We start from the raw sequence: 57,671 nt of genomic DNA, 5'->3' as shown, positions 1-57,671 counted from the left end.
AGAAGCAAGCATAATAAGGACGAAGAGGGGATGGACGGACCACATGATCCCCTTCCATCTAATCAATCGGTATCACACCAGCCGGATCCACATATCGATTATTCTGCTTCACTGCAAAATATAACAAGCTTGGCTCTTCGCCAATCATCGGCTGCAGCTTGCCAATGATGTCTCCTGCTTCAACCCAGTCATTGACCTTAACCTCGGCGGAGCCAAGCTGACCATATACCGTTGATCGCCCATTGGCATGCTGGATGACGACGGTCGTTCCCTTATCCTCATCCTCGCTTAGAACCAGCACTCTTCCTGTCTCCGCCGCTGCTACCTTCTCCTCCGACAGTCCTGCCAGCTCTACGCCGCTTAACAGCTCAGCGAAGGTGCGAACGATAGAGCCGCCAGGGAGTGGAGAGACGGTCTCGGCCTTAACGGTGCCATCTGCATCCAGCACGTTACTCTGTCCAGACTGATCTCCGAAGATGGGAATGAAGGATGGAGCCCCTGCGAAGGTGCTGCGGTACCAGTCTGCAGCGGAATTGAAGTTCATCTCCTCGGATAGAGCGCTCTCCACCAGACTTCTTCCGTCCGTCGTCCATGGCGCGTCATAGCTGTACATCCCCCATATGGCAACGAACAGCAGGGCAGCCGCAGCCAGCTTCCACTGAAGCTCCTTGCGGAACTTGTCCCATCCACCCTCTCCAGGCTTATCCTCCCAGCCCTCTTGATAGGTTGAGCGGTGCTCCCTGTCCATCGTGCTCCAAGGGTTGCCGCCTCCCTTCCAGATTCGCTCTGGATCAGGCTCTTCGTCTGTCGATCGATGCCCTATGAATGGAACCGGCGGCTCCATATTGGCTTGCGGCTTGGCAGGTGCTGCTGCTGCACGCCAGTCACGTTGACTAGTTAACTGCTTAATCTTCTCCTGCCGACGCTGGCGAATGTTGTCCTTGGTAGACATGACATACCCTCCCCTCTCTCTTGGATGACCCCAACTGGGGGTCTCGAAGAGAGCTCCTTCCCCTACACTCATAGATATGAGGATGAGGGGACAAGTATGCAGGGAGGGTATGTGATCTAGCCTTGCCTAGTTCACTCGGTTCACAATCCGGCCGGAGAGGTACGACTTCAGATTGGTTACAGCCACTTGCAGGAGACGAGCTCTCGCTTCCTTAGTCGCCCAGCCGATGTGAGGAGTAATGAAGGTATTGCTCGCTCGAATGAGCGGATGCCCCGGAGCCGGCGGTTCAGCGTTCAGCACATCGAGTCCTGCTCCGGCAATAATGCCATGATTCAGCGCATCCGCCAGATCCGCTTCTACAACATGGCCGCCGCGTGCGGTGTTAATGAGGAATGCACTAGGCTTCATTCGAGCTAGATTCGTCTTATTAATGATACCCAGCGTCTCCGGTGTTAATGGGCAGTGCAGGGAGAGGACGTCGGAGCAGGAGAGCAGCTCATCCAAGGAGACGAACTGAACCGCCTCAAGGCCAGGAATGGTCTTGACTGTCCGGGTATGAACGGCAACCTTCATCCCGAACACCAGCGCTGCCCGCGCAACCGCTTGGCCGATCTGCCCATAGCCGACGATGCCGAACGTCTTGCCGGCGAGCTCCATGAGAGGGAAGCTCGTGAAGGAGAAGTCGGCGCAGCTCTCCCAAGCGCCATCCGCTACCTCATCGGCATGGCGCTGGACGTGATGGCAATGCTCCAGCAGGAAGGCGAATACGAGCTGGACGACAGACATCGTGCTGTAATCCGGAACGTTCGTTACGACGATACCTCGTTCAGCAGCTCCCTTCGTATCTACCACGTTATAGCCGGTCGCAAGTACGCCTATATACTTCAGCTCGGGAAGCTGTGCAATAATCTCTGCAGGCAGAGGTGTCTTGTTCGTCAGTATCATAGTCGCCCCTCTCGCCCGCTCAGCTACTTCGGATGGAGAGGTTCGTTCGTACACCTGCAGCTCTCCCATCTCCTCGAATGCCTTCCATGTTAGATCTCCGGGATTAGCGGTTAGTCCGTCTAGTACAACAATTCTCACAGGGAATCCACTCCTTCGTCTAGTAGATCATACAGCGTGAGCGCCACGATTCGAGCAGCAGCCTGCAGGTCATCCACGTTAACGTGCTCATCCGCTCGATGACCATTCGCCTCCTCAAGCGTCCGCGGTCCCGCTCCGAACATGACAGTCGGAATTCCAGCCTCGGCAAAATGCCGGGCGTCCGCATACAGCGGAACCCCTTCCACGGGAAGGACACCACCCATCTGCTCGGACCAGTTGCGGCTCAGCTTGAGGAGCAGAGGATGATCTTCAGGAACCGGCCCGAATGGCCTTGCCAGCATAATTCGCTTCACTTCCACTCTGATGCCTGCCATGCCTGCGGTTAACTGAGCGATGCGCTCTAGGAGGGCTTGCTCTGCTTGCTCCGGGTTCTCCTCGGGTATAATGCGGCGATCTATTCGTATGGTACAGAGGTCCGGCACAACATTGGTATTAATCCCTCCATGAATGAGGCCAATGGTCAAGGTAGGATGCTCAATGCCCTTAACACGGGACACGTTAGCAGACAGTTCATCCCGATACCGATACAACCCCATTAACAGCTCCGTCATCGCTTGCACCGCATCCTGGCCGGTGTGCGGAATTGCGGCATGAGCTGACTTGCCGATTAAGGTCACTTCGACGTGCAAGCACCCATTATGCGCATTCACGGCTGCATGCGTGAAGCCCGCGCAGATGGCATAATCGCCTCGCAATTGTCCGCTCTGCAGCAGGCGCTGCGGGCCAATCTCACCGCCGGTCTCCTCATCGTAGGTGAAGGCAAGCACAATCTTGCCGTTAAGCCCAGGCGCCGCTTCCCGCAAGGCAACAGCGGCATACGTATAGACCGCAATATCGGACTTGGACACGGCTGCCCCTCGTCCGTACAGCTTGCCCTCCCGCAGGACACCGCCGTACGGATCCATCGTCCAGCCCTCACCTGGAGGCACGACGTCACCATGTGCATTCAGAATGATGACGGGACCTTCACCGCTGCCGAGCAGCAGCTCAGCAACTACGTTGTCAGCGGCAATCATCCCGGCCTGCCTTGCAATCTCCTCCGGAACAGGCAGCAAGCGGGGAGACAGCTCCAGCTTCGCGAGCTGCGAGACGGTCTCTGCAGCGATAGCTCTGCAATCGCCGGCTGGATTATCCGATGGGACAGCTACGAGAGCTTGAACCATCTGGGTAATGGGCTGCTCCTGCTCTCGCAGCCATTCAAGTACAGCCTGCTTGGCAAGTTGATTAGATGTTACTCTGGTCATCGGGATGTCCCTCCGTTACGCTAATATACGGTCCATCAGCATGATTGCCCTGAAGCGGCTTCACTTCCCTTGCCGCTGCATCATGGAACGTGAATGAAGCCTCATGCCCATCCCTTCCGCTGCCCTCTGCTTCATATACCGTCTGTCCCCCGCTAATCGTTCGGATGACCTTACAGCTAATCTCCCTGCCGATATAGGGGCTCTGTTGATGTCGATCATATAATTGCTCCTTGTTAACCTTGTATGCATGATTAAGATCAATGAGGACGAGATCAGCATCCATTCCAATCTGAATAGATCCCTTGCAGTGACTAAGATTGAACCGCCCGGCCGGCGCTGAGCTTAACACCTCAGCCAATCGCGGAAGCGGAATTCCCCTCCTCCGACAGCCTTCATCCAGCATGAGCTCCAGCGTATGCTGCGCGCCCGATATCCCTCCCCAGATGGCGAAATAATCGGGGTGCTCCTTAAGCTCTGGCGGACAAGGTGAATGATCGGAGCTAACCATATCTATAGCCCCCTCTGCAAGCAGAGACCATAGCTCTTCCTTGTTACCCGCATCTCTAAGCGGTGGAGCACACTTGGCTGTCGCTCCAATCGTCCTCATATCCTCCGTCGTTAGCGACAGGTAATGCGTACAGGTCTCCAGTGTCACATTCCTTCCACTTCTCTTCGCGGCCATTATATCTCGTACGGCAGCAGCACTGCTAATGTGGACGAAGTGCAAGGGACAATTCGTCTCCTCCGCGAAGTACAGCGCTCTTCGTACCGCTTCCCGCTCGGCTTCTATGGGCCGAGACATGGCATACGAGGCGTAGTCCGTCCTCCCTTGCCCTCTAAGCTCCGCGGTGAGAGCAGCTGTCAGCGGCTCGCTCTCTGCATGAAGGGCTAGAACCAATCCGGTCTGTGCGATATATTCCATCCCCCGCATGAGGGACAAGTCATCGACCTCGCGGAAGTCTCCTTCCTCATGCGTCCCTGGCGAGGACATGAACGCCTTGAATCCGATGACACCAGCCTCTGCAAGAGGTGCAAGCTGCTCCAGCCTGCCCGGGACCAGTCCTCCCCAGAAGCCATAATTCACATAGGACTTCCCCTTGGCAATGGATCGCTTAAGGAGCAGGGCATCAACCGTCACCGTCGGCGGCCGCCCATTCAGCGGCATGTCGAAGTACGTCGTACAGCCTCCCGCTGCCAGGGCGGCCGATCCGGTCTCGAACCCTTCCCAAGCACCCATGCCGGGTTCGTTGAAGTGGACATGAACATCCACAGCACCCGGCATGATCGTTAGTCCCTCCGCCTCTATAACCTCCGTATGAGGGTCGGATATACAGTCCGCCAATTGAGCTATTTTCCCATTAGACAGCCCTATGTCCAGCTTCTTCACTTGCCCTGGGAGGACTACAGTGCCCCCTCTAATCACTAGATCTAACGGAATCGCCATCCTACTCACCCCTTAACGTCAGGTTTGTTAACAGCATAGCTGTTGGAGGGCTGAATGTCATGAGGTATGAAGACCAAATTTGTACCGCTACCGTTGTTCATTGCGAACAAAAAGAAAAGACTGCCCTCCAGCTCAACGAGTTGAACTTAGGTGGACAGTCTAGATGGCCGAATGTGAGTCAGTCTGCGAGCTCATATACCTCTTGGTGCGACTTGATGCTGAACACAATGCCTATGCTAAGCATATTGAGCAATAGCGAAGTTCCGCCATAGGAGATGAATGGGAGTGTAATTCCAGTAATTGGCATCAATCCAATCATCATTCCAATGTTCTGGAAAATCTGAAATACATACATAGACGCTATACCAATGACGATATAAGAAGCTCTTCGGTCATAACATTGGAAGGCGATAATGATCATTCTGTAGATTAGCAAGAAGTAGAGCAGCAGCAGGATGGCCGCACCTTGGAATCCGAATTCCTCCCCTATGACGACGAAGATGGAGTCGGAATACACATACGGAATGAAGTTCCCGTTCTTCATATCCCCCTTCAGATAGCCGTCGCCGCTGAGACCTCCCGAACCAATCGCGATCTTAGCCTTCTCGGATTGATGCTTATCATCATCGGATGCTTCTTCCGGATTGATATAAGTATTGATCCGCTTGTACCAGTGGCCCTTATCATTATCCTCAAGATAATCCTTAATGTCAGTATTGAAGGTGTTGAACAGCATCGTGAACAACACTAGTCCTCCAATAACAGCCGCCAGACCAATGAGAACATGGGTATACTTGACGTTGCCGATCCAGAGCATACCAAGCACGATCACCAGGTAGATTATAGCGTTACCCAAGTCAGGCTGGATGACGATGAGCATGAATGGCAGGAAGGCAAAGGCCGCAATGGGAAGCAAATCCCGACTTAGAGTGAGCCGATCGCCCTGCCTTCGGCCCATAATATAGGCTATGCCAATGATTAGAATAATCTTCATAATCTCTGCCGGTTGAAAGGAGAAGCCTCCTGGAAGCAGGAACCACCCCTTAGCCCCATTAATCTCCGCACCGAAGAAGTACACCGTAATGAGGAGTGTAATTCCTATCGCGTACAGGACATACCATCCCTTAAGGAAGACACGGTAATTGATCATGGAAGCAGCAAAGGCAATAAAGAAACCTAAGCCAAAGTAAATGAGCGTCTTAATGTCAAAGCCATGAAACTTAGGGGTGTTATACGTTGCGCTTCGAATGACAATGGTGCTGATGATCATCAGCACCAACAGGATGATCACGATACCCCAGTCTATCTTCTTGAATTTATTCAGCACGATTCCGTCATCCTATTCCGAGAAACTTGCGGAACCGCTTGAAGGCGCCCGTCTTCTCTTCCAGTGGCATGAGCGGAACCATGTCGCCAAGAATTCGTCGCGCGATATTCCGGTAGGCAATTGCTGCGCGGGATGTTGGATCCATCACCGTGGGCTCCCCGGCATTCGCTGCCTTAATGACTCTCTCATCATCTGGTACGATGCCGAGCAAGTCGATCGCAAGCACTTGACAGATCTCATCAATGTCGAGCATCTCCCCGCTCTTCACCATGTTGGCACGAATGCGGTTAATAATAAGCTTAGAGGGAATCTGGGACTGCTCCAGCAGGCCGATGACGCGGTCCGCATCCCGTACAGCAGCATTCTCAGGGGTAGTGACGACAATCGCCCGATCCGCACCGGCTACGGCATTACGGAATCCTTGCTCGATTCCTGCAGGGCAGTCAATAATGACATAGTCGAACTCACCCTTGAGCTCGGTAATCATATCTCGAACCTGCTCGGGGGACACATCGCTCTTATCCTTCGTCTGCGCGGCTGGCAGCATGAACAGCTCTTCGAATCGCTTATCCTTAATTAGCGCTTGCTGGAGACGGCAGCGCCCTTCCGCTACATCAATCAAGTCGTAGATGATGCGGTTCTCCAATCCCATGACCACATCTAGATTACGCAGGCCGATATCGGTATCGACCATGCATACTTTTTTGCCTAACAGCGCTAATGCCGTTCCTAGATTGGCTGATGTCGTCGTCTTGCCGACACCGCCCTTACCCGAAGTGATGACAACCGCTTCTCCCATGTTCTACACTCCTTTAAACACTATCGGATCCTTGCGCAGTCGGTGCAACTGTGTCAACTTGTCAAGCTTCATCTGACCTTCGCTTAGATAAGCGAATTCCATTGCAGCATCGCCAGTCATCCATTCCTCTGGAGGTCTGCTAATCATATCAGCTATGCGCAGTTGAGTAGGACGCATTAAGGAAGCTGCTATGATAACATCGGCCTTGCCTTCGGTTCCAGCATGCGCTACCCCGCGAAGGGCGCCTAATATATAGATATCTCCCGTACATAGAAGAGTACCGCCCGGATTCAGATCGCCAAGCAGCAGAATGTCACCATCATGCTCGACGGTCTGACCGGATCGAATCATCCCTGTTATTACCTTGAGACTAGGGGGAATGGGCAATCGGCTGGCTGCGGCATCTTCTTCAGAATCGATAGATTGAACGAGGAGATTCCCCTGTGATCTAATGACGGTTCTGATCTGCTCCTTGTCCTCTTCTGACAACCTTCGTCCGCCAAGCTTCACTTGAACATGAACGAGAGGCCCTGCGAGCAGCTGCTGATGAGTCTTCTCCAGCTTGTATTGAAGTTCATCCAGCAAGGCTTCGAATTCGCATTGATCGTCGAGAAGGAACACGAGACCTTCCTTGACGCCCTTGATCATAATATGTTGTTTCTCGGTCACGTCTGTCCCTCCCCAACCTATTCCATTCTGTTCGAAGCTTCGAATTCCTGCCTGACTGCCCCGATTATTCCGACTCTTGCTCCGGCTTCTTCTTCACATGACCCTCGTTCCATCTTCTCGCAGGGATATAGCAGATCAGAGCAAATGCTAGCTGAAGGAATACGCTCGGAATCATATGGTTCAGCAGCGCCCACACATACGATTCGCTCGTAATTCGGAACACATAGTTGATGAAGTAGATTAGGCTGTCAAGCATGAGGCTTGTTAGCCCGACAATAGTCATAGCCATGAGCATCGTACTGCGCTTCCGGCTCATGACCAGACCGGTTAAGTAGCCGATTAGTCCCATCGCGAAGGCATACGGGCCAAGCAAGTGACCATAGAAGACGACATCCTGGAGGAAGCCGAATGCAATGCCAAGAACTAGCGCCGCATGGCGGCCATTATACAGAGCGGCGAGGATGATGAATACGAAGGTGAAGTGAGGGATGATTCGGCTGCCCATGCCCACTGGAATAAGCCAGGGCATCACTGCGCTCTCGAAGAGGAAGATCACAACCATGAGGGCGACCAGTCGATTCATCGTCATTGTGCCGGTACCTCCACGACGAACACTTCCGTCAGATGGTCGAAGTCAGCCGCAAGCTTAACGGATGCGGTATGGGTGAGGCCGAAGTCACCAACCGCTCGAGATTCTACCGTTCCGATAATAATTCCTCTAGGATAGACATTGCCAAGCCCGGAAGTCAGCACCGTATCACCGACGGCCATCTTGTCCTTCTCATCGATCCGGGTCATCATCAGTCGATTGGTCTCTTGATTGTAGGAGCTTATAATCCCGAATGATTCATTCTCTCTGCCCATGACCGTCGCTGCGATTGGATTCGTGTCAGGAGACTCATCATTAAGCTCCGTAATGGGCATGACCGTAGCGGACACTTCTCCTACCTTGCTCACAATTCCTACCAATCCATCAACCGTCGTTACTGCCATATTCTCCTTGATGCCGTCTCTAAGACCAAGGTTAATTCTCATCGTTCGATTATATGGATCATTGCTGATTGCCACTACTTGGGCAATTAAGTAATTGTAGTCATACAGCTTCTTTTGGGCCTCGGTGAACTCTAGTTCTTTTTTGTACCGCTCGTTCTCCTTCTGCGTGAAGTTATAGTTGATCTTATCACGCGAATAGGCGGCTACCGTCAAGCGAAGCTGTTCGTTCTCCTTATATATCGTGCGCAGATTGCCGATATCGTGGAAGAAGCCCGCTATATAACCAGCGGGCGTGTAGAACCATTGCTGTACGGTAGCGGCCGTATCGCCTATGAACTTCTCCGGCCAAGTGAGACCCTTGCGGTCGCTGAGTGAGAAACCGATGACTGCTATGAACAGAATAAAACCGATCATAAGCATAAATAGCCGCTTATTGCGCATCAGTCTATACAGTTCGATCACCTGCCTATTCTTCTATCTTCTCTCTCTGCCTGGCTGTTCGCCTTAACATGTTAACGCTTAGAGCGACCGGAACCGCCCTTGTTCTTGAAGAGATGAATATGATCAAGCGAACGGCCCGTGCCAATCGCTACGCAATCAAGCGGATTATCCGCAACGATAACAGGCATGCCAGTCTCGCGCTGAAGCAGCTTGTCCAGGTTACGCAATAGCGCACCGCCGCCTGTAAGCACAATGCCACGGTCCATAATGTCGGCAGACAGCTCTGGCGGGCACTTCTCTAGCGTAATCTTGACCGCATCGACGATGGAGTTAACGGTGTCGGTCAACGCCTCGCAGATCTCATCTGAAGTAATCGCAAGCGTCTTCGGCAAGCCGGATACGAGGTCACGACCGCGTATCTCGATCGATTCAGGCTGATCGAGCGGCATTGCTGAGCCGATCTCCATCTTGAGCTGCTCGGAAGTTCTCTCCCCAATCATCAGGTTGTACAATCTCTTAATGTACTGAATAACCGCTTCATCCATCTCATCCCCAGCTACACGGATAGAGCGGCTCGTTACGATACCACCAAGCGAGATAACCGCTACCTCTGTTGTTCCTCCGCCAATATCAACGACCATGCTGCCTGTCGGCTCCCACACGGGAAGATCGGCGCCGATCGCAGCCGCGAACGGCTCCTCGATCGTATACGCCTCACGTGCACCCGCTTGCTTAGCGGCATCCTCGACCGCACGCTTCTCAACAGCAGTAATGCCCGAAGGGACACAGATCATGACATTCGGGTGCTTAGGGAACAGAGAGCGCTGCTTCTGAGCTTGACGAATGAAGTACTTAATCATCGTTGCCGTCGTCTCGAAGTCTGCAATTACTCCGTCCTTCATCGGTCTTACCGCACGAATATGACCTGGCGTCCGGCCAATCATTTTTTTCGCGTCTTCCCCTACCGCCTCAATTGTTTTTGTATCGGTACGCAGAGCAACCACCGAGGGCTCTCTCACGACAATTCCTTTTCCCTTAACGAATACCAGTGTATTAGCTGTTCCTAAGTCAATTCCCAGATCCTTCGAGAAACCACCAAACATAATAAAACTCCCTTCTGAATTGCGACAATCTCACTTATTATATTACATAATTCCTTGTTCCTTCAAACTTATGAAACGGCCGTCGCCGATAATGAGATGATCAAGCACCTCGATACCGACCAGTTCCCCCGCTTCCACGAGACGCCTGGTAAGCGCAATATCCTCTGGGCTAGGCGTAGGATCACCGCTCGGATGATTGTGCGCACATATAATCGATGCACTGCTGTTCTTAATGGCTGCGCGGAACACTTCGCGCGGATGGACAAGAGAGGCGTTAAGCGTCCCTACGGACAAGGTCTCACGCGCGACGATATGGTTCTTCGTATTCAGAAACAAGCAGACGAAATGTTCCTTCTTCAGGTACCGAAGCTCTTCCATAATAAAATCTGCGGCGTCTCCGGGCTTACGGACTGTGACAACATCGCCGAGCTGGCTTCTGACCATTCTGCGTCCCAGCTCGATGCCGGCACGAAGCTGAAGAGCTTTGGCTGTGCCAATCCCCTTGATCGCGGTCAGTTCATCCATGCTCATGTCCATAAGGTTACGCAAACTTCCACATTGTTTTAAAATATTACCAGCTACATGCACAGCCGATTGCTGCTGCGTACCTGTACGCAGCAGGATGGCCAGCAATTCAGCATGGCTCAGCGCTTCAGCCCCATATTCCATCATGCGTTCTCTAGGTCGGTCTTCATGGGGGACATCACGCAATAAGTAAGACTGCGTCTCCATGTCCAATCCCTGCCCTCATTCATACTCTGATTAGTGAATATCCGTTAGATGACACGCACACCTTGCTCAGCAAGCATGTCCGACAGCAAGGATAGAGGAAGGCCCACCACGTTGAAGTAGCAGCCTTCTATCCGTTCGATCAATACCCCGCCAAGGCCTTGAATACCGTAGGCTCCCGCCTTGTCCATCGGCTCGCCCGTGTCAACGTAGCGACGAATCTGCTCCAGAGTGAGCGGCTTCATCATCACTTGTGTCATACGATAAGCTGATGTCTCTTCGCCGGTATTGCTGGCTGCCAAGGCAACACCCGTATACACATGATGAATTCTGCCTTGCAGCCGCTGCAGCATGGATACCGCCTCTTCGACATCGCTAGGCTTACCTAGAATATCATCATCTAGCACGACGATTGTATCGGCCCCTAAGATAAGAGAACGTCCTGCCTCGGTCTCCTTGTCCAGCATTGCGGATGCGGCACGGGCCTTGAGCAATCCAAGCTCCTGAACCGCTTGCTGTGGTGTCCACTCAGGAGCAATGGTCTCATCAGCGTTCGTGGACATAATACGAACCGGCAGGGAGAGGCCCAGAGATGCGACCAGTTCCTGCCGGCGCGGAGAAGAGGAAGCCAGCACGAGCTGGCTGAATGATTCGGTTGAAGAAGTCATAATACGTGCCTGCTTCCTATAGTTTGCGATAGATCCATATCGCCACAATGGCGCCTAGTATACTTAACAAGCTTAAGTTGACATGAACCTTAAGGTCGAAGCTGAGCACATACAGATCAACAGCAGGTGACCAGGATGACACGATGGTCTGAGTTAGAAAGGATAGTCCGGGAACCGTCTCAAGCCATCTCGCGCATAATGCCCCGGCCAATAGACCGAGCACTAGGAACAGCATGAGAATCCAGCCGTTTTTCTTCATCTTTCAACGCCTCTCGCCATGAAATGACACCTGAATCTATTATACGCAGGTTATGGCGGCATTACAATGCGCTAATGGACTCATACCATCCTTTTTGCGTAATAACAGCTTCCATCAGAGCGGATTGTGCCGACCAGAGGAATGATTTGGATGGTTTTTTGTCATATTCTACTAACGCGATCGCACTTGTATTCACGGCTTGTGTAAGCTTAGTTGCCGCATCTCTCTGAGCTTCATCCTTGAGCCCCTTAATCGCCGCCTCGACATCCTGCGTCCACTTCTGATGCTTCGACTTCCAGCTCTCGGCAGCTGCCTGTCCGATTGGAGTCAAGGATGGCTGCTCGAGCTGAGTTAAGGCAAGCTCGCTTAGCATCGCAATGAGCTCATTCGTCTCATTCAGGAAGGCTGACAACAACTTAGCATCTCCCTCGTAGGGAAGTGCACGCAGCGCAGGCAAGTCTACCTGCTTCACATAGACCTCCATGCCCTCGAGCTGATGACTGAGTGCCATCGCTCGGCTGCGGTCTTCAGCCATCCCTGCGTAGACATGATAGTCGTTGCCGGCTTCCAGCCAAGCCGCAGCATAGCCTTGTTCACGAAGCCCGGCCAGGGCGGAGTCACGTCCTTCTTGATTGCTGAAGACACCATACTGCAGCAGCTGATAGCTGACACCAGGTACAGCAACTTGTGCCCAGTCAGCAGCTGTCCCTCCTTCAGCAGTTCCTTCTCCTTGCACCACTTCGTCTGGCTGCTGAACGACTGGACCTAAGTTACCAGCTGGCTTATCTTCATTACCTATTACTGGAGCAGCATCCGGATTCGATTGGTCTGGAGACCAGATAGAAGGGCCGGTGAATAAGGAGAGAAGCAGATAACCGAACACTGCTCCAGTCGCAAGAGCACCAGACACCGATAAGAACACATTCATCCATGAGGGGCCTCTGGATGGCTTCCTAGCTGTATAACGAGAGGAATCCGATACATCGAACAATCCTCCACCCTTCCCCTCACCCAGATCCTCTTCCAACCTATACTCATCGAATGGATGATGGGGAGAATTCTCTTCGACGAGGTAGATGAGAGGCTCATGTTCATGCTTATGCTCATGCTTATGCTCATGCTCACGTCCTAGAGGTCCCGCGAACCGTTCTGGCGCAGAGACAGCGGGACCTGCTGAGGCAGCATAGGCAGAATCGGCAGCAGGTGACAGCTCCTCTACTGCCCGAAGTGACTTGGGCGTTGTCCGTTCAGCGGACAGAACTGGCATTGGCATTGGCATCGGCGGCAGCGATGGCGCAGCAGGAGCTCGTTCATCCGTCTTGCGAATATACTGTTCCAACGCATGAACATCATCCTGGAAGGGAGAGTTCCACGGACTAATCTCAGATGTATAGGAAGGCTCTTCTCCATAGAGCGGGGCGCCCTTAACAGGGGCTTCGGATGGCTTCAGCTGAGATTCCTTGTTCAGCGGAGTCTGCTGCTGCTTGGCCTCGCCCTCTTGGTCGAATCGGAAGGTAATACGTGACTTGGCATTCATGACCATCTCTCCTTGTCCCATTATCTACTACTACTCTATGAACTTATTGAGAGAGTTATGAATGCCCTGCCGCACCTGTGTACAAAAAAAAGAAGCTCCTGACCGGCAAGTCATATGACTTGGCCCGGGCGGGAGCTTCTATAAAATAAATCTAGATCTGAGACTTCAAATGCTTAGCAAGCGCATCCGCAGTCTTCCATATATCCCCTGCTCCCATCGTTACGACGAGATCGCCGGGTGCGACGCGTCCGGTTAGATACGTCAGCACTTCTTCCTTGGTCGGGAAGTACTCTGTATTGGCATTACTATTCTGACGAATCATCTCGACCAGCTTCTTCGAGTGAACACCCTCGATCTGCTGCTCACCAGCTGGGGAGTAGATGTCGGTAATAATGACTTCATCCGCCTCGGCGAACGCGCGGCTGAACTGCTCCAGCAAGAAGAAGGTTCGTGTATATCGCTGCGGCTGGAACACCGCCACGATCCGCTTGCCTGTCGACTTGGCTGCCGAGATCGTCGCTTCAATCTCGGTCGGATGATGAGCATAATCGTCAATGACAAGAATGTCATTCACTTCCCCCAGCACCTGGAATCTCCGCTTAGCCCCGCGGAATTGCTGAATCGCCTGTGCGACAGCATCGAAGGACAAGCCTGCTTCAAGGCAAGTAATGATGGTAGCCATCGCATTGTACACATTGTGCTTGCCAGGGACAGACAGCTCGACTCTTCCAAGCAGATTGCCCTTATACGTCATCTGGAAGGATGCCTTACGGTCACCGAGGAGCATCCCCTCTGCCCGATAGTCTGCACCCGCCTCGAAGCCGTACGTAATGATCTGCGATGGGTCATGAAGCTGCGGCAGCAGCTCTGCTACCGTCTCATCATCCGAGCAGACGATCGCTTTGCCGCCTGGCTTCACTTGCTGCAGGAACTGCACGTAGGCCGCCTTCAGCTTGCCGAAGTCCCCTTCATAGTTCTCCAGATGATCCGGTTCAATGTTCGTAACGACCGCCAGGGTCGGATGGTATTGGAGGAAGGAGCCGTCACTCTCATCCGCCTCAGCTACGACATAATCCCCTTTGCCTGCTTTTGCATTCGTTCCTACGTTGACGATCTCACCGCCAATAATATAGGTCGGGTCCGCCTTACAGGTCTCCATGACCAGGGCGATCATGGACGACGTAGTCGTCTTGCCATGTGCGCCGGCAACAGCTACCCCTTTGCGGGCATTCATGAGCCTTGCAAGCATTTGGGCACGGTGAAGCACCGGAATGTTCAAGTCTTCCGCTGCTTTGCGCTCTACGTTGTCTCTAGCCAAGGCCGTCGAATAGACAACAAGATCTGCCCCTTTAATATTTCCCGGCTCATGGCCGATATAGATGCTTGCGCCCTTAGCCGCAAGCTTCTCTGTTAATTCTTGACGGGCGACATCTGAGCCCGTCACCTTATATCCCATTTCCAGCATGACGCGGGCGATAGCGCTCATCCCGTAACCGCCGATTCCGATGAAATGAACGTGTTCTGCCGTATTCAAAGACGGTTCACCAACCTTTTTCAGAATCCGTGTTGTCCAATAAGCGGGAGCGAACATCGGCTATCAAATATAGTGTTCCAGTAACGACCGCGAGATCGCGGGACTCGGTAAGCTGCTGCAGCTGGAGGAGAGCACTCTGCCAATCCGGCTGAACGATAAGCTCGAATGAAGCGTTAGGCGCAAGCTCGCGAACAAGTTCGGCTAGAGACTCTGCATCCATCTTCTTGCGGAAGTCAGGCTCGGTCACAATTAACGTATCCACTATTGGCAGTATATGCTTGAGAGCATCACGATGATTCTTATTCTCCAGCATACCCATCATAAGATGTAATCGATCATAGGTATACGTATTCGTGAGCGATCTTGCCAGCGACTCTGCCCCTTCAGGATTATGCGCACCGTCCAGCAAGACTCGTGGCTCCCGGCTGACCATCTCAAGCCTTCCAGGCCATGCAGCCTTGCGCAAGCCTCCAGCGAGATCGTCATCCTCCATAATTAGCGCATAATATTGTCTTAATACTTCCAGCGTCATGACGGCAACGGCAGCGTTGAGCAGCTGATGCTCTCCATTCAGCGTGATGGCTAAGTCCCCAATACTCCGGAACAGTCCCTGGAACTCGAACTGCTGCTCGTCTTCCTTAACCGCAACAGGGGTCATGTGAAACTTCTCTCCGTACAAATATAGAGTAGACCGATTGGATTCGGCCGTCTCGCGGATGACCTGAATAGCCTCCGGCTGGGTGACGGCGCTGATGACCGGGACGCCCGGCTTAATGATACCAGCCTTCTCCCTGGCAATCTCTGTAATCGAGCTGCCCAGTATATCCATATGATCATGTCCGATATTCGTAATGATGGATACGATCGGCGTGACGATGTTGGTCACATCCAGCCTGCCGCCAAGCCCTGTCTCCCATACGACATAATCGGGATAAGTCACATTCGCATAGTACAGAATGGCAAGTGCAGTGGCAACCTCGAACATCGTAGGAGAACCTGTCTCCGTCGCCGCAAGAGCTTCCACATGCGGCTTCAGCTCGCCAGCAAGCTTCAGCAGCGTCTCTTCCTCAATATCCTTGCCATTATATTGGAAGCGGTTCGTGAACTTCGTTATGTAGGGAGAAGTGAATGTTCCCACATCATAGCCGCACTCCAGCAGGACGCTTGTCAGATAAGCGCATGTGGAGCCCTTGCCATTCGTTCCTGCTACATGAATGAACTTCAGTCTGCGCTGCGGATTGCCCAGCCGATCCATCAATTCCTTCACACGGTCGAGGCCTGGTCGGATTCCGAACGGGATTAACCCGTTAATCCAGTCCACAGCCTCTTGATAGGTATGAAGAGGGGCCGCGGCCCCTCCTGGTATAGGTTGTGTCATCCTGTTATCCTCTTCCTCTTCCAATTGCTTCTTCCCGTTCATACGTCCAATTACTTCATCAATGACGCTAGCCTCGAAGCTCAGCAATTCTCGCAAGCACTTTGGTGCGCTTATCCGCATAATCCAGCATCTTCGCACGCTCTTCTTCAATGACCTTCGCAGGCGCCTTAGCTACGAAGCCCTCATTCGACAGCTTCTTCTCTACGCGCTGAACCTCGGACATGAGATACTGCTCTTCCTTCTCCAGCCTAGCAATCTCCTGAGAGATATCAATTAAGCCCGCAAGCGGCAAGTACAGCTCGGCTCCGGTAACGATAGCCGTCATCGCCTTGTCCGGAGCAGATAGCGCCGTACCGATCTCCAGCTTCGATGTACCACAGAATCTCGCGATGTACTCCTCGTTGCGAGTGAGAATCGCTTGCTCCGCTTCACTGGAAGGGCGAATCATGAGCTCGATCTTCTTGCTCATCGGCACGTTCACCTCGGAGCGGATGTTGCGCACAGAGCGAATCATCTCCATGAGCAGCTCCATCTCCTTAACGGCCTCAGGAGCCTCTAAGCCCGGTTCATAGACCGGCCATGGAGCAAGCGTGATCGTCTCGCCTTCATGAGGAAGATGCTGCCAGATCTCCTCTGAGATGAACGGCATGAATGGGTGGATGAGGCGCTGCGTGCGGTCCAGCACATACGCTAATACAGACTGCGTCGCTCGCTTCGCCTGCTCGTCGCTGCCGTACAGGCTGAGCTTAGCGAACTCGATGTACCAATCGCATAAGTCATCCCAGATGAAGTTATAGAGGAGACGACCGGTCTCGCCGAATTCATAGCCGTCCATCAATCTCGTAATGTCTCTAGCTGTCGCATTCAGGCGATGAAGAATCCACCGGTCTGCAGTGCTCAGCTTCACGTTAATATCAATATCCGAAGCGGTAATGCCTTCAAGGTTCATCAAGGCGAAGCGCGAAGCATTCCATATCTTGTTCGCGAAGTTGCGTGCCTGCTCCACCTTCTCCCAGCGGAAGCGCAGATCCTGCCCCGGCGTGCTGCTGGTAGAGATCATATACCGCATCGCATCCGCACCATACTTCTCGATAACCTCAAGCGGATCTACCCCGTTGCCGAGCGACTTGGACATCTTGCGTCCTTCCGAGTCACGAACGAGGCCATGCATGAGTACATCCTGGAACGGAATCTGGTCCGTGAACTCGAGCGCGGTGAAGATCATCCGAGCAACCCAGAAGTATATAATGTCATATCCGGTCACAAGAACAGCAGTCGGGTAGAATCGCTTCAGATCCTCGGTCTCCTCTGGCCAGCCAAGCGTTGAGAACGGCCACAGAGCTGAGCTGAACCAAGTGTCCAGCACATCCTCATCCCGGCGCAGCGAGGTGCTGCCGCAAGCCGAGCAGGACGTTACATCTTCTCGGGCAACATGCATCTCACCACAGCCCTCGCAGTACCATGCAGGAATACGATGGCCCCACCATAGTTGACGGGAGATACACCAGTCACGGACATTCTCAATCCATCCGAGATACGTCTTCTCGAACCGGTCCGGTACGAAGTTCACACCCTTGCCTGACTTCTGCGCATCAATAGCGGCATCCGCCAGCGGCTTCATGCTGACGAACCATTGTGTAGACAGATACGGCTCGACGACGGCTCCGCTTCGCTCGCTATGGCCAACCTGATGCACATGCTCTTCGATGCGCACACATACTCCGGAGGCCTGCAGATCCTTCACGATCTGCTTGCGGCAGTCGGCCCGGTCGAGACCCTGGTAAGGGCCTGCCTGCTCGTTCATTGTCCCTGTCTCATCCATCACGATAATCTGCGGCAGATTGTGACGCAGACCAACCTCGAAGTCGTTCGGATCATGCGCTGGTGTAATCTTAACAGCACCGGACCCGAAGTCCTGCTCCACGTACTCATCAGCAATGATTGGAATCTCACGGCCGATAATCGGCAGCACCAGCAGCTGACCAATCAGATGCTTGTATCTTGCATCCTCGGGATGAACGGCTACAGCGGTATCGCCCAGCATCGTCTCTGGACGTGTAGTCGCGACCGTAATGTAGCCGCCGCCGTCCTTGAGAGGATATTGGAGGTGGTAGAGGCCGCCCGTTACTTCCTTATATTCCACTTCAATATCGGACAGAGCTGTGCGGGCAGCAGGATCCCAGTTAATGATCTTCTTGCCGCGGTAGATCAGACCCTTCTCATAGAAGCGAACGAATACTTCACGCACCGCCGCAGACAATCCCTCATCCAGCGTGAACCGCTCACGGGAATAGTCGAGGGAGAAGCCCATCTTGCCCCATTGCTCGTGAATCGTAGCCGCATATTGCTCCTTCCATTGCCATACTTGCTCCAGGAAGGCCTCCCGGCCTAGGTCATATCTCGATATGCCTTGCTCACGAAGCTTCTGCTCCACCTTCGTCTGCGTTGCGATTCCCGCATGGTCTGTTCCTGGCAGCCACAGCGCATCATAGCCCTGCATCCGCTTGGACCGAACCATAATGTCTTGCAGCGTGAAGTCGAGCGCATGACCGATGTGGAGCATGCCCGTTACGTTAGGAGGTGGAATCACGATCGTGAATGGCTTCGCTTCAGGGCGTCTGCCTGCCTCGAAGTAATTCCCTGCCTTCCAGAATTCATACCATTTGTGTTCCGCCGCCTTCGGGTCGTAGGTTGTTGGCATAGCGGTTGTCGTTGTCGTCTCGTTCTCTGACATCACGTTCATCCTCCACAAGTTCATCTGAGAAAAATAAAAAAACCTCCGCCCTATAGCAAAGGACGAAAGGTCTGGCTTCCGTGGTACCACCTTTGATTCCGCATCCTGAACGCAGGCGCGGCACTCGAGTACAGATAACGGCTGCAGCCGGCCTGACTTCGCTGTCCTCTATACGGACAGCATCAGGCAACTCCAGGGCGACCCGTCGCAGTGACATCCTGCGGAACCTCACAGCCGAATCGGCTCCGCTCTCTGAAGGCATACTGCGTACTCTTCCCCTTCAACGTTGTTGCGTGAAGAAAATAGTTGACATATATAACTATCATACAATTGTTAGCGATGACAGTCAACCTGACACAAGGTCAGTCATGCAAATAGGCTGCAAGCGCGGCGTCATGCCCGCGCTTGCAGCCTAAACGGTGTAATCTCATGCTGTAAAATTAGTGGCCCATCATCATCGACACTTCCGGCTTCTCCGCCGAATCAGCCTTCACCTTCGGCTTGCGAAGCAGCAGCCCGATAAGCACACCTAGAACAGCTATGGCGGTAAGCACCAGGAAGGTATCGCCATAGGAGGAAGAGATCATATCGGCAGGACTCTGGCCTTCCCCCTCGTAGTATTCGCTTCGGCTGGCCAGTATGGTGGAGAGACCAGCGATGGCGAATGAGGTCATCACTTGCTGGGCAGCGCCGGTCAATGAAGTGACCCGGGACACCAGTTCAGGAGGAGCAGCTTGAATGATGTGCGTATTCAGCGGCATCATCGATAGACCCATACCTGCACCAAGCAATGCCAACGGTATCATGTAAGCAATCAGCTCCGAATTGACGGTAGTCTGGGAGAATAGGAACGCCGCTATGATAACCAGCCCCATGCCGCCGACCACGATTGGTCTGGCGCCGATTCGGTCGTACAGCTTGCCGCCGATTGGCATACAGACAGCTGCAGCAAGAGCCTGAGGCAGCAATATGAGCCCCGTCTCCAGAGCAGAATAGCCCTTCACCTGCTGAAGGAACACAGGGATAAGGAACAGCGTGCCGAACAGAGCAATCTGCGAGATCCATTGCACGATGATTCCCCGTGTGAAGTCAGAGGAGCGGAACACTCTGAGCTCTAGCAGCGGCTCTCTGCGCCGAAGCTCTACAATGATGAACACAATAAGGGCAATGCCGCCTACGATAAGGCCTGTGAGCGTCTTAGCCGATCCCCAGTCATTGCCTCCTTCACTTACTCCGTAAGCGAGCGCCGCGAACGCGACAGGCGCGAACAGCATCCCAAGGATATCTAGCGAAGGAACCGACTGCCTTGCAATATTAGGCAAGGTGCGCTGGCCGATGATGAAGCCGATCACGCCGATAGGCAGATTAATAATGAAGATCCAGTGCCAGCTTACCGAATCCACTAACCACCCTGCAACGACCGGACCTAGAGCCGGAGCAAGCAGCATCGGGATGCCGATCATCCCCATCACCGCTCCTACCTTGCCTGGGGGGCTGAGGCGGTAAGTGAAGGCCATCGCAATCGGCGCAACCATCCCGCCGCCGAGACCTTGGATAATACGATAGATAATGAGCTGATCAACCGTCGTTGCGAATGCGCATAGTGCGGAACCAAGCGTGAACAGCACGATGGAGAGCTGGAAGATCTGCTTCGCTCCGAACCGATCCGACAGCCATCCTGCTAGAGGGATGACCGCAGCCTGCGCCAGCGCATAGCCGGTAATTGTCCACTGCACGATAGAGAAGCTGCTCTCGAAGTCCTCCATCAATCTTGGAATCGCTACATTCATCGCGGTTCCATCTAGAATAACCATGAACATGCCGACAATAATAGCAATGAGCGGAGCAATGATATCCTTCATTGAAGCAGTCTGGCCTTCCTTCATTGTTGAAGATGACATGAAGTAATTCTCCTCCTATCCTAATGCGGCAGCTTACCGTTCATTCGCCCTGCCATTCCATATGAATTGACCGCGCCTGAAGGCAGCGATACAATAAGGGGAACACAGTCGTATCAATCGGCGTGCCGCTTATATTGCGGACAATTGTCCGCACAACGATATTACCGGACAATTGTCCGCATGTCAATACGCATGTCAATACGCATGTTAATGATGTATTTATGTAGAAATGGAGTTGTTCGCTATGTCATCTACCGGCAACGGCAAGCGCAAGGATGCCGAAGAGCTCAGCTCTGTCATTCTTCAGACAGCGAAGTCACTGTTCACCGAGCATGGAGTCGATTCCGTCAGCATGCACCAAGTAGCGAAGTCGGCCGGCATCGGCCAAGGCACCTTATATCGCAGATATGCGAATAAGGGCGACCTGTGCATGGACCTGATGAAGGATACCTTTCAATCCTTCATGGATCAAGTGGATGCGCTCATGACCGAGTATGAGCATCAACAGAGCAACGTGCTTGAGCGGGTTCAGCTATTCCTGCGACAGATTATTCAGTTCATTGAGGAGCAATCCGGATGGGTGTCGGTCGTGCAGCATTATCAATTTTGCGAGCCTGACCGGTTTAATTTTCACGAGGCCCCTCCGTATGAATATATTAGCTCGAAGCTTAAGGGCTTGTTCCATGAGGCTCAGGATAACGGTGTGCTAATCCCCCATATCGATATCGCGCTAACGACGCACATCCTCATCTACTCGTTATCGCCGGACTCGTTCAACTACTTGCGCAGCCATTACGGCTATACGACAGAGGAGCTATGTGAGCATTATCTGCAATCCTTCGTTAATCCTCTGTTCACGCAATCGTAGCTTCACTCTCTATCCATGCCTAACAACAACAACCTCAGACAGCCGGTCCAGTGGACGCGGTTGCTGAGGTTGTTGTCAGTTATGAAGCTGATCAAGGAATATAGATGAGCTGGCCCTCGGTAACAGACGGTTCATTCAAGCCGTTGCGCAGCATAATCTCCTTCGGATTCAAGCTGTATCGAACAGCGATTCCTTCCAGTGTCTCGTCTCGCTGCACGATGCAGAATCGAATCTTCCTGAACTCGTTCTTATCCTCGGACTGCCGTCCAAGGAACAGCTGGGTCCATTCGATGTCATCACTGGCGGCGGGAGCATCAGCAATCGCTTGCTGTGCAGCTTCATACTCCGCTGCCTGTCTAGCCGCTCGTTCTCTGCGGCTCGTCTGGAGGAGGGTGACCAGGCCGACATTGCTCCCTTCCGCAGCGGGAACAGCAGGAGACTTGCTGCCGAACGCGATTCTAGGTGCCTGCTCCGTGTCGTCACCAGCCTGCTGGATGAATTCGCCGGCATTCCATTCCTCATAGCCTGCCACTCGTTCCAATTCCGACTGCTCCGGAATGTACTGCGGCTGTTCACCATAGGCAGGTGAGTCTGACGAGGCCCAAGCATGAACGGGTTCATTCGTCAGCGGCGAATAGAAGATCTCGCTCTCTCTGGCCTGCTCGGCTTCCTCTTGCGCCGCTTGCTCCTCTAAGTACTGCTCACGAATGAGCTCATCGAGCCGAGCTTGCTCGGCCAGTCTTGCTTGCTCGGCTGCCCGGACTTGCTCCAGCTGTATGGCTTGCTGTTCAAGCAGCCTCGCCTGCTCAGCTGCCCTCGCTTCCGCTTCCTGCTGAGCACGCTGAGCCTCCCAGTTAGCCCAGGCGGATGGAGCTGCCTGTTCTTCCCCCGCAGAGCTTATCCGCTCATTAGACGGCTCAGGCGCAGGCTTGTTCTTCGCCTCAGAGAAGGCAGACCAAGGGGATGCGGCGAAGCCGGACCCGCCGTCGTGAGAGCCGAATTCCGGAATGTAGGGAGTTGCCGGCTGGCTGTCAGCCGTGAAGCTCTGCTCTGTACTGTCCGTTATGAAGTCACTATCTCTTGCTTCAGCCTCTTCCTCGTACTCCTTCGCATACTCCGCTGCTTCTCCAGACGGCTGCTGCTCAGCCGGTTCTCGTCGATGGACGACGGTGAACGGCTCCTCCTGCCACTCCTCCAGCACCTCTGGCGGCTGATCGGCAATAATGCCTCGAAGAGACAGCACGCCAGTAATGTTCAGCGTGCGCGAGGACAATAAGTCTACGTCGAAGTTATCAATCTCGACTGAGATGTCATCCAGCCTCTCAATGCGATTCATAGGCAGTGTAATCTCGACCGGAATCCAGTGCTGGAGCGTCTGCGTAGATTCCTCTTCCCCTTGTCCGCGGTAGACGCCGCTTAAGAGCAGCTGCCCGCGAAGCACTGCTTGCTCCCCTTGTTCGATGACCTGGATGCGGGGAACGAGTTCAATCTCTTCTAATTCACCTATAGCTGCTACATCATCAGGCAAGTGCACACGTTCATAGACGTCGAATCGGAGCCCGTTCGATGGATTGGACACGCTTCAGTCCTCCCTTCCCGTACTGAATGCTTGGCATAACGTTACATTCACTACTTATCTATATGGGAGGAAGGACCATAGCATGACTATCAATTTATCTAGAAGCGCCGAAGTTGATTCATAGCCGCTTGCAGCCACTCGGGCACAGGGGAGAGCACTTCAATCTGTTCCCCTGTCCACGGATGGGCGAAGAGCAGACGCTCCCCATGGAGAGCTTGATGCTTCAGCAGTCTAGTATCTCCTCCGTACAATCCATCTCCTATCAGCGGATGCCCCAAGTGGCTGAGATGAACCCGTATCTGATGGGTTCGGCCCGTCTCCAGCTGCACGCGAAGCAGACTCGCCCCGTAGAGCTGCTCCATCGTCTCATAATGGGTAACGGCGTGATCGCCTCCAGGTGTGACGATGCGTCTTGCCCGGTGATGGCGATCCTTGCCGATTGGCAAGTTAATCGTCCCGCTGCGCTTAGCCAGATGACCCTTCACTAGAGCCAGGTATCTCCGGTCTATCGCCTTCTCTCTCATCGCTTCATCGAGCCGAAGCTGCGCGAGATCATTCTTGGCATAGAGCACTGGCCCCGACGTATCTTCGTCGAGCCTGTGAATATGCCTGACAGGAAGGGGATCTCCTCGCTCCATGCAATGCCTCGCTGCCGCTTCATCCAGCGTACCCCGCTGCCCGGCGAACGCTTCATGCACCGGCATGCCAGCCGGCTTGTCAAGTACGAGACAATAATCATCCTCGTAGAGGACGGGTACTGTCGGTGAGCCTGCCGCAGGAGGCTGCTTAGCTAGCACATACAGCTTGTCCTTATCCACGTTGGCGCGGGGGAACATGAGGAGCAGCAGGGAGCTGCCTTCCCACCTAATGCCTCCGACAGAGAAGAGCCGTCCTACCCACTTGTCCGGGAACAGCGAAGAGGCCAGCAGCCATTGCCGCATCAGATGCGGATGACTGCCAGCCTTAGGTGTATCCCCTGCAGAGCCTGCTCCTGCTGAGCCGGCCTCCGTCCAAGGAATCGCGAGCCACTCGCCTTGACGCTTAGCTTGTTCCAGCTTCAGCATCCTATAGCCTCTTCAGAGCAAGCTCATGCGCAGCAATCGTGGCGTCGATGTCATCATAGGTATGAACCCCGGAGACGAACATTCCTTCATACTGTGAAGGCGCTACAGAGATACCCAGATCCAGCATCGCTGCAAAATAAGCCTTGAACACGTTCAGATCCGCCGTCTTCGCGGTCTCATAATTAATGACATGCGTCTCCGTGAAGAATGGACATACCATCGAGCCGACTCGGTTAATGGTACAAGCTATGCCATGCTTGTCTGCATTCGCTTCGAATCCGAGCTGAAGCCGAACCGCCAGCTTCTCCAGCTCCTGATACCGCTCCTCGGTCATCAGCTTCAGCGTCGTATAACCCGCAGCCATCGCCAGCGGATTGCCGGACAAGGTGCCTGCTTGATAGATGGGGCCGCTTGGCGCCATCATCTCCATAATCTCTCGTCTGCCGGCATAGGCCCCGACAGGCAGTCCTCCGCCTATTACCTTGCCCAGGCAAGTAAGATCAGGTGTTATGCCGTACAAGCCTTGAGCAGAGTGATAGTGTACGCGGAAGCCCGTCATGACTTCGTCGAAGATGAGCAAGCTGCCGTATTGCTGCGTAACGTCACGCAGTCCTTGGAGGAAGCCTGGCAATGGAGGAACCACGCCCATATTGCCCGCGATTGGCTCTACTATGATGCAAGCAATCTCCTCACCGAACTTCTCGAACACGAGCTTCACGGAATCCAGATCATTGTATGGCACGGTAATTGTATGGGAGGCTACGCTCTCGGGTACGCCGGGGCTGTCCGGCAGTCCAAGCGTAGCAACGCCTGAGCCGGCCTTAATCAATAGGCTGTCCGCGTGACCATGATAGGAGCCTTCGAACTTCAGGATCTTGCTCCTTCTCGTATACCCTCTGGCAAGGCGGAGGGCACTCATCGTCGCTTCCGTTCCAGAGTTGACCATCCGGACGATGTCCGCAGACGGGACACGTTCGCAGACGAGCTCCGCCATGAGCGTCTCCAGCTCGGTTGGCGCGCCGAAGGAGGTGCCCTTCTCCGCTGTCTTCTTAATCGCTTCCACCACTTCCGGGTGAGCATGGCCCATAATGAGCGGTCCCCATGAAGCGATATAGTCAATGTAGCTGTTGCCGTCAATATCGTAGATGCGGGAGCCTTCGCCTCTGTCCATATAGACAGGGGTTAACCCGACCGACTTGAAGGCACGGACCGGACTATTGACCCCTCCAGGTATAACCTTCTTCGCGCGTGCGAACGCTTCAGCCGATCTCGCGTCACTGCGCCTTGCTGGATGAGATTGTTCGGACATAAGCTTAAGCCTCTCCCTTCAGGAAGCGCGCGGCATCCTTCGCATGATAAGTGATGATGAGATCTGCCCCTGCACGCTTCATGCCCAGCAGCGTCTCAAGAACGACAGAGCGCTCATCGATCCAGCCGTTCGCAGCCGCCGCCTTCACCATGGAATATTCAGCGCTGACGTTATACGCCGCGACCGGCAGATTGCAGGTGTCCTTCAGCAGCTTAACGACATCCAGATAAGCCAGAGCAGGCTTAACCATGAGCATATCCGCTCCTTCGGCAATGTCAGATTCCGCTTCTCTAAGAGCCTCACGAACATTGGCGGGGTCCATCTGATAGGTCTTCCGATCACCATACTTGGGAGCGGAATGAGCCGCATCGCGGAACGGGCCGTAGAAGGCTGACGCATACTTGACGGAGTAGGACAGGATGGCGATGTCTTCGAATCCTGCTGCATCCAGGCCTTCTCTGATGGCGCCGACGAAGCCGTCCATCATATTCGATGGAGCGATGATGTCAGCTCCCGCCTCCGCCTGGGATACAGCAGTCTGTACGAGCAGCCTCAGCGATTCGTCATTATGAACCTCCGCATGGCCGGTACTCTCGTTGTGATGGATGACACCGCAATGCCCATGGTCGGTGAATTGGCATAAGCAGGTGTCCGCAATGACGAGCAGCTCCGGCGCCCAGCGCTTCACCGCGCGTGTCGCTTCCTGTACGATCCCGTTCGGGTCATACGCGGAAGAGCCTATCGCATCCTTCGTCTCCGGTATGCCGAATAGCAGTACCGAGCGGATCCCCGCCTCTACCACGTCTGCAATCTCTTCCTGCAGCCGGTCCATGGAGAAGTGATACACCCCGGGCATCGATGGAATCTCTTCCTTGATATTCGTTCCATAAGTGACGAAGAGAGGATAGATGAAGTCATCCGCGCTGAGCGCCGTCTCGCGTACGAGCGAGCGAAGCGCTGCTGTTCTCCGCAGCCTGCGATTTCGATTCAATGGGTAACTCATAGTCGTCAACTCCTTGTGCAATCGTCCATTAGATTAACGTCTGTCTCTTCTTCCATTCTATAAGGGCATCCAGCAGGGAGGGGATCGTCGCTTCCTCTGCTTCAATCGTTAATTCCAATCCGGCCTCACGTATTGTCTTCGAGGTTAACGGGCCGATGCTTGCGATCATCACACCGGACAGCAGCTCCTGCGGATGTTCAACTCCGCTCCTGCGCAGCCGCTCCAGCAGGTTCGTCACCGTGGAAGAGCTCGTGAAGGTAATCGCATGAATCGCCTTCTCTCGGAGCCACTCCAGTACGAGCTCGTCCTCATCCTGCAGCTCCGCCATCACCGTCTCATACACATCAACCTCAACAGGCAGCAGCCCGAGCGCTCTCAGCTCACGAGGCAGCAATTCCCTGGCCAGATCTCCGCGCGGCAGCAGCACCTGCTCGCCAGGCTGCAGCCTATCACGGAACTGCTCCAGCAGCCCCTCCGCCTGGTACTTGCCTGGAATATTCTCTACCACCAGGCCGCGCTGCTCCAGCACTTCGGCCGTCTTCGGCCCAACCGCAGCGATACGCGCGCGATGGAACTTCCGAATATCGATGCCGAGCCGCTTCAGGTGGCGGAAGAAGTAATCGACCCCGTTCACACTGGTGAAAAAAATCCAACCATAACGCTCAGGCTCCGCCAGCGCTTCCTGCAAAGCCGCAAGCGCCGTCTCACTCTCCGGCTCTCGCGTCTCAATGACCGGGTACTCGCAAGGCTCTCCGCCCAGCTCCTCAATCCGGTCAGCGAGCTCGCTAGCTTGCGCTCGCGCTCTGGTTACGAGCACGCGCGTGCCGAACAGCGGCTTGTGCTCGAACCATTGCAGGAGCTCGCGCTGCTTCACGACCTCGCCGACGACGATGACCGCAGGCGGCTGGAAGCCCGCCTGCTTCACCTGCTCCTCAATCGACGCTAACGTTCCTACTAGCGTCTCTTGCTCGACCCGGGTCCCCCAGCGAATAAGGGCGACCGGAGTGTGGGCAGGCTTGCCGTGAAGCATGAGCTGGTCTGCGATATATCCAATTTTGGCAACGCCCATCAGGAAGATCAGGGTTCCGGTTGCATTCGTCACCTTGTCCCAGTGGATGGTACGATCGAGCTTCTCCGGGCTCTCATGTCCTGTGATGATGGACAAGGAGGAAGCCAGGTCCCGATGGGTCACTGGAATGCCGGCATAGGCCGGTACTGCAATGGCGGAAGTAATGCCCGGCACAATCTCGAACTCGATACCATTCTTCCTTAGCAGCTCCGCCTCTTCGCCAACTCTGCCGAAGATGGTCGGATCGCCCCCCTTAAGGCGAGTAACAATCTTGCCCTGGAGAGCGAGATCCACGAGCAGCTGATTAATCTCTTCCTGCTTCATCGTATGACGGTCCGGCAGCTTGCCCACATAGATTCGCTCCGCAGTCGGCTTCACATGTCTGAGCAGCCTAGGGCTTGCCAGCCTGTCATAGACGACGACCTCACACTTGCCCAGCGCTTCCAATCCACGAACTGTAATAAGCTTAGGATCCCCAGGACCCGCTCCAACCAGATATACCTTCCCCTTGTCCATCGTTATCCCCCAATTGCCGCAAGTATGCGGTCTGCACCTCGGTCTATTAGTGCCGCAGCTACTTCTCTCCCAAGCAGCTCCGGATCGACTCCACGCTTAATCTCCTTCAATAGAAGGTCTCCATCAGGCGATCCTACTATACCCGTCAGTTCGAGCATGGCCATGCCGCTAGCATCGTTCTCTCCTGTAAGGGTAGCATAAGCGCCAATCGGAATCTGGCAGCCTCCGTTCAGAGCTCCGAGGAAGCTGCGCTCTGCTCTCACCGTAAGCTCCGTATCCTTGTCATTGAACAAGGACAGTAATGCTCTCACCTGAGCGTCGTCCTCACGGCATTCGATGCCAAGCGCCCCTTGCCCGACCGCAGGCACACATACATCTGGAGCGATATAAGAGGAGATCCGATCCTGCCAATCCATACGAGTAAGTCCGGCAGCAGCCAGCACGATAGCGTCGTAGCCCTCTGTCTCCAGCTTGCGTATACGGGAATCAATATTGCCGCGGATGGACTCCATCCTTAAGTCTGGCCTGATGTTCTTGAGCTGTGAGGAACGGCGGAGCGAGCTTGTCCCCACCTTAGCGCCTTGCGGCAATTCCGCCAGCTGCTCACCATTCTTCGTAATGAGACAGTCCCTTGGATCCACTCGCTTAGGAATAGCTCCGTTCATCAGCCCCTGAGGAAGCTCGTAGGGCATATCCTTCATACTATGGACAGCGAGGTCAATGACTCCGTCCTGCAGCGCTTGCTCAATCTCCTTCACGAACAAGCCCTTGCCGCCAACCTTCGACAAGGTGACATCCAGTATCTGGTCACCCTTCGTCACAATCTTCTTAATCTCGAACGAATAATCGTAGCCGTGCTTCTCGGCAATCTGCTTCAATTGCTCGATGACCTGGCCCGTCTGCGTCAAGGCTAGCGCACTCTGCCTCGTCCCTACGACAATCTTCCGACTGGCTTCCAACTGTTCTGCCATTATTCCTTCCCCCTATCGGCCTTCTCCCGAAGGCGAGCTATCCACTGCGTCATCGTCTCGCCCGCAGGCTGACTGCCTATCCGCTCATGTGCAGCTAGACGGAGCAAGAGCTGTCTCTGCTTGTGGTCGCTGACGCTCGCTTGTACCCATTCTCTTAACGTGCCTAACCGATCCGTCCATTCCTCATATTCCGGCCCGTATACCTCTAGCAGTTGCTTGCTAATGCTCGCTGCGAGGGCAGGACTGCTGCCCGAAGTGGTTACGGTCAGCATCAGCTTCCCTCTCCGAACGACAGCAGGAGTCACATAGCTCCCCTTCGCATATTCACCCGCTGAATTCACCAATGCTCCCGCCCTCTTAGCCTCCTGAGCAGCCCTCAGGTTCACTTCCTCATCACTTGCAGCAGCAATGACCAGATCCGCACCCTGTACATCCTCTTCTTGGTATTCCCTCAGTCGCAGTTCCATACTCTTAGCTGCGACCTGCTCCGAGATCCACGGCGTGACAGCAGGGCTTACCACTGTGATGCGCCCCGCACCGGATTCCAGCAACCCCCTAAGCTTGCGTTCCGCGACGGCTCCTCCGCCAATGACGACACAGCTCATCTCGCTAACGTCGACTAGAATTGGATACCACCCCATACTGCCTCTCATCCTCTCGCCTCTCCGGCTCCTTCCTTAGTGGAAGGAAGAGATGGAATTCGTGAATAGATTAATTATCAGCACCATACACGCGAGGAGATTCACTCGGGCCGCCTCCGGACCTGGCCGCCTCCATACCGTTCTCTGCAGCATATAGACGATGTAGAGGAGGAGTGCCGCGAAGGAAGAGAGCACCTTCCAGTCGAGGAGCAGAGCTTCATGCCCTTCTACCAGCAGTGACGTAACGGCTACCGAGAGCGACATGGCGAGCAGCGGCAGCCCAATCAGCACCATGCGATACGTATAATTTTCCATAGAGGACAAGCTTGGCAATCTTCGAACGAATCTGGACCATTGCTTATCCTTCAGCTGCCTGTGCATGAACAGATACATTCCTGAGAATATAGCCCCGATGATCAGCGCTGCATAGGCGCACAGCACTAAGCTAATATGTACATAGAGCAGGTCTCGGGTCACATGCCATAGCTCCAGGGAGGTCGTCTCGCCGGGATTGCTATACAGATTAAGTGCCAGCACGGCGAACCCAATGACGTTAACTAAGAACACGAAGAACTCGATGTTGATGAACCGGCTGACCACAATCGATATGGTGACGATCAGCCAAGAGAACACGAGCCAATACTCGAACCTTGATATACTCTCCAATTCAAAGTGGGAAATCATCCGAAGCAGGAGGAATAGAGTCTGTAATACCCATACAAAAATAAGCAGCCCTGTTCCTATCCGCTTAGCTCTCCGATTCGCATCCATGAAATCGGAGAAATAAAACAGAAGGCTCAGGGCGTAAACATAAAGTATCGCATCATATAGCCAGTTTTGCGTTACCATAAGCGCCTCCACGCTGCGGCCCTTAAGCAAAGTTCGTAAGCGGCCCCCGCCTAAGGCGTAACGGCTGCTAGTCCAGCTGCAGCTGCATGGGTTGGTGTAAGCTTCTTAGGCGCAGCCGTTGCCGGCTCCGTTGCCGCTTGGGGCTTGGCCTGCTGATTTGTAACCAATTGCTCCTCTAACGCGAACAGCTTAACGAACAGATCCATCGCCTCATCTGCCCGCTTCTCACCTGCCATCTCCTTAATACGCAAGATGGGATCCTGCATCATCTGATTCATCATACTCTTGGTCAGCTTGCGGATAACCTTAAGCTCATGCTCTCCAAGACCCGGCAGCTTCTTCGTCAGGCTGTCCAGCGTCTCCTCATGGATATCGGCTGCCTTCGTCTGCAGACCGCGAATAAGAGGCACTACTCCCAGCGTCTTGTACCACTGGTCGAAGCTGTCCAGCTCTTGCTCAATCATGATCTCAATCTTAGCCGCTTCCTTGCGGCGAAGCTCCAGATTGCTCTCCACAATTCCCTCCAGGTCATCGATGTCATAGAGGAATACATTCTCAACAGCTGCAATGCCCGGATCCAGATCACGGGGCACCGCAATGTCAATCATGAACAGAGGCTTGGACTTGCGCTTCTGCATGGAGCTAACAATCTGCTCTCTCGTAAGCACATATTCATTAGCTCCGGTTGATGAGATGACGATATCCACTTCATGCAGCCGTCGTAGCCCTTCCTCCATTGAACAAGGAGTTCCGTTGAACTTGTCAGCGAGCTGAGCCGCCCGGTCGAATGTCCGATTGACGACCAGCACTTGATCTGCGCCATTGGCATACAGATGCTTGGCCGTCAGCTCGCCCGTCTCGCCGGCACCGATAATCATAACCTTCTTCTTATGGAACTGTCCGAAGATCCGCTTGCCCAGTTCAACGGCAGCATAGCTGACCGATACGGCAGCCTCGCCAATCGACGTCTCAGAGTGTGCCCGCTTAGCAAGCGTAATCCCCTGCTTGAACAGCATATTGAATACGGTGCCGGTCACCTTCTGCTCTTGCGCCAGCAGGAAGGCATCCTTCACCTGCCCGAGAATCTGAGTCTCGCCTATAACCATCGAATCCAGGCCGCTGGTTACATGGAACAAGTGGTCGATCGCCTTGCTGTCTTCGTACATATATAGATGATTCGTGAACTGATCTCTTGAGAGCTTGAACCACTTCTCCATGAAGCTGCGAATGTAGTGGCCGCATAGATGATGCCGGTCTACAACCGCGTACAATTCCGTCCGATTGCAGGTCGCCACAATGACACATTCCATGATGCTCTTCGTCTGCTTGAGTTGTCTTAACGCTTCCGGAAGATCCCGTTCATCGAAGGTGAATTGCTCTCTCACTTCAACCGGGGCTGTCCGATAATTTAACCCAACCACAATGATGTGCATGCGCGATCACCTGCCTCCTTCTGTTTTAGATAGGTTCCATTCTAAGGCTAATGCCTAATGTCAACGTTTATTATAGCACAACATGAAGAGTACTTTAGATGCATTTATGAATAATGTTTGAAAAACACTGCACCATTATTCCCTATATATACAAAGAAATAACCATGGAAGAGATCCATGGTTATTTCATTATCTGGTGTGGCCTAAGCAAGCTTGCTGCTAGACCAGCTCGATTTGCTTCATGTCTGCTTCAATCACTTGAAGTTCGCCCATGCCGCGCATAAGCTTCTTCGCGTAGGTTGTCTTCGGTTTCAGTACAGCCAGCATATAATCAATCGCCAGCTGCGGATCCACAGTCTCACCGCAGGTATAGCAGTCTAATGCAGCGAAGCCCTTCTCAGGATACGTGTGAATGGATAGATGACTCTCTGACAGCAATACGAGCACCGTTGCTCCATGTGGTTCGAATTGCTTAGCCTGCACGGACAATACTGTCGCTCCGCATGCTTCTGCCGCCTCTACCATGTGGGCTTGTAAAAATTCAGCACTGTTAATCAGGTCAAAATCTACACCCCAAGTATCAACAGCAACGTGTCTTCCGAAAGTTGAATATTCCATCTCTCGGTTCCCCCTTCCTAGGAATAAAATGTTTAAAAATTTCATCCGCTAGGACCTACGTCATTCACTTCCCGAGGGTCTTATCTCTCGCAACATAATCATGTCCTGAGTGAATCCTGGTTCCTATTATTGTGTACCGTTTTCTTTTCAACGAAAATAAAAATAACATCTATCGACTAGAAATGCAACTCTTTTTTTCGAGTCTGTCCTTAAGGATTGCTGCATCCGAAATCCCAATAGCTAGCGTATGTAACCGAGCCTTGTCCGGTACCCCTTGCCCCAAGCCTAATTATCGTATAAAAAAGAGCCGCTCAGGGTGAGCGGCTCAGGTAGGTATGTTATAAATAACTAGGCTTCAAGAATGAATAGCTTATGCGTTAGCTCCTTCAAGCGAAGGTCGATGGCCTGCTTCTCTTGGGGCAGATCCGTCTGGTTCCTTAGATCAAGCCACTCATTAATTGCGCCGTTCACGAGAGCGATCTCCCGCTCCACCAGTCTGCTCCGGAACACCTGCTCCAGCTGGCCTCTTGTATCCTTGAACTGGAATACAACACGTTCGCCCGCATCCGTAAGTTCAACAATTCGGTGAACAGCACCCTTATGGTAATGATAGATCATCGTATAATGACTGTAGATTCGATGCACGACGGCGTCACCGCGGAATGCGGATACAGCCTTGCGCATGGCGTTCGTAAGCTTAGGGTGAACGAGGCGGCAGGTAAGCACACATACGTAATAGTCTTGCTGACGTTCGAAGGTCATTCGGACTTGTTCCCGCCCTGCGACGTCTTCGAGAAGCAGCTCTTGATTGCCGTTGTCGAGAATCATAACCTGCAGACGGACCTGCTGATCTTCAATCATCCGGAAGAACTGACTCATCTCATTGCTCGTTAATTGCAGTTTGGCATTTACATACTCTGTGGCTAGCCGCTGAGCCATACAAATCTCCTCAATTCTTTGAACTTACACGCTTGTGTCTCGTTGATTAAGTATATTATACGTCATCCCCGTTATTTATTCCTGCGCTCCGACCCCGATATTCTCGCATATTCTTGTGAAAAACGGAGGAATTCACGAAGAGGTTGAACAATTATGCAATATCCTCTGCATTCTGTAAGAAGTTGATGGTCTTCCTCCCTTACTCAGCAGAAAGCTCACTTAACGGTTCAGCAGGCTCACTCGCCTCGGCGGGTGATTCAATCGACGCCAGGATGACTTCCCATAGCTCATCTCTTCCAATCCCCGTCTCCGACGAGAACATGACGACCGGATCACTTGGATCCGCTTCGAGCGTCTCCTTCGCCATCTTCACATGCTTCGCCCACTTGCTGCGAGGTATCTTATCCGCCTTCGTGACGACGATGCAGACTGGAATCTCATAATGCTTGAGCCAGTGGTACATCATCTGATCATCCTTCGAAGGGGCATGGCGGATATCAATGATGAGCAGCAGCCGCTTCAGAGGCTCTCTATTCTGCAGGTAAGTCTCAATCATCTGCCCGAATGCTGCACGCTGTGTCTTCGATACCTTGGCATACCCGTAGCCGGGAAAATCAACAAAATACACCATATCATTAATGCGATAATAGTTGAGCTGCTGCGTCTTGCCGGGCTGCTGGCTCGCTCTGGCCAGATTCTTCCGCTGAATCATCTTGTTGATAAGCGAAGATTTGCCGACGTTGGAGCGCCCGGCCAGAGCAATCTCTGGCAAGGCATCCTCCGGGTATTGATGCGGCTTAACCGCGCTTATAACGAATTCAGCTTGAGTAATTTTCATTGAATAATCAATCCTGCTTTCTCCTCTGTCCGTGCTTCGAGGAGCGCGTGCTGCAGCACTTCATCCATATGACTCACAGGTATGAACTGCAGGTCTCCCCTAACGCTGTCCGGTATATCTCTCAGATCTCTCTCGTTATCCTTCGGCAGTAATATCTTCTTGATTCCTGCCCGGTGGGCAGCGAGTGACTTCTCCTTCAGCCCGCCGATCGGCAGGACACGTCCGCGCAGTGTAATCTCACCTGTCATCGCCACCTCTCGCGATACATAACGATTCGTGAGCGCAGAGATGAGGGCAGTTGCGATCGTAATGCCGGCGGAAGGACCATCCTTCGGAATGGCTCCCTCTGGAATATGGATATGAATGTCGTTCTTCTCATGGAAGCTTGGATCTATATGGAGCTCTGCCGCCTTCGATCTCGTATAGCTGAAGGCCGCTTGCGCAGACTCCTTCATCACATCTCCGAGCTTACCTGTTAAGGTGAGCTTGCCGCTGCCCGGCATTACGGTCACTTCAATAACTAACGTATCTCCGCCTACCTCGGTCCATGCTAGCCCGGTTACCGCACCTATCTGATCCTCAGCCTCGGCTAGGCCGTAGCGGAACTTGGAAGGTCCAAGCCATTCCTTCAGCAGCTCAGCATCAAGCGTTACAGGCGTCGCTTCTGCTGACGCACCCGCATCTTGGGGTTCGCTTGCCTCGCTTGCTTGCTGCGATACGAGATGCTTAGCCGCCTTCCGGCAGATGGCAGCAATCTGCTGCTCCAAGTTACGCACGCCTGACTCTCTCGTATACTCCCGCACAATCTGGAGGAGCGCCTTCTCATCGACGACGAGCTGCTGCTCCGTTAACCCGTGCTCCCGAATCTGCTTCGGCAGCAGATAACGCGCGGCAATCTGCAGCTTCTCCAGCTCCGTATAGCCGGGAATATAGAGCACTTCCATTCGGTCCAGCAGCGGACGAGGAATATTGTGCATGGCATTGGCTGTCGTTATGAACATAACATGGGATAAGTCAAATGGCACTTCGACGTAATGATCGGAGAACGTATTATTTTGCTCAGGATCAAGCACCTCAAGCAGCGCGGAAGCCGGGTCTCCGCGGAAGTCCATCGCCATCTTGTCAATCTCATCGAGCAGGAATACCGGATTAAGCGAGCCGGCAGTCTTCATCCCTTGAATGACACGCCCAGGCATAGCACCGACATACGTCCGGCGATGCCCGCGAATCTCAGCTTCGTCCCGAACTCCGCCTAGGGAGATCCGGACGAACTTGCGGCCGAGCGATTTGGCGATGGAACGAGCGAGGGATGTTTTCCCCACACCAGGAGGACCTACGAGACATAGGATGGGGCCCTTCATCTTCTTAACCAGCTGCTGAACGGCTAGATACTCCAGCACTCTCTCCTTCGGCTTCTCCAGACCGTAGTGATCGCTGTTCAGGATAGATTCCGCCTTAGCCAGGCTTAGATCGTCGTCTGTCAGCTTATTCCAAGGGAGTGACAGCAGCCAATCGATATAATTGCGAATGACTCCGCCCTCTGCCGAGGACGCAGGCATCTTCTCCAGTCGGTCGATCTCCTTCTCTATCTTCTCCTTAACCGCTTCCGGAACACCTGAATCAGAGAGAAGATTGCGCAGCTCCTCCACTTCTCCTGCTCGGCCTTCCTTCTCGCCTAGCTCCTTCTGTATCGCCTTCATCTGCTCGCGGAGATAATATTCCTTCTGCGTCTTCTCCATCTGCTTCTTCACACGCTGGCTAATCTTCCGCTCCAGCTCCAGCACTTCCCGCTCATTGCCTAGAATATCGAGCAGCTTCTCCAGTCGCTCACGCACATCAATCGTCTCTAGAATCTCCTGCTTATCCTTAATCTTCAGGGACAAGTGACTCGTAATGACATCGGCAAGACGACCAGGCTCATCGATATCCGAGACGGCTGCATGGGTCTCCGGCGTCACCTTCTTGGACAAGGTAATGTAATGCTCGAATTGATTCAGCACCGATCTCATGAGCGCATCGACTTCCGGATCATCGGTCTCTTCTTCAGCGAGCTCGCGAGCAGTAACCTCGTAGTACTCCTCGTTAGGCAGGTAACCAAGTATCTCTGCTCTTACTACACCTTCAACTAAGACACGAATCGTGCCGTTAGGCAGCTTCAGCATCTGGCGAACCTTGGCAATCGTGCCAATGCGATAGATATCTTCTTCCGTTGGTTCCTCAATGTTCACTTCCGACTGCGAACATAGCAGGATCATATGATCTTCGACCATTGCTCTCTCAAGAGCCCGCACAGACTTATCTCTGCCCACATCAAGGTGGAGCACCATGCTGGGATATACGAGCAATCCCCTTAAGGGAAGCAGGGGCAGCCGACGACCTTTCGATTTTCCAGGTCCCATACCAGCACCTCCAGTAGTTAACGTCTACCCTATTTTATCATTCTACAGATTCCGCCTGCAAATAAGGTACTCCGCTGGCAATATAGAGATCCGCTGCAACATGGGAATCCGTATGGTTAGCGGTCTCCAGACTAGCACCGAATACGTGCTCGAACACCTCATCCACGAGGTCAACCGGAATGACCTTAAGCCCCTCTAGATCGGTGAAAATCGCCTGCCAATTCTCCCGCGGAATGATGACCGTGGTTGCACCGGCTTGGAAGGCCGCCTCCACCTTCGCCAGCACGCCGCCGACAGGCTTCACATTACCGTGAATGCCAAGCTCCCCTGTCATGGCTAGCTTGTTGTCAATCGGCATCCCTTGAATAGCGGAAGCGATAGCCGTTGCCATCGCGATTCCGGCGGAGGGCCCGTCAATCGGCGTTCCTCCAGGGAAGTTAATATGCAGATCATAGTCATTCGGCTTGAAGCCTTGCCGGCGCAATACAGTCAGTACATTCTCCACAGAGCCCTTCGCCATGCTCTTGCGCCGAAGCGTACGGCTTCCGCCGCCGAGCTCTTCTTCATCGACAACGCCGGTAATCGTGAATTGTCCCTTGCCGCTTCGTGCAGGGATTGCACTCACTTCAATCTCAAGCAGCGTGCCCATGTTCGGTCCATAGACGGCTAAGCCGTTAACGAAGCCAATCTGAGGCTCTGCAGGCACCTTGCGATCCGGCCTTGGCGGAATCTGGCTAGAGTTCACCACCCACTCGATATCGCCTGCTGACAGCCCGTCACGCTTCTCAGACAGGGCAAGGCCAGCAGCCAGTTGAATAACGTTAACGGCCTCACGCCCATTGGTCGCATACTTTTTGACGACCTCGATCGCTTCCGGACAAGGAGCGAAGCCGATTTTTTTGACCGCATTCCTGGCAATCTCTCCAATCTCATCAGCCAGCAGAGGGCGGAAGTATACCTCCATACACCTCGAGCGGATAGCAGGCGGAATCTCACCAGGCGACCTTGTTGTTGCCCCTACGAGACGGAAGTCAGCAGGCAGCCCATTCTGGAAAATATCATGAATATACGAAGGAATATTCGCGTCCTCGGAATTATAATAGGCGCTCTCCAGATACACCTTGCGGTCCTCCAACACCTTTAATAACTTATTCATCTGAACGGGATGCAATTCCCCTATCTCATCAATGAACAGAATGCCCCCATGCGCCTTCGTCACTGCTCCGGGCTTCGGCTGTGGAATACCTGCAACCCCCATTGCACCGGCTCCTTGATAGATAGGGTCGTGAACAGACCCAATCAATGGATCGGCAATGCCCCGTTCATCGAATCTGGCCGTTGTCGCATCAATCTCGGTGAACTTCGCCTCCGGCAGGAAGGGCGAGGAAGGATTCTTCTTCGCTTCCTCCAGAACGACACGTGCCGCCGCTGTCTTGCCAACTCCAGGTGGCCCGTAGATGATGACATGCTGCGGATTAGCGCTGCATAGAGCAGCCTTCAGGGCACGCAGACCGTCCACTTGCCCGACAATGTCCTGCATCGCTTGCGGCCTAGTCTTCTCTGCCAGCGGCTTAGTCAAGGAGACCGATCTCAGCTTGCGAAGCTTATCCATCTCCTTGCGCGACTCTCGGTCCACCGCGGAACGGTTCGTCTTCTGATTGCGCAGCAGGTTCCAGAAGTAGAGGCCAATGACAACAGCAAAAAACACTTGAATCAGCATCAATATTACACTCAAATTCATCTCATCCGCTCCTCTAATAGGCAATAATCCGGCATAACCATTCGTAATTGCTAGTATTGCCTCCTCCAAGGGGGAATAACCGCCCCCTGCCTCAAAATACAAAAGCTGCTTAGGCAAGGTCGATGACCTCACTTAAGCAGCTAATAGTTGCACCTTACGCGTGTGTATGATGCTTCCGGCCAGGTATCTCGCCGGTCTCTTCATAGACACGAACAATAATATCGATTTCCTTCTTCAGTTCGTTCAGCAGCTCCGCCTCAGGAACCTTACGCACCAGCTCTCCATATCGGAACAGCATGCCTTCGCCGCGAGCTCCTGCAATTCCGATATCCGCTTCACGAGCTTCACCAGGGCCGTTGACTGCACAGCCAAGTACGGATACCTTAATCGGCACCTTAATCTTGGAGATATATTCCTCCACTTCGTTGGCAATGGAGAACAGATCAATATCCAGTCGTCCACAGGTTGGGCAGGAGACGAGAGTCGCTGCGTTCGTAATCAAGCCGAACGTCTTAAGAAGCTCCCGAGCGACCTTCACTTCCTCGACCGGGTCTGCGCTTAGCGAGATACGAACCGTATTGCCGATTCCCATCGCCAGCAGCGCACCAATACCTGCTGAGCTCTTAATCGTACCCGAATGCAGCGTGCCTGCTTCCGTAATGCCTAGATGGAGCGGATAGCGAATCTTCTCCGCCGCCATGCTGTACGCGGCAATCGCCATCGGCACATCCGATGCCTTCAGAGAGACGATAATATCGTGGAAGTCCAGCTCCTCCAGTATACCGATGTGGAATAAGGCACTCTCCACCATCGCCTCTGGGGTTGGATAGCCGTACTTCTCCAAGAGATGATTCTCCAGGGAACCTGCATTGACGCCGATCCGGATCGGAATTCCGCGCTCCTTGCAGGCCTTCACGACCGCTTCTACCTTCTCACGTCGACCGATATTGCCCGGATTAATCCGAACTTTATCGACACCGTTCTCAATCGCAGCCAGTGCAAGGCGATAATCGAAGTGAATATCCGCAACTAGCGGGATATGAATTCTCTTCTTAATCTCCTTAATCGCCTCTGCTGCTTCCTTGTTGTTGACCGTTACGCGGACGACCTGGCAGCCCGCTTCCTCTAGACGCAGAATCTCAGCTACAGTAGCCTCCACGTCTGCGGTCTTGGTCGTGCACATGCTCTGAATAATGACCTCGTTGCTGCCGCCAATGACAAGATTGCCGACCTTGACGGGTACCGTATCAGTTCTTGAGTACATTAGGTTATCTCTCCCATGAACGGCAAAGTCCACCCCAAGCATAGGCGAATCTCAGACAAGAGACGGCTAGCACAGGGTGGATACCTTGACGGTGATGATTACTCAGAATTAGGCGCTCTCTTCTTTTTTCTTGCCCTTCTTCGAGCTAAGCTCAGGCATCATCTTATCTTGAACAGACTTCTCGGTAATGAGGCAAGTATTCACGTCATCGCGTGAAGGCACTTCATACATGACATCCAGCATGATTCCCTCAATGATCGCACGCAGACCGCGGGCACCTGTATTCCGCTTGATCGCTTCCTTAGCGATGGCATCCAGCGCAGCCGGCTCGAAGTCCAGCTTCACATTGTCCATCTCAAGCAGCTTCTGATACTGCTTCATAAGGGCGTTCTTCGGCTCGGACAGAATCCGCACCAGAGCTTGCTCATCAAGCGGCTCTAGCGTCGAGATGACCGGCAGACGGCCAACGAACTCGGGAATAAGACCGAACTTAAGCAGATCCTCGGGAAGAACCATGGACAGGTATTCGCCAGCCTTCAGATCCTTCGTTGCTTCGCCAGTTGAGCTGAAGCCAATTACTTTCTTACCAATTCTGCGCTTAATCAGCTGCTCGAGGCCATCGAATGCTCCGCCGCAGATGAACAGAATGTTCGTTGTATCAATCTGGATGAATTCTTGATGAGGATGCTTACGTCCGCCTTGCGGTGGAACGGAAGCGACGGTTCCTTCCAGAATCTTAAGCAGCGCTTGCTGAACGCCTTCACCGGACACGTCACGGGTAATGGATGGGTTCTCCGACTTACGAGCAACCTTATCAATCTCATCGATGTAGATAATACCGCGTTCGGCCTTCTCTACGTCATAGTCTGCCGCTTGAATAAGCTTCAACAGAATGTTCTCTACATCTTCACCTACATAACCAGCTTCCGTCAAGGAAGTAGCATCTGCAATAGCGAATGGAACATTCAGAATTTTGGCCATCGTCTGAGCAAGCAGCGTCTTACCTGACCCGGTAGGTCCTACTAGAAGAATATTACTCTTCTGCAGCTCGACATCCTCAATCTTGCTCTGTGAGTTAATTCGCTTGTAGTGGTTGTATACCGCTACAGATAGAGACTTCTTCGCGAATTCTTGCCCAATGACGTACGAATCAAGAATAGCGCGAATATCCTTCGGCTTCGGGATATCCTTCAGATCCAGCTCTTCCTCGTGTCCGAGCTCTTCTTCCACAATCTCTGTGCACAATTCGATACACTCATCGCATATATAGACGCCGGGACCGGCTACTAGCTTTCTCACTTGATCCTGCGACTTACCGCAGAATGAACATTTCAGCTGACCCTTCTCTTCATTGAACTTGAACATCGTATCACCCCTTCGTTAGCAATCATATCCCCGTCGTCGGGGACGTAATAACCTTGTCAATCAGTCCGTAATTCAAGGCTTCCTCGGCGCTCATGAAGTAATCACGATCGGTATCGCGATCAATCTTGTCATAAGGCTGCCCTGTGCGGTCTACCAGAATCTGATTCAGCTTCTGCTTCGTCTTCAAGATCCAATCCGCATGAATCTTAATATCTGTCGCTTGGCCGCGTACACCGCCGAGGGGCTGGTGGATCATGACTTCGCTGTTCGGCAAGGCGAATCGCTTGCCCTTCGCGCCTGCTGTCAACAAGAGTGAGCCCATGCTAGCAGCCATACCCATACAGATGGTAGACACATCCGGCTTGATGAACTGCATCGTATCATATATACCCATACCCGCAGTTACAGAACCGCCAGGTGAGTTGATGTAGAGATGGATGTCTTTCTCTGGATCGTCGGCCGCCAAGAACAGCAGCTGTGCAATGACAGAGTTTGCTACGTCATCATCGATAGCACTCCCAAGGAAGATAATCCGGTCCTTCAGCAGACGGGAGTAGATATCGTAAGAACGTTCACCTCTATTCGTTTGTTCAACGACAATCGGTACTAGATTCATGCGACCAACCTCTTTTCTATTATGGCTTCGAATTTCAACCTTATTGTATCATGACAGCTGAACGATGTCATTTTTCCAATAATACAGTATACGGTCAATAGGTACGGTTATGTACAGATATGCGCTGAGCTTCATTCATTCATTCCATATGTAGGGTAAAAATAAGGCACGTACGACGACGTGCCTTATCCAGGGTATTGCTTATATGTGATTATACGTTATTCAGAACAACTTGGATTATGCTACTTCTGTAACTTCCTTGGCATTCTCAAGCAAGAACTTGATCGTCTTGCGAAGGATCATATCTTCCTTCAGACTCACCAGATTGCCATTGTTAGAGAATATCTCGCGAAGCTCTGCAGCTGGACGGTTGTATTGCTTGGACAGGGACTCCAGCTCTACCGTAAGATCCTCTTCGGTAATGGTGATGCCTTCAGCGCTTGCGATAGCGTCAAGTACAAGATTGTTGCGAACGCGCTTAACGGCATCGCCTTGCATCTGCTCACGAAGCACTTCCTCGCTCTGACCGGAGAACTGGTAGTACAGCTCAAGGGTCATGCCTTGCATCTTCAGACGGTTCTCGAAGTCACGAACCATGTAGTCTACTTCCGTAGCAATCATCGCTTCCGGAATCTCAACTTCAGCGGATTCGCCTGCCTTCTCAACTACCGCAACTTCACGGGCTTGCTCGCCTGCCTTAACCTTCTGTTCCTTCAGCTTAGCGGTCAGATCCTGCTTGTACTCTTCAAGAGTATCGAATTCGCTGACGTCCTTCGCGAACTCATCATCAAGTGCAGGAAGGTTCTTGCGCTTCAGCTCGTGCAGCTTCACCTTGAATACGGCAGCCTTGCCAGCCAGGTTCTCTGCATGGTAGCTCTCTGGGAATGTTACTTCGACGTCCTTGAAGTCGCCGATCTGCATGCCAACCACTTGATCTTCGAAGCCTGGGATGAAGGAGTTCGAACCTAGCTCAAGGGAGTAACGCTCGCTCTTGCCGCCTTCGAATTGCTCGCCGTCCACGTAGCCATCGAAGTCAATAACAGTAATATCACCATTCTGAGCTTCGCCTTCTTCGATGACCGTCAGTTCAGCGTGACGCTGTTGAAGACGCTCCAGCTCAGCAGCAACTTCCTCTTCGGTTACGTTGTCTTCGGTTGCTGCAACTTCAAGGCCTTTGTAGTCGCCAAGCTTAACTTCAGGCTTAACGGTTACTTTTGCTTTGAACTTGAATACTTGTCCCTTGCCGAATTGCTCGACATCGATCTCAGGACGGTCAACCGGGTTGATGTCATTAGCCTTAACTGCTTCGGAGTATGCGTCCGGCAGCAGAATGTCAATGGCATCTTGGTACAAGCTCTCCACGCCGAAGCGGGATTCGAAGATTCCACGAGGTACTTTACCTTTACGGAAGCCAGGTACATTGACCTTTTGTACGACTTTCTTGAACGCTTGATCCAGTGCTTCTGCTACTTTCTCAGCACCAACCTCAACATCGATCGATACGAGGTTCTTGTCTATTTTTTCCCAGGTTGCTTTCATTTTATGCTTTCCCCTCCAAAATTACGCTAGTTCCGTACATTTGCACGTTCAATAAACCATTCTATTATAATCAACCTGAGCACTTATATCAAGACTGAGGCTCATCTGGATAATCTTGCTGCATGGAAGCGACCTGACGAAGCGTCCTGCTTGCTTGCTCATATCGGAATCGCAGCGACTCCGTAATGCCATATGTATCCCGAAGCTCGTCATCTTCAGCCTTCCCATATACCGTTAGCATGAGTGATAAGTGCAGCGCTGCCGAGTAGCAGTCTACTGTCTCCTCATCGTCTCGAAGCATCCATGTATAGGCCGAAGTGCCGTATAGAAATTGCAGGCTCTCCTTCCACAGCTCTCTGGCGAAGTGAGGCAAGGTAGGATCATGCACCTCTGCGACACGTTCCACCCTCTCCACAATTCGATTAATCGGAGGAGGGAAGTCATCCATGGAGAGCGGAGTTCGTTCAATCTCGACTTGAACCGACTCACCTAGCCGATCCAGCGTCAAGCTTCCTGTCGCCCCGCGCTTGCGCAGACATTGCAGTGCCTTGAATTGCACAACAGGGTGTACCTGCTCATTCGTAAGCCAGTGAATAATAGTGGAATCAATATCCTTGGACGTAATGTAGCTGGCCCGCTCGAGTGCAAGCATCTGCTGATCAATCATAGGGTGATGCTGCATTATGTACAGCACTTGATTAATATAGGCGTCATCCTGCTCCCGGGGATTAAGAGCTTCAGCGCGGAAGGCTGTCTCGTCCTCCTCTTCCGCTTCGCCCAGATGGCCTTGTCCCGATGAACCCTTGCCTTCGCTTGGAAAAGCCATGTTCAGCCATGAGAGCAGATTGCCCCACTCTTCATAATGCCGCTGATCTTCACCCTGGCACTGAAGCAAAAATTCCAGCAGCTCCTTCGCTTCGCTGTATTGCTCAGCTTCAAGCATTCTCGTCAATTGAATTTGATAATGATCTAGCATAGTAGGGAATAGATATACGTTTTCTTTGTTCTCGCCTTCTGTATCCTGTTCGGTCGTAATGGTCTCACCGCCTTATCGGTCCGGGCCGCATCTTCTTGTGGTCTGTCGCTCGCGATAGATTATACCATGTAAGGCGGTCAGAGAAAAATAAAAGCGCTAAGGAGCTAGTCTGAACCAATTTATAAAAAAGGATTGCTTTTGTTTTTTTGCTATGCTATAGTTGTTTTTGCCTTATTCGATCGTTAATTCAGCCAGCGGGTGTAGTTCAATGGCAGAACGCCAGCTTCCCAAGCTTGAGGCGAGGGTTCGATTCCCTTCACCCGCTCCATAGTTCCACTTGTCCCAGTAGCTCAGCTGGATAGAGCAACGCCCTTCTAAGGCGTCGGTCGGGAGTTCGAATCTCTCCTGGGACGCCATCTAATTACGATTCGATACAATGAGGACATACATAGAACCTGCAAGCCCTTGATTCATCAAGGATTTGCAGGTTTTTTTGTATGTAATGTAGCCATTGTATGATGGAGAGTTCATAGGAGTGCAGCCCGCTATTCGCTGCTGCATGGTTGGGCAGTCGTGTCATGGAAGGCCGTTCCATGCGGAGAATTCAAATAAAGCCTCTGCAGGCCGCAGAGGCTTCCATTCGTATTAAGCCAGTTCGGGCAGCAGATTAGGAGGGGTCTCCCCCTTCACCCCTGCAACGAGATTGCGAGCGGCGAGCATCGCCATGTCGAACCTAGTAGACTGAGTAGCAGAACCTATATGCGGCAGCACAACGACTTGCTCCATCGAGAGCAGCGGGTGATCCGCAGCGATCGGTTCCTTCTCGAACACATCAAGTCCAGCACCTGCAATAGTGCCCGCGGCCAGAGCTTCCACGAGCGCCTGCTCGTCCACTACTGCGCCGCGCGAGGCATTAATAAGTACAGATGAGCTCTTCATCAGCTGCAGCTGCTCCTTACCGATCAGCTTCCTCGTGTGCTCGGTCAGAGGGGTCATGACGACTACGAAGTCGGACCGTGACAGCAGCTCATTCAAGGAGACGAATTCCGCGTCGTACCGAGACTCTGCTTCCTCACTTCGACTGCGCTTGTGATAGAGCACCTTCATGGAGAAGCCGTGATGAGCGCGTCTGGCAACCGCCTCGCCGATTCGGCCCAGCCCGATAATTCCGACTGTACGATGATGGACATCCATACCGAACAGCTCCTCATTCATCCCTCTAACCCACGCACCACGGCGCACCAGTCGATCAAGCTCGGTCACCCTTCGGGATACCGCCAACATGAGGGCAAGGATCAGATCCGCAACGGTGTCATCCAATGCTCCACCAGTATTGGTGCCCATAACTCCACGCCGCTTCATCTCATCTAGGTCCATATTATTGTAGCCTACTGATATATTGCTCACGATTCGGAGCTTCGGCGAGGCATCTAGCAGCTCAGCGTTAATGGACATGCCAGAGGTAAGCAGCCCTTCCGCTTCAGCCATCGCTTCACGAATACTCTCCCGGCTCATCCCGTCTTGGCCAATGATGCATTCACAGTGCTCGCTTATATACTGCTGCACCTGCTCAGGAACGGGTCTAGATATGAATACTACGGGCTTAGTCATTCCGACCACCTCACTATCTAGTTAATATGGGCTGATCCCTCTGAATGAACGCCAGCAACTCATCCACCTGATCTTCACTCATCTCTCCGCTGTTATCATAATGCAAGATGGACTGCTGAGGAATATCCCAGTTAATCTCCGGCACGAAGGCTACACGCTTCTCGAAGGAGCCCCAATTGTCCAGCTTCCATTGATCACGTACAGTCTGACGGCCTATGATGCGATTCTTCTGCAGCTCTATATCCGCAAGGGTAACGACGATAACCTTAACGTCTACTTGCTCCGCTGTCAGGCCTGCTTGCGAGATGACTTCCTGTATCCACTCCCGGTTCCGCAGCTCCGCTGTGAAGGGCGATATCATGAATACATTCTGGCGTGCAGCCAGATTCTCGATACATACATCCTTGGCTGTATCATATTCCAAGTCCCTTAGATTCGCCTTGTAATAATCGGAATCCCGATCATTGCGGTCCAGCCCGTTCTGAACGAGCATCGCTTCCACGAACCGTCCTCCGAGCGTGTCCCTGTCTAGGAAGGCTGCTGGAATACGCTCTGCCAGCCTCCTAGCTACAGTTGTCTTGCCTGTTCCTGCTACTCCCACGAAGAATACGAGCTTCTGCACTGCCATTCTGCCTCCATTACAATAATGATCTCACAATATTGTAACATCTCTCTGGAAGGAATATAAGATGAGAGGGGCAGATCGCCGACTATCCGTTGCAAAAAAAAAAAAAACAAAGAAGAACATCCGCAAATGAGGACGTTCTTCATCCATAAAGTTATTCTTCATAGGCTAGCCGGTAGAGCAAATCCCCCAGCACCTCTACACCGGCCGTCAAGTGCTCCGGCGGCGTGAATTCAAGCGGAGAGTGACTGATCCCCCCTCGGCTTGGAACGAACAGCATCGCCGAATGGCAGACGGCCCGGAACATCTGTGCATCATGTCCAGCACCGCTGTAGATCGGCTGATAGCCTAACTGACGCTTATGACAGATATGCTCCATCCGCTCAATCAGACCGCTATGCATGGGCACCGGCTCCGCGAACATCCATTGCCGATGTGACAGAGACAGCCCGCGCCGTGAGGCTATGTCATAGAATAAGGCAACGACCCTGCGGGAGAATTCCTCCAGCGAGGAGGGCTCGGGGTGGCGCAGATCGACCGTGAAGAGCACATGTCCCGGAATGACATTCGATGTGTTCGGGGAAGCGTCGATCTTGCCGACCGTTGCCACATACGGCTCACCGGCTGTCAAGGCCACCTTCTCAAGCTCAATGGTCATCTCCGCCGTGCCGGCAAGCGCATCTCTCCTCCAGCCCATTGAAGTTGTACCGGCATGATTAGCCTCTCCGCATACCTCGAAGATTAGCCTGGCCTGACCAACGATGCCCTGCACAATCCCAAGCGATAACCCGCTCCTCTCTAGAATCGAGCCTTGTTCAATATGCAGCTCGACGAATGCATGCAGATCGTGCCGCAGGCAAGGCTTGTGCTTGCCCGGCCCGAATCCGGCAAGCTGCATCGCTTCGAGCAAGCTCATCCCTTCATCATCGGTCACATCCGGGATGCGCGTCATACTCCAGCGACCGGTAATGTTGCCGGACCCCCAGAAGGTGACCGGGAAGCGGCTGCCTTCCTCCTCGCAGATGGACACCACCTCAAGCGTCCGCTTCGGCATCCCATGCACTTCGCGCAGATTCTGCAGAGCGGTCAATCCTGCCACGATTCCATAGGCACCGTCATACTTGCCGCCGCTGCGGACGGTATCGATATGCGAGCCAGTAAGCACAACTTCATCAGGCTTCTCAGTTCCGACTAGACGGCCATATAGATTGCCCGCATCATCGTAATACACACTAAGGCCCGCTTCCTTCATTCTCTCAGCCAATGCCTGCTGCGCTCTAATCCAAGATGACGAGTACAAGAGCCTCGTAATTCCCCCATCCGGGTCGGCGCCGAAGTTCGACAACCAATCCAGCCCGTTCATAATCTGCTGCTGCAAGTTGAACACCCTCCCCCGTCAAGTACCCCGATAAGTGCTGTAGCCGCCTGGAGAAATAATCAATGGAATATGGTAATGAGCCGTATGATCCTTCACCTCAACGAATACAGGGACTCTAGTGAATAAGGTGGATCGATCAGCCAGACCCTCTGATTGCGCTCTTGCCGCATAGTAATTCTGCACTTCGAACAGAAGCTCATATGCTCCGGCAGTGAACGACTCCCCGCTTATTAACGGATTATCAGAGCGTCCGTCACCGTTCAGTACAATAGATTGCACACAATGCTTCGCTGCTCCGCCTGCTTCGTGCTTCCATAGACTTACCGCCATGCCTGCTGCCGGCTCACCCCGTGACAAGTCGAGTACGTGTGTCGTCAATCTCCCCGTGCTCATCGGCATCGCTCCTTATCATGGTGAAGAGCTGGAAGCCGTAGGGCGGTCTAGGTTCTGTGAATACCTTCCCTTGCTCCCCTGGGATGTCATCTATAACCGTCTCCCACGTTCGGTTATTCGATTCGAACTGAATCGTTGCCATCTGGGGGAACCGCTTCAGCGCACGCTGTCCAATTCGGTACAGCAGATGCTGAATGGATGGAGAATACAATTCATGGAAGACGGCGACTGCTACATCTCGAATCTGCTCTGCTGGAATATAGCACTGGGGATCGCCTCCGAGTCCATGCTTAACGTCTGTATAAGTCCAGCTAATATTCAAGTAGATGAACAGAGGACGGTCGTAAGCCTCCGGCAGCGTCGTATACTCATCTCGCACGAATCCAGCGAAGGAGCTTCCCTTGACCTTAATCAGATGAAGCTTGCTAATGCCGCCGCTGAGTCTCTCGATGAGGAGGGACCCATCACCTCCTCGAGCCGCCTTCACTTCAGCCGTTGCAGCTTCCCCTCTGGAATGGCTGAATACGATGGAGCTCGGCATCCTGCCTGATGGGCCAGGCACCTCTACTCCTTGGAAGGGAAGGCGCTCTGCCGACAGCTCTATCGATGAGAGATGGCTGTACCGGTTCAGGAACAAGTCTGCCAGATGATGCAGGAAGCCTTCGATCGTAGCTCCGGGATAATCTGCCGCATGGCGGAGTATGAAGTTTTTCATCGAATCGGTTGCCACAATCTGTGAATTATCCCCCTCCGTGAAGGAGGTCAGGAAGGCTTCTCCTCCGAATACGACCTTCAGATTCCAAGCGAATATGACATTGTCATCACCCGTATAGGAGGATTCCGGAATCGGTGTAATTCCCTTCAGCGGAGCTGCATACGTCCGATAGACGAGCACATCGCCCTTGCCGTACAATACGGCTCTATCCTGTGCCATCGTAATCACTCTCCCATGATTATTAGATTCCAACTATTCGCCAGCGAGGAACAACGGCACCTTCTGAATGCCTTCGGCCGTGATGGACACGAGACCTTGATCGGATAATCGAAGCTCAGGTATGACGACTAGAGCTAGCAGCGAGATGGTCATGAGTGCCGCATTCAGGGTGCAGCCCGCCTCACTAAGCGCCCTGTTAATCGCTCGCGACTGATCAGCAACGACCTCTGGCGGAGCATCTGACATGAGTCCGGCTACCGGCAGCGGGAGCAGCGTCAGCTTGCCGTCCCCTGTATATACGGCAATCCCCCCTTGGCTGCTGATGACGTGATTGGCCGCTTCCGCCATACACTGGTTGTCATTGCCGACGACGAGCAGATTGTGACAGTCATGCGCTACAGTAAGGGCAATAGCTGCCGGCACATTCAGCCCGAGTCCGGTAACGAAGCCTGCTGCGCTTCCACCAGTAGCTCGGTGACGCTCGAATACAGCAATGGTGCACACTCCTTCAGCCACATCTACCTTGGCTGCGCCACCCTCAATGGTAACGGAGATTCGCGCTTCCCTCGTCGTTGCCTGGTTCTCAACGACCTGAATCGCTCTCGCTTCCGCCATACCTGACTCTATCGGACCTGCAATGACGAAGTCCTCGGGAGTCAGCCGCCTACCGACATGTACGGATTGTCGTATCGATGACGGGTAGGTGAAGGCCGGCCACTCCGCCTTCAAGCTGCCGCCTTGCGCAGCTACTCTGCCTGCGGCTATTGTCGTGTGTACCTTCACTTGCTCCAGAGGACCCTCCAGCAGGATGATATCAGCATACGAGCCTGGTGTAATCGATCCTACATCCCGAGCGACACCGAACCGTTCCGCCGTGTTAATGGTAGCCATCTGGAATGCAGTAATAGGCTTCACACCCTGCTCAATCGCGAATCTGACGACATAATCCATATGGCCTTCATCCACCAGGGAGTCCGCGCTGCGATCGTCTGTGACGAGCATGATACGGCGAGAATCAAGACCCTGCTCTGTATGAGCTCGTATGGTGCGGGCGACGTCCTGCCAGGCCGAGCCTTGGCGAAGCATCGCATACATGCCGAGCCGCACTCGCTCGAACACATCCTCCGGGGTTACGCATTCATGGTCGCCGGTCACTCCCGCTGCAGCATATGCGGGAAGCCTAGGGTCCGAAGCAGGCCAGGTGAAGTGGCCGTCGACGACTCGCCCCGCTCGCAGCGTTGCGCTAATCTCGCCGAGCATCTGATCATCCCCATATACAACACCGGGGAAGTTCATCACTTCCCCAAGCGCAATCATATCCGGACCCCACGTGAACGCTTCAGCCACTTCAGCCGGGCCAAGCACTGCGCCGGAGGTCTCCAGCAGCGGACCCGCAGATGGAACACAGGAAGGAACTTGCATATAGGCGGCGAGCGGAGTCATCCTCGCCTCTTCCAGCATGAGCCGAACACCCTCTAGCCCGCATACATTAGCCATCTCATGAGGATCGAAGAAGCCTCCCGTCGTCCCTCTGGGGAGAACGGCCTTCGCGAACGAGGAGACTGTCATCTGAGAGCTCTCGATATGGCAATGGCCGTCGAGCAGGCCAGGGGCCATATATCTTCCCCCCGCCTCAATGACGAGGGTATGCTCCCCTATCGTATGGGACACATCCCTTCCTACGTAGGCAATTCTAGCTCCTTGGACAGCTATAGACATACCCTGGAGGAGCTCTCCTGATGCGACATTGACGAGTGTGCCTCCCCGAATCACTAGAGTTGCCGGTCTATCTCCTCTTGCGGTCATGACCAGGCCAGCGACATCATCTGCCAGCGGTCTTCGGTCATAGTGATTGTTATCAGCGTTCATAGCCTTCATAACGTTCATGCCTACACCACCCTGCCTTGGAATGGAAGCAGTATTCCCGAATGTTCGGTTCATCAGTCCGTCCCGAACGTGACGCCAAGCTCCTTCAGCATTCGCCTATACGCAATGCTCACCCGATCGCACTTCAGATGCAGCTCTGCCTGCAGGTCGAGGGGCAGCAGCTCCGGATTCTGTCGCTCCACAATCAACTTATCCTGCGCCATCAACGTATTCTGGAAGTCAATGAACACACTATCCGGAACTTCCTCGGCATAGTTGCGGAGCTGCAGCATGAAGGCGGTGCAGCTATGCTCCGTCTCCGGAAGCACCATCAGGAATAAGTGGAACTGCTCATCGCTGCCTTCTGTGTGCTTGATGAGCCGGACGGACATAGGGGAGAGGATCTCATAGATATAAGAGTTCGTTACGCCACGCCCTCTCCCGTCCGGATCGGGCTGGTAGACACGAATCTCGCCGCTTCGAAGTACGCCGTCCTCCATCCTTACCTCATAATCATTAATCTCCGCGTACCCGGCATCGCCCAGCATGCCTTCGTGTACGAACATAAGATGGGAGACATCAAGGAAGTTCTCTACAACTCTCGGAGCAGAGGCCTCTACCGGATATGGCCCCATGACGATAGGCAGCAGGGAATGATCGACGAGTGGCTCGATAACAGGACGCTTCTCATGCGGTTCTTCTAAGGCCACCCATACGAACCCAAGCGATTCCATGCAATAGAAGGTTGTTGTTCTAGCCTTAAGCGGAATGGCTTGACCGGCGGGAAGAGCGGGGATACACACGCATGCCCCGTCCGCATCATATCGCCAGCCATGATAGGCACATACCAGATGATCCTTCTCCACCTTGCCCAGCGACAGTGGAACCCCGCGGTGTATACATAGATCTCGGAAGGCCTTCACTCCGGATCCGGTACGGAACAGCACAAGCTTCTCGCCAAGCAGCTGAACGGCAAGCGGCTTATCCTGCACCTCTGCAGCCACAGCTGCTGGATGCCACTCTCTGCTTAATGCAGGATCCTGTATCGTCCTCATTTCGGAACTGTTCCTTTCACACCTTTCACGAACCACATCATATTATGGATATCTTCGTCAGTCAGCGACTTGCCGGCAGCCGCTTTTTCGACTCCTTGCTGATCGGAGATCGGGCCGGTGAACGGATGGAAGGCTCCCGTTACAATATCCTTCTTAACACTCTCCACCTTGTCCCTGACCTCTTGAGGAACGTTACGGCCGAAGGGTGCTATATCTGCTGTGCCATCCTTGATGGAGCCCCAGTAGGCGGCTGACTTCCATGTACCATCCACAACTTGCTGAACTTGATCTACGTAATAAGGCGCCCAGTTCCATGTCGGATTCGTAATATAAGTGTCCGGTGCATACTTGTTCATATCTGAATCATTGCCTAGCGCCATGATATTGCGTTCTGCTGCAGCCTGTATGCCCGCCGGGGAATCCTGATAGTTAGCCAAGATGTCGATACCTTGATCTAGGAGTGAGATAGCAGCCTGCCTCTCAATTGCCGGATCGAACCAAGTATTCGTCCACACGACCTGAACTTCAACGTCCGGGTTGACGCTCTGCGCACCTAACGTGAACGCATTAATCGTATAGATGACCTCAGGAATGGGGAACGCTGCCGCATACCCGATCTTACCGTTCTTGGACAGCATGCCCGCTGCGATGCCCGACAGGTAGCCATTCTCGTACCCGCGCCCCGCATAGGTCCCCAGATTCTCTGAGGTCTTATACCCCGTTGCATGCAAGTACTTCACCTCAGGATGCTTCTTCGCGACGTTGACCATAGGTTCCATATAACCGAAGCTTGTTCCGATAATAATATCATGCTTCGCAGACAGCTCCTCGAACACGCGCTCTGCATCAGGTCCTTCCGGAACATTCTCAACGATTGTCGACTTAATGCCGAACTTCTCATCAACCGCCTTGCGCCCAAGGTCATGCTGGTACGTCCAGCCGCCATCCCCTGGAACACCTATGTACACGAAGGCCACTCGAGGCTTCTTAACCGATTCCGATGCAGGTGTCGCCGCTGCTTCATCGCTATTCGAAGGTGCATTCGTCGCAGAAGTCTCCGTAGTACCCTTGCCATTCGAGCATGCAGTTAGAATGATTGCTGTGATGATGACTGCCATTCCTAATAATCTTCTCATCTCTTATTCCTCCCCATATTAGACACCCTAGCCTACCCAATCCAATAACTCTCTCTATTCCGCTTCCTGCTGGTTGTCTGATACATCGGAATCCTGTGTTGACACCTTAGCAACTGCTCGAAGCAGACCTTCATACCCTGTACACCGGCACAAGTTCCCGCATAGCGCCTCCTCCGTCTCTTCACGAGTAGGGCACGGCTGTCGTTCCAGCAGAGCCTTAAGTGAGATGACCATGCCGGGTGTGCAGTAGCCGCACTGCAGACCGCCTTCCTCTACAATGGCCTTCTGAATCGGATGCAGACCTGAGGCCGGAGGCGACACTCCCTCAATTGTCTCGATGGTTCTGCCTTGGCATTGATAGGCCATCAGCAGGCACGCATTAACGGGATGACCGTCTACGAGCACCATGCAGGCGCCGCATCTGCCCACTTCACAGCCAATCTTCGTGCCTGTCAGCCTAAGGTCCTCTCTCAGCAGATCCAGCAGCCTCCTTGTCGGCGATACAGCATAAGACAGCGGGTCCCCGTTCAAGATGCATTGCAGGCCTATGGTTGTCTCCAGCATGTCAATCTCCTCCTCACAAGCTGCTTAGATGGAACGAATCCGTCAACTACACAGCCGAATCCAGCGCACTGATTGAACGAATTCGGTGCTCAGATCGAACGAATCAGCTGCTCCGGCGAGATGGGAAGCTTGCTGATCCAGCGACCAGTCGCATCCTTCACAGCGGCGGCAATCGCCGGGGCAATCGCAGTCGTCCCGATCTCCCCCACCCCCCGCGGTCCGAAGGCATCTCCAGCGGGGAGCTCCTCGATTGCTTCAACCGTTACCTTCCTCGGAATGTCGCAGATCGTTGGAATCATGTACGTATCCAGCTGACTGCGAGCATATTCACCCCCTTGCATGACCACTTCTTCGGTTAACGCGAAGCCCTGACCCATCACACCCCCGCCTTCAATCTGCCCCAGATAGCCGACTGGATTCACTACCGGTCCTGCTGCTACCGCATGATCTGCTGCCAGCACTCTAATCTCCCCTGTTAATTGATTCACCTCTACTTCAGCCACAACTGACGTATACGTATATAGGAAGTGAGCGCCAATCTTGCCGCTAGGCGTAACAGGGAATTCGAAGGCCGTCTCTACCGTAATTGGCTTGCCTATAGAGGCCGCCAGCTCTCGATACTCCATCACGATCGCGGCTGTTCCATCAGGCAGCTGCTTCCATACACCATGCTGGCCTGTATGAAGGGAAGCTGCTGACTCACCCGAACAAGCAGCCGCAGCCGATATGAGTTGTTCAATGAACGGCGGGCACAATCTGCGCATAGCCTCCCACGCCATTGCAGTAGACCTTGAAGCAGTCGCTGAGCCGGTATGCGGGACCACATCGGTATCTCCGACCATGATCCGAACATCATCCGCCGAGCAGCCCGTATGCTCGCGCATAAGCAGGGTAAGCACCGAGTAGATGCCCTGCCCGAACTCTTCGAAGCCGAAGTACGCTTCAAGCTTGCCGTCCTGAGAGAGCTTGAGCTTGCCTCCTGCCGGATCCGGAATGCCGAACCCGAGTCCCCCTCCATGCATCACTAGTGCGGCGCCAATCCCGCGCAAGCACCAAGGATCGCCGCCCTCCGTCCGCAGCCCCCTCCTTGCCATTAGCGGGGATTGCATGGCCCGCTCCCACACCTGCCTCGCTCCATTCGTCGGAACGATGAGCTGTCCAAGCGGCCCAGGATCCCGCTCATCCCGCAGATTCACACTTCTAAGCTGCCATGGATCCATCCCCAGCTTCTCCGCGAGTCGATCCATCTGCCCTTCGATAGCGAAGATTACCTGATTGCCTCCGAAGCCGCGGAATTCGCCTGCCACACCGTTGTTGGTGAACACGCTCATGCCCTTCACATCAACGTTCGGGATGAGGTAGGGTCCTGAAGCATGCTCCGTTGCGAAGATCAGAACCTCACGGCCGAGCGTCGTATAAGCGCCGGTATCGGCTACAAGAACCGCTTGATGGGCAAGCAGCTTCCCGCTAGCGTCAACACCGGTCTTCATCCGGATATGCATAGGATGACGCTTGATGCTATTCTGCATGGACTCCCTGCGGCTGTTGTGCAGCTTGACCGGCCTTCCCGTCTTCAGCGCAAGCAGTGCGCCGTAAGGCTGCACATTCAGCTCATCCTTGCCCCCGAAGGAGCCTCCTATCGGGCTGGAGACTACACGAATCCGCTCTTCCTCCATAGCTAGTATCCTGGCAAGCTGCATCCGATCCTTATACCCGTGCTGAGTGGCGGAATAGACCGTCAGCCTGCCATCTCCTTCAGGGACGAACAGCCCCCCTTCGGTCTCCATATAGAGATGAAGCTGACGAGGGGTCTCATATTGCTCTTCCACAATATAAGCGCAAGCCTTGAAGGCTGCCTCTGCATCCCCGCGGTCAACCGTCGTACGGTGGAGCACATTGCCCTCTGGATGGAGAAGCGGTGAATCCGGCTCCATAGCCTTCATCGGATCATCCACGACAGGCAGCGGCTCGTACAGCACTTCAATTAGCTGCAAGGCTGCCTCTGCGAGCTCCGGCGAATCAGCTGCTACGGCAGCAATCGCATCGCCCCGATGGCGCACGCGCTCTGTGCAGAACACCGGATAGTCTGGACACACGATTCCGTAGCCGTTCCAGCCGGGAACATCCTCCGCAGTGAGTACAGCCTGCACGCCTGGCAGCGCCCTTGCGTTGGTCACATCAACCGACAAGAGCAAGGCATGGGCATGCTTGCTGCGAAGCACCTTGCCGTACAGCATGCCGGGAGCGTGACGGTCGGTCAAGTAAGCTAGCTCCCCCGTCACCTTCGCTTCTCCATCCGGACGGTCTATCCAGCGGCCCCCGAACGTATCACGTGAGATTCGCATCCGCTCCACCTCCTTCACCGAGCATGGCCCTCGTATGTGCGGTCAATAGGTTAGCAGCAGCCAGCTTCTTGTAGCCCGCGGAAGCATAATCATCAGATACTGCAGGAAGCTCCAGCACGACGGCTTCATGTATAGCGCCGCTGATGGATTCCTCCCTCGAGCATAAGGCCGCAGCTTCCGACTCATAGAGCCGGAGAGCAGGCATACCCGAGCCGACAGCTGCTAGTCTAAGATCCAGCAGCTCGCCGCTGGCGCTTATCACACAGCTGCCCGCAACTGCAATGACCGAAGGGGTGAACTGCAGTCTTCGGCCCAGCTTGTAATAGAAGGCCAGCTTCCCCGTCGCAGGAGGCACCCTAATGTCAAGCAGCAAGCTGTCCGCCGAACAATCGGGCCAGGTCAGCCACTCCGCAAGCAGCATCTCCAGCGTTGAGCCTTGGTGGAGCACTCTGACTTCAGCATCAAGCACTAGCAGCGCAGGGAGCAGATCTCCTGAGCGTTGCATCACATTGCCGCCGATCGTTGCCAGATATCGAATAGAGGGGGCTGCAATTCGGCCCAATGCTTCAACAATAAGCGGGTAATGCGTCTTGGCATAGAGGCTCATCCGAAGGTCCATCAGCGTCACGCCTGCCCCAATGACTAAGCCTCCCGACTCTGTCCAATGGATACCGCGAAGAGATGATATGGAAGCGAGGGATATCAGATGCAGGGGCATCGCCTCCTGATGCGCTTCCCACCTCGTTCTAAGCCAGGTCGAGCCCGCAACGTAGCAGGCAGCCGAGCCGAATCGGCGCTTCAATCGCCAAGCTTCCTTCACCTCTTGGGGCTGCCATACCTGTACAGCACTGCCTGGGGAAGGGAATGCCATTGCCTCTCTGGATTCCATAGCCATCTTCACACCCCCTGAGCCAACAAGTGCAGCCCGCTTAGCCCATCATGCCTATACATACTTGATCTCTTCCTGTCAGGTATTATCCGCAGCGGCTCTCTCAGCAGCTGCCGCTCTTCTCTCGCCAGCCTGACGTCGGTGATCAGCTCCCCAACAATACTTACAGCAATCTGATACGCACCCTCCGCACCGATGCCAAGACCGACTGGAGCATGGACTCTGGCATCCCTCAGCAGCCTGGGAACCTTCTCAAGCAAGCTGCCGCACCGCCGCTTAGAGCCTAGCAAGCCAATGTAGCGAGGGGGCCCTTCCTCCATTCGGCCTAACCATTCAAGGTCCTGCCTCATCTGATGCGACATGATAAGCACGCGATCATCACTTCGGAGCCCCAGTGCGGGGATCACTTCATCAACACTCCCTGTCAAGAGCCGTTCTGCTAGTGGAAAATCTCGAGCCGTA

Annotated in this window: 51 protein-coding genes and 2 tRNA genes (2 of these 53 running past the window's edge); 3 read left to right on the top strand and 50 right to left on the bottom strand. The window is 53.5% G+C overall.

Annotated features, from left to right (window positions below; translation table 11 throughout):
- The 19 genes from ACFO9Q_RS06740 to ACFO9Q_RS06650 all read right to left on the bottom strand — a co-directional run.
- A protein-coding gene (locus ACFO9Q_RS06740) for a M50 family metallopeptidase (RefSeq protein ID WP_379180015.1) crosses the window boundary here: on the bottom strand, positions 1–66 show its start. The gene continues 816 nt to the left of window position 1, outside the view; only the first 66 of its 882 coding nucleotides appear in the window; it begins with the start codon at positions 64–66; its stop codon lies off the left edge, out of view.
- Positions 59–952 carry a peptidoglycan DD-metalloendopeptidase family protein gene (locus ACFO9Q_RS06735; RefSeq protein ID WP_379180013.1) on the bottom strand — a complete coding sequence of 298 codons (894 nt, stop codon included), beginning with the start codon at positions 950–952 and terminating at the stop codon, positions 59–61. Before ACFO9Q_RS06735 ends, ACFO9Q_RS06740 begins: the two co-directional genes overlap by 8 nt.
- A gap of 126 nt (positions 953–1,078) precedes the next feature.
- Positions 1,079–2,035, bottom strand: a complete 957-nt coding sequence (locus ACFO9Q_RS06730) for a D-2-hydroxyacid dehydrogenase (protein WP_379180011.1) — start codon at positions 2,033–2,035, stop codon at positions 1,079–1,081.
- A complete protein-coding gene (locus ACFO9Q_RS06725; protein WP_379180009.1) occupies positions 2,032–3,300 on the bottom strand; it encodes an ArgE/DapE family deacylase in 1,269 nt (422 codons plus the stop codon). The genes ACFO9Q_RS06730 and ACFO9Q_RS06725 overlap by 4 nt, the downstream gene beginning before the upstream one ends.
- Complete coding sequence (allB, locus tag ACFO9Q_RS06720) at positions 3,281–4,744, bottom strand: allantoinase AllB (protein WP_379180007.1); 1,464 nt, start codon at positions 4,742–4,744, stop codon at positions 3,281–3,283. The genes ACFO9Q_RS06725 and allB overlap by 20 nt, the downstream gene beginning before the upstream one ends.
- Positions 4,745–4,922: 178 nt before the next feature.
- Positions 4,923–6,071, bottom strand: coding sequence for an FtsW/RodA/SpoVE family cell cycle protein (locus ACFO9Q_RS06715; protein ID WP_379180005.1), 1,149 nt, complete (start codon positions 6,069–6,071; stop codon positions 4,923–4,925).
- A gap of 7 nt (positions 6,072–6,078) precedes the next feature.
- The gene (gene minD, locus ACFO9Q_RS06710) at positions 6,079–6,870 is read right to left on the bottom strand and encodes a septum site-determining protein MinD (protein WP_379180003.1); all 792 of its coding nucleotides are present in this window, start codon (positions 6,868–6,870) and stop codon (positions 6,079–6,081) included.
- Between the two features lie 3 nt (positions 6,871–6,873).
- The gene (locus tag ACFO9Q_RS06705; protein WP_379180608.1) at positions 6,874–7,518 is read right to left on the bottom strand and encodes a septum site-determining protein MinC; all 645 of its coding nucleotides are present in this window, start codon (positions 7,516–7,518) and stop codon (positions 6,874–6,876) included.
- An 85-nt stretch (positions 7,519–7,603) separates the two neighbouring features.
- The gene (gene mreD / locus ACFO9Q_RS06700) at positions 7,604–8,128 is read right to left on the bottom strand and encodes a rod shape-determining protein MreD (protein ID WP_379180001.1); all 525 of its coding nucleotides are present in this window, start codon (positions 8,126–8,128) and stop codon (positions 7,604–7,606) included.
- The gene (gene mreC / locus ACFO9Q_RS06695; RefSeq protein ID WP_379179999.1) at positions 8,125–8,994 is read right to left on the bottom strand and encodes a rod shape-determining protein MreC; all 870 of its coding nucleotides are present in this window, start codon (positions 8,992–8,994) and stop codon (positions 8,125–8,127) included. The genes mreD and mreC overlap by 4 nt, the downstream gene beginning before the upstream one ends.
- Positions 8,995–9,044: 50 nt before the next feature.
- On the bottom strand, positions 9,045–10,076 hold the full coding sequence (locus tag ACFO9Q_RS06690; RefSeq protein WP_379179997.1) for a rod shape-determining protein: 1,032 nt from the start codon (positions 10,074–10,076) through the stop codon (positions 9,045–9,047).
- A gap of 42 nt (positions 10,077–10,118) precedes the next feature.
- On the bottom strand, positions 10,119–10,808 hold the full coding sequence (gene radC, locus ACFO9Q_RS06685) for a RadC family protein (RefSeq protein ID WP_379180606.1): 690 nt from the start codon (positions 10,806–10,808) through the stop codon (positions 10,119–10,121).
- Positions 10,809–10,852: 44 nt separating this feature from the next.
- Positions 10,853–11,473, bottom strand: a complete 621-nt coding sequence (locus tag ACFO9Q_RS06680) for a Maf family protein (protein ID WP_379179995.1) — start codon at positions 11,471–11,473, stop codon at positions 10,853–10,855.
- A 16-nt stretch (positions 11,474–11,489) separates the two neighbouring features.
- A complete protein-coding gene (locus ACFO9Q_RS06675) occupies positions 11,490–11,732 on the bottom strand; it encodes a DUF4321 domain-containing protein (RefSeq protein WP_379179994.1) in 243 nt (80 codons plus the stop codon).
- Positions 11,733–11,793: 61 nt separating this feature from the next.
- Positions 11,794–13,269, bottom strand: coding sequence for a hypothetical protein (locus ACFO9Q_RS06670; protein WP_379179993.1), 1,476 nt, complete (start codon positions 13,267–13,269; stop codon positions 11,794–11,796).
- Positions 13,270–13,420: 151 nt separating this feature from the next.
- Positions 13,421–14,803: a UDP-N-acetylmuramate--L-alanine ligase gene (murC, locus tag ACFO9Q_RS06665; protein ID WP_379179992.1), complete on the bottom strand. Its 1,383-nt coding sequence runs from the start codon at positions 14,801–14,803 to the stop codon at positions 13,421–13,423.
- Between the two features lie 7 nt (positions 14,804–14,810).
- On the bottom strand, positions 14,811–16,181 hold the full coding sequence (locus tag ACFO9Q_RS06660) for a bifunctional folylpolyglutamate synthase/dihydrofolate synthase (RefSeq protein WP_379179990.1): 1,371 nt from the start codon (positions 16,179–16,181) through the stop codon (positions 14,811–14,813).
- A gap of 67 nt (positions 16,182–16,248) precedes the next feature.
- Positions 16,249–18,915: a valine--tRNA ligase gene (locus ACFO9Q_RS06655; protein WP_379179988.1), complete on the bottom strand. Its 2,667-nt coding sequence runs from the start codon at positions 18,913–18,915 to the stop codon at positions 16,249–16,251.
- 440 nt (positions 18,916–19,355) lie between these two features.
- Positions 19,356–20,816 carry a DHA2 family efflux MFS transporter permease subunit gene (locus ACFO9Q_RS06650; protein WP_379179986.1) on the bottom strand — a complete coding sequence of 487 codons (1,461 nt, stop codon included), beginning with the start codon at positions 20,814–20,816 and terminating at the stop codon, positions 19,356–19,358.
- A gap of 244 nt (positions 20,817–21,060) precedes the next feature.
- Between ACFO9Q_RS06650 and ACFO9Q_RS06645 the strand changes: the two genes are divergently transcribed.
- Positions 21,061–21,684, top strand: a complete 624-nt coding sequence (locus ACFO9Q_RS06645) for a TetR/AcrR family transcriptional regulator (RefSeq protein WP_379179984.1) — start codon at positions 21,061–21,063, stop codon at positions 21,682–21,684.
- 91 nt (positions 21,685–21,775) lie between these two features.
- On the opposite strand, the gene ACFO9Q_RS06640 is transcribed toward ACFO9Q_RS06645, so the two are convergent.
- The 19 genes from ACFO9Q_RS06640 to ACFO9Q_RS06550 all read right to left on the bottom strand — a co-directional run bounded on the left by ACFO9Q_RS06640 (position 21,776) and on the right by ACFO9Q_RS06550 (position 44,380).
- Positions 21,776–23,263 carry a LysM peptidoglycan-binding domain-containing protein gene (locus ACFO9Q_RS06640; protein WP_379179982.1) on the bottom strand — a complete coding sequence of 496 codons (1,488 nt, stop codon included), beginning with the start codon at positions 23,261–23,263 and terminating at the stop codon, positions 21,776–21,778.
- 98 nt (positions 23,264–23,361) lie between these two features.
- Positions 23,362–24,327, bottom strand: coding sequence for an RluA family pseudouridine synthase (locus ACFO9Q_RS06635; RefSeq protein WP_379179980.1), 966 nt, complete (start codon positions 24,325–24,327; stop codon positions 23,362–23,364).
- A 1-nt stretch (position 24,328) separates the two neighbouring features.
- Positions 24,329–25,636, bottom strand: a complete 1,308-nt coding sequence (gene hemL / locus ACFO9Q_RS06630; protein ID WP_379179978.1) for a glutamate-1-semialdehyde 2,1-aminomutase — start codon at positions 25,634–25,636, stop codon at positions 24,329–24,331.
- A 4-nt stretch (positions 25,637–25,640) separates the two neighbouring features.
- Positions 25,641–26,639 (bottom strand): porphobilinogen synthase, encoded by a 999-nt coding sequence (hemB, locus tag ACFO9Q_RS06625; RefSeq protein ID WP_379179976.1) that lies wholly within the window; start codon positions 26,637–26,639, stop codon positions 25,641–25,643.
- Positions 26,640–26,667: 28 nt separating this feature from the next.
- Positions 26,668–28,224 carry a uroporphyrinogen-III C-methyltransferase gene (cobA, locus tag ACFO9Q_RS06620; RefSeq protein WP_379179974.1) on the bottom strand — a complete coding sequence of 519 codons (1,557 nt, stop codon included), beginning with the start codon at positions 28,222–28,224 and terminating at the stop codon, positions 26,668–26,670.
- A 2-nt stretch (positions 28,225–28,226) separates the two neighbouring features.
- Positions 28,227–29,195, bottom strand: coding sequence for a hydroxymethylbilane synthase (gene hemC, locus ACFO9Q_RS06615; protein WP_379179972.1), 969 nt, complete (start codon positions 29,193–29,195; stop codon positions 28,227–28,229).
- Positions 29,195–29,848 (bottom strand): precorrin-2 dehydrogenase/sirohydrochlorin ferrochelatase family protein, encoded by a 654-nt coding sequence (locus tag ACFO9Q_RS06610; protein ID WP_379179970.1) that lies wholly within the window; start codon positions 29,846–29,848, stop codon positions 29,195–29,197. The genes hemC and ACFO9Q_RS06610 overlap by 1 nt, the downstream gene beginning before the upstream one ends.
- A 24-nt stretch (positions 29,849–29,872) precedes the next feature.
- Positions 29,873–30,685 (bottom strand): cytochrome C assembly family protein, encoded by an 813-nt coding sequence (locus tag ACFO9Q_RS06605; protein ID WP_379179968.1) that lies wholly within the window; start codon positions 30,683–30,685, stop codon positions 29,873–29,875.
- A 50-nt stretch (positions 30,686–30,735) separates the two neighbouring features.
- The gene (gene hemA, locus ACFO9Q_RS06600; RefSeq protein WP_379179966.1) at positions 30,736–32,118 is read right to left on the bottom strand and encodes a glutamyl-tRNA reductase; all 1,383 of its coding nucleotides are present in this window, start codon (positions 32,116–32,118) and stop codon (positions 30,736–30,738) included.
- Between the two features lie 219 nt (positions 32,119–32,337).
- Positions 32,338–32,736, bottom strand: a complete 399-nt coding sequence (speD, locus tag ACFO9Q_RS06595) for an adenosylmethionine decarboxylase (RefSeq protein ID WP_379179964.1) — start codon at positions 32,734–32,736, stop codon at positions 32,338–32,340.
- A 348-nt stretch (positions 32,737–33,084) separates the two neighbouring features.
- The gene (locus ACFO9Q_RS06590; protein ID WP_379179962.1) at positions 33,085–33,675 is read right to left on the bottom strand and encodes a non-ribosomal peptide synthetase module; all 591 of its coding nucleotides are present in this window, start codon (positions 33,673–33,675) and stop codon (positions 33,085–33,087) included.
- A gap of 199 nt (positions 33,676–33,874) precedes the next feature.
- Entirely contained in the window at positions 33,875–34,513 is a 639-nt protein-coding gene (yihA, locus tag ACFO9Q_RS06585; RefSeq protein WP_379179960.1) for a ribosome biogenesis GTP-binding protein YihA/YsxC, read from the bottom strand.
- Positions 34,510–36,912, bottom strand: coding sequence for an endopeptidase La (gene lon / locus ACFO9Q_RS06580; RefSeq protein WP_379179958.1), 2,403 nt, complete (start codon positions 36,910–36,912; stop codon positions 34,510–34,512). The genes yihA and lon overlap by 4 nt, the downstream gene beginning before the upstream one ends.
- A gap of 37 nt (positions 36,913–36,949) precedes the next feature.
- The gene (gene lonB, locus ACFO9Q_RS06575) at positions 36,950–38,653 is read right to left on the bottom strand and encodes an ATP-dependent protease LonB (protein ID WP_379179956.1); all 1,704 of its coding nucleotides are present in this window, start codon (positions 38,651–38,653) and stop codon (positions 36,950–36,952) included.
- Between the two features lie 154 nt (positions 38,654–38,807).
- Positions 38,808–39,917, bottom strand: coding sequence for a flavodoxin-dependent (E)-4-hydroxy-3-methylbut-2-enyl-diphosphate synthase (ispG, locus tag ACFO9Q_RS06570; RefSeq protein WP_379179954.1), 1,110 nt, complete (start codon positions 39,915–39,917; stop codon positions 38,808–38,810).
- A gap of 108 nt (positions 39,918–40,025) precedes the next feature.
- The gene (clpX, locus tag ACFO9Q_RS06565; protein WP_379179952.1) at positions 40,026–41,282 is read right to left on the bottom strand and encodes an ATP-dependent protease ATP-binding subunit ClpX; all 1,257 of its coding nucleotides are present in this window, start codon (positions 41,280–41,282) and stop codon (positions 40,026–40,028) included.
- Positions 41,283–41,304: 22 nt separating this feature from the next.
- Positions 41,305–41,898, bottom strand: a complete 594-nt coding sequence (gene clpP / locus ACFO9Q_RS06560; RefSeq protein WP_379179950.1) for an ATP-dependent Clp endopeptidase proteolytic subunit ClpP — start codon at positions 41,896–41,898, stop codon at positions 41,305–41,307.
- A gap of 237 nt (positions 41,899–42,135) precedes the next feature.
- Positions 42,136–43,437, bottom strand: coding sequence for a trigger factor (tig, locus tag ACFO9Q_RS06555; protein ID WP_379179948.1), 1,302 nt, complete (start codon positions 43,435–43,437; stop codon positions 42,136–42,138).
- An 88-nt stretch (positions 43,438–43,525) separates the two neighbouring features.
- A complete protein-coding gene (locus ACFO9Q_RS06550) occupies positions 43,526–44,380 on the bottom strand; it encodes a hypothetical protein (RefSeq protein WP_379179946.1) in 855 nt (284 codons plus the stop codon).
- 287 nt (positions 44,381–44,667) lie between these two features.
- Between ACFO9Q_RS06550 and ACFO9Q_RS06545 the strand changes: the two genes are divergently transcribed.
- Positions 44,668–44,741 (top strand) — tRNA-Gly (locus ACFO9Q_RS06545).
- Positions 44,742–44,752: 11 nt separating this feature from the next.
- A tRNA-Arg gene (locus ACFO9Q_RS06540) sits at positions 44,753–44,829 on the top strand.
- 229 nt (positions 44,830–45,058) lie between these two features.
- Here ACFO9Q_RS06540 and ACFO9Q_RS06535 read toward each other — a convergent pair.
- The 12 genes from ACFO9Q_RS06535 to ACFO9Q_RS06480 form a co-directional block, all read right to left on the bottom strand.
- A complete protein-coding gene (locus tag ACFO9Q_RS06535; protein WP_379179944.1) occupies positions 45,059–46,024 on the bottom strand; it encodes a 2-hydroxyacid dehydrogenase in 966 nt (321 codons plus the stop codon).
- A gap of 13 nt (positions 46,025–46,037) precedes the next feature.
- The gene (locus tag ACFO9Q_RS06530; RefSeq protein ID WP_379180604.1) at positions 46,038–46,646 is read right to left on the bottom strand and encodes an AAA family ATPase; all 609 of its coding nucleotides are present in this window, start codon (positions 46,644–46,646) and stop codon (positions 46,038–46,040) included.
- A 157-nt stretch (positions 46,647–46,803) separates the two neighbouring features.
- Positions 46,804–48,036, bottom strand: coding sequence for an allantoate deiminase (allC, locus tag ACFO9Q_RS06525; protein ID WP_379179942.1), 1,233 nt, complete (start codon positions 48,034–48,036; stop codon positions 46,804–46,806).
- A 9-nt stretch (positions 48,037–48,045) separates the two neighbouring features.
- Entirely contained in the window at positions 48,046–48,420 is a 375-nt protein-coding gene (gene uraH / locus ACFO9Q_RS06520) for a hydroxyisourate hydrolase (RefSeq protein WP_379179940.1), read from the bottom strand.
- On the bottom strand, positions 48,371–49,354 hold the full coding sequence (gene pucL / locus ACFO9Q_RS06515; RefSeq protein WP_379179938.1) for a factor-independent urate hydroxylase: 984 nt from the start codon (positions 49,352–49,354) through the stop codon (positions 48,371–48,373). Before pucL ends, uraH begins: the two co-directional genes overlap by 50 nt.
- Positions 49,355–49,387: 33 nt before the next feature.
- Positions 49,388–51,241 (bottom strand): adenine deaminase, encoded by a 1,854-nt coding sequence (locus tag ACFO9Q_RS06510; protein ID WP_379179936.1) that lies wholly within the window; start codon positions 51,239–51,241, stop codon positions 49,388–49,390.
- 53 nt (positions 51,242–51,294) lie between these two features.
- Positions 51,295–52,275 (bottom strand): Rieske 2Fe-2S domain-containing protein, encoded by a 981-nt coding sequence (locus ACFO9Q_RS06505; protein ID WP_379179934.1) that lies wholly within the window; start codon positions 52,273–52,275, stop codon positions 51,295–51,297.
- Positions 52,272–53,411 (bottom strand): BMP family ABC transporter substrate-binding protein, encoded by a 1,140-nt coding sequence (locus tag ACFO9Q_RS06500; RefSeq protein ID WP_379179932.1) that lies wholly within the window; start codon positions 53,409–53,411, stop codon positions 52,272–52,274. The genes ACFO9Q_RS06505 and ACFO9Q_RS06500 overlap by 4 nt, the downstream gene beginning before the upstream one ends.
- 54 nt (positions 53,412–53,465) lie before the next feature.
- A complete protein-coding gene (locus ACFO9Q_RS06495; RefSeq protein ID WP_379179930.1) occupies positions 53,466–53,975 on the bottom strand; it encodes a (2Fe-2S)-binding protein in 510 nt (169 codons plus the stop codon).
- 89 nt (positions 53,976–54,064) lie between these two features.
- Entirely contained in the window at positions 54,065–56,320 is a 2,256-nt protein-coding gene (gene pucD / locus ACFO9Q_RS06490) for a xanthine dehydrogenase subunit D (RefSeq protein WP_379179928.1), read from the bottom strand.
- On the bottom strand, positions 56,304–57,215 hold the full coding sequence (locus ACFO9Q_RS06485) for an FAD binding domain-containing protein (protein WP_379179926.1): 912 nt from the start codon (positions 57,213–57,215) through the stop codon (positions 56,304–56,306). Before ACFO9Q_RS06485 ends, pucD begins: the two co-directional genes overlap by 17 nt.
- Positions 57,216–57,217: 2 nt before the next feature.
- Positions 57,218–57,671 carry the 3' portion of an XdhC family protein gene (locus ACFO9Q_RS06480; protein ID WP_379179924.1) on the bottom strand. The gene runs 623 nt beyond the window's last position, so 454 of the gene's 1,077 nt are visible here — the last part of the coding sequence; its start codon lies off the right edge, out of view — the gene reads right to left on this strand; the stop codon is at positions 57,218–57,220.

Source organism: Paenibacillus sp. GCM10023252, from assembly GCF_042653305.1.
Classification (GTDB): Bacteria; Bacillota; Bacilli; order Paenibacillales; family Paenibacillaceae; genus Pristimantibacillus.
Note: the sequence above shows the minus strand (reverse complement) of the source record. Positions and strands in the feature narration are given on the sequence as shown.

What these genes read in the sequence shown, in the direction of transcription:
- ACFO9Q_RS06735 (WP_379180013.1), bottom strand. Translation starts at nt 952, where the DNA reads ATGTCTACCAAGGACAACATTCGCCAGCGTCGGCAGGAGAAGATTAAG.
- ACFO9Q_RS06725 (WP_379180009.1), bottom strand. Translation starts at nt 3,300, where the DNA reads ATGACCAGAGTAACATCTAATCAACTTGCCAAGCAGGCTGTACTTGAA.
- allB (WP_379180007.1), bottom strand. Translation starts at nt 4,744, where the DNA reads ATGGCGATTCCGTTAGATCTAGTGATTAGAGGGGGCACTGTAGTCCTC.
- minD (WP_379180003.1), bottom strand. Translation starts at nt 6,870, where the DNA reads ATGGGAGAAGCGGTTGTCATCACTTCGGGTAAGGGCGGTGTCGGCAAG.
- ACFO9Q_RS06705 (WP_379180608.1), bottom strand. Translation starts at nt 7,518, where the DNA reads ATGATCAAGGGCGTCAAGGAAGGTCTCGTGTTCCTTCTCGACGATCAA.
- mreD (WP_379180001.1), bottom strand. Translation starts at nt 8,128, where the DNA reads ATGACGATGAATCGACTGGTCGCCCTCATGGTTGTGATCTTCCTCTTC.
- ACFO9Q_RS06690 (WP_379179997.1), bottom strand. Translation starts at nt 10,076, where the DNA reads ATGTTTGGTGGTTTCTCGAAGGATCTGGGAATTGACTTAGGAACAGCT.
- radC (WP_379180606.1), bottom strand. Translation starts at nt 10,808, where the DNA reads ATGGAGACGCAGTCTTACTTATTGCGTGATGTCCCCCATGAAGACCGA.
- ACFO9Q_RS06680 (WP_379179995.1), bottom strand. Translation starts at nt 11,473, where the DNA reads ATGACTTCTTCAACCGAATCATTCAGCCAGCTCGTGCTGGCTTCCTCT.
- ACFO9Q_RS06675 (WP_379179994.1), bottom strand. Translation starts at nt 11,732, where the DNA reads ATGAAGAAAAACGGCTGGATTCTCATGCTGTTCCTAGTGCTCGGTCTA.
- ACFO9Q_RS06670 (WP_379179993.1), bottom strand. Translation starts at nt 13,269, where the DNA reads ATGAATGCCAAGTCACGTATTACCTTCCGATTCGACCAAGAGGGCGAG.
- ACFO9Q_RS06660 (WP_379179990.1), bottom strand. Translation starts at nt 16,181, where the DNA reads ATGACACAACCTATACCAGGAGGGGCCGCGGCCCCTCTTCATACCTAT.
- ACFO9Q_RS06655 (WP_379179988.1), bottom strand. Translation starts at nt 18,915, where the DNA reads ATGTCAGAGAACGAGACGACAACGACAACCGCTATGCCAACAACCTAC.
- ACFO9Q_RS06650 (WP_379179986.1), bottom strand. Translation starts at nt 20,816, where the DNA reads ATGTCATCTTCAACAATGAAGGAAGGCCAGACTGCTTCAATGAAGGAT.
- ACFO9Q_RS06645 (WP_379179984.1), top strand. Translation starts at nt 21,061, where the DNA reads ATGTCATCTACCGGCAACGGCAAGCGCAAGGATGCCGAAGAGCTCAGC.
- ACFO9Q_RS06635 (WP_379179980.1), bottom strand. Translation starts at nt 24,327, where the DNA reads ATGCTGAAGCTGGAACAAGCTAAGCGTCAAGGCGAGTGGCTCGCGATT.
- hemL (WP_379179978.1), bottom strand. Translation starts at nt 25,636, where the DNA reads ATGTCCGAACAATCTCATCCAGCAAGGCGCAGTGACGCGAGATCGGCT.
- hemB (WP_379179976.1), bottom strand. Translation starts at nt 26,639, where the DNA reads ATGAGTTACCCATTGAATCGAAATCGCAGGCTGCGGAGAACAGCAGCG.
- cobA (WP_379179974.1), bottom strand. Translation starts at nt 28,224, where the DNA reads ATGGACAAGGGGAAGGTATATCTGGTTGGAGCGGGTCCTGGGGATCCT.
- hemC (WP_379179972.1), bottom strand. Translation starts at nt 29,195, where the DNA reads ATGGCAGAACAGTTGGAAGCCAGTCGGAAGATTGTCGTAGGGACGAGG.
- ACFO9Q_RS06610 (WP_379179970.1), bottom strand. Translation starts at nt 29,848, where the DNA reads ATGAGAGGCAGTATGGGGTGGTATCCAATTCTAGTCGACGTTAGCGAG.
- ACFO9Q_RS06605 (WP_379179968.1), bottom strand. Translation starts at nt 30,685, where the DNA reads ATGGTAACGCAAAACTGGCTATATGATGCGATACTTTATGTTTACGCC.
- hemA (WP_379179966.1), bottom strand. Translation starts at nt 32,118, where the DNA reads ATGCACATCATTGTGGTTGGGTTAAATTATCGGACAGCCCCGGTTGAA.
- speD (WP_379179964.1), bottom strand. Translation starts at nt 32,736, where the DNA reads ATGGAATATTCAACTTTCGGAAGACACGTTGCTGTTGATACTTGGGGT.
- ACFO9Q_RS06590 (WP_379179962.1), bottom strand. Translation starts at nt 33,675, where the DNA reads ATGGCTCAGCGGCTAGCCACAGAGTATGTAAATGCCAAACTGCAATTA.
- yihA (WP_379179960.1), bottom strand. Translation starts at nt 34,513, where the DNA reads ATGAAAATTACTCAAGCTGAATTCGTTATAAGCGCGGTTAAGCCGCAT.
- lon (WP_379179958.1), bottom strand. Translation starts at nt 36,912, where the DNA reads ATGGGACCTGGAAAATCGAAAGGTCGTCGGCTGCCCCTGCTTCCCTTA.
- lonB (WP_379179956.1), bottom strand. Translation starts at nt 38,653, where the DNA reads ATGAATTTGAGTGTAATATTGATGCTGATTCAAGTGTTTTTTGCTGTT.
- ispG (WP_379179954.1), bottom strand. Translation starts at nt 39,917, where the DNA reads ATGTACTCAAGAACTGATACGGTACCCGTCAAGGTCGGCAATCTTGTC.
- clpX (WP_379179952.1), bottom strand. Translation starts at nt 41,282, where the DNA reads ATGTTCAAGTTCAATGAAGAGAAGGGTCAGCTGAAATGTTCATTCTGC.
- clpP (WP_379179950.1), bottom strand. Translation starts at nt 41,898, where the DNA reads ATGAATCTAGTACCGATTGTCGTTGAACAAACGAATAGAGGTGAACGT.
- tig (WP_379179948.1), bottom strand. Translation starts at nt 43,437, where the DNA reads ATGAAAGCAACCTGGGAAAAAATAGACAAGAACCTCGTATCGATCGAT.
- ACFO9Q_RS06550 (WP_379179946.1), bottom strand. Translation starts at nt 44,380, where the DNA reads ATGCTTGAAGCTGAGCAATACAGCGAAGCGAAGGAGCTGCTGGAATTT.
- ACFO9Q_RS06535 (WP_379179944.1), bottom strand. Translation starts at nt 46,024, where the DNA reads ATGACTAAGCCCGTAGTATTCATATCTAGACCCGTTCCTGAGCAGGTG.
- uraH (WP_379179940.1), bottom strand. Translation starts at nt 48,420, where the DNA reads ATGAGCACGGGGAGATTGACGACACACGTACTCGACTTGTCACGGGGT.
- pucL (WP_379179938.1), bottom strand. Translation starts at nt 49,354, where the DNA reads ATGGCACAGGATAGAGCCGTATTGTACGGCAAGGGCGATGTGCTCGTC.
- ACFO9Q_RS06510 (WP_379179936.1), bottom strand. Translation starts at nt 51,241, where the DNA reads ATGAACGTTATGAAGGCTATGAACGCTGATAACAATCACTATGACCGA.
- ACFO9Q_RS06505 (WP_379179934.1), bottom strand. Translation starts at nt 52,275, where the DNA reads ATGAGGACGATACAGGATCCTGCATTAAGCAGAGAGTGGCATCCAGCA.
- ACFO9Q_RS06500 (WP_379179932.1), bottom strand. Translation starts at nt 53,411, where the DNA reads ATGAGAAGATTATTAGGAATGGCAGTCATCATCACAGCAATCATTCTA.
- ACFO9Q_RS06495 (WP_379179930.1), bottom strand. Translation starts at nt 53,975, where the DNA reads ATGCTGGAGACAACCATAGGCCTGCAATGCATCTTGAACGGGGACCCG.
- pucD (WP_379179928.1), bottom strand. Translation starts at nt 56,320, where the DNA reads ATGCGAATCTCACGTGATACGTTCGGGGGCCGCTGGATAGACCGTCCG.
- ACFO9Q_RS06485 (WP_379179926.1), bottom strand. Translation starts at nt 57,215, where the DNA reads ATGGCTATGGAATCCAGAGAGGCAATGGCATTCCCTTCCCCAGGCAGT.